43 protein-coding genes and 1 other RNA gene are annotated in these 40,942 nt (G+C 61.9%); 18 read left to right on the top strand and 26 right to left on the bottom strand.

Annotated elements, in window-relative coordinates:
* Nucleotides 1-270 precede the first annotated feature (270 nt).
* The 5 genes from acuI to HEP69_RS16705 are packed head-to-tail and all read right to left on the bottom strand — an operon-like array spanning nucleotide 271 to nucleotide 4,430.
* A complete protein-coding gene (gene acuI / locus HEP69_RS16685) occupies nucleotides 271-1,260 on the bottom strand; it encodes an acryloyl-CoA reductase (RefSeq protein WP_290559660.1) in 990 nt (329 codons plus the stop codon).
* A 60-nt stretch (nucleotides 1,261-1,320) separates the two neighbouring features.
* On the bottom strand, nucleotides 1,321-2,424 hold the full coding sequence (locus tag HEP69_RS16690) for a dimethylsulfoniopropionate demethylase (protein ID WP_290559661.1): 1,104 nt from the start codon (nucleotides 2,422-2,424) through the stop codon (nucleotides 1,321-1,323).
* Entirely contained in the window at nucleotides 2,415-2,930 is a 516-nt protein-coding gene (locus tag HEP69_RS16695) for a DinB family protein (RefSeq protein WP_290559662.1), read from the bottom strand. The genes HEP69_RS16690 and HEP69_RS16695 overlap by 10 nt, the downstream gene beginning before the upstream one ends.
* A complete protein-coding gene (locus tag HEP69_RS16700; protein ID WP_290559663.1) occupies nucleotides 2,927-3,634 on the bottom strand; it encodes a DUF1326 domain-containing protein in 708 nt (235 codons plus the stop codon). The genes HEP69_RS16695 and HEP69_RS16700 overlap by 4 nt, the downstream gene beginning before the upstream one ends.
* Before the next feature lies 1 nt (nucleotide 3,635).
* The gene (locus HEP69_RS16705) at nucleotides 3,636-4,430 is read right to left on the bottom strand and encodes a DUF2182 domain-containing protein (protein ID WP_290559702.1); all 795 of its coding nucleotides are present in this window, start codon (nucleotides 4,428-4,430) and stop codon (nucleotides 3,636-3,638) included.
* Between the two features lie 55 nt (nucleotides 4,431-4,485).
* On the opposite strand from HEP69_RS16705, the gene HEP69_RS16710 reads away from it, so the two are divergent.
* Nucleotides 4,486-5,232 carry an FCD domain-containing protein gene (locus HEP69_RS16710; RefSeq protein ID WP_290559664.1) on the top strand — a complete coding sequence of 249 codons (747 nt, stop codon included), beginning with the start codon at nucleotides 4,486-4,488 and terminating at the stop codon, nucleotides 5,230-5,232.
* A gap of 9 nt (nucleotides 5,233-5,241) precedes the next feature.
* Here HEP69_RS16710 and HEP69_RS16715 read toward each other — a convergent pair whose 3' ends face one another.
* Nucleotides 5,242-5,841, bottom strand: coding sequence for a M23 family metallopeptidase (locus HEP69_RS16715; protein ID WP_290559665.1), 600 nt, complete (start codon nucleotides 5,839-5,841; stop codon nucleotides 5,242-5,244).
* A 229-nt stretch (nucleotides 5,842-6,070) separates the two neighbouring features.
* On the opposite strand from HEP69_RS16715, the gene HEP69_RS16720 reads away from it, so the two are divergent.
* The 4 genes from HEP69_RS16720 (at nucleotide 6,071) to HEP69_RS16735 (ending at nucleotide 8,840) form a co-directional block, all read left to right on the top strand.
* Entirely contained in the window at nucleotides 6,071-6,421 is a 351-nt protein-coding gene (locus HEP69_RS16720) for a DUF4345 family protein (RefSeq protein WP_290559666.1), read from the top strand.
* A gap of 5 nt (nucleotides 6,422-6,426) precedes the next feature.
* Nucleotides 6,427-6,774, top strand: a transfer-messenger RNA (tmRNA) gene (ssrA, locus tag HEP69_RS16725).
* A 255-nt stretch (nucleotides 6,775-7,029) separates the two neighbouring features.
* Nucleotides 7,030-8,268: a chromate efflux transporter gene (gene chrA / locus HEP69_RS16730; RefSeq protein ID WP_290559667.1), complete on the top strand. Its 1,239-nt coding sequence runs from the start codon at nucleotides 7,030-7,032 to the stop codon at nucleotides 8,266-8,268.
* 95 nt (nucleotides 8,269-8,363) lie between these two features.
* Nucleotides 8,364-8,840 (top strand): ClpXP protease specificity-enhancing factor SspB, encoded by a 477-nt coding sequence (locus HEP69_RS16735; protein WP_290559668.1) that lies wholly within the window; start codon nucleotides 8,364-8,366, stop codon nucleotides 8,838-8,840.
* Here the strand turns inward: HEP69_RS16735 and HEP69_RS16740 are convergent, their stop codons facing one another.
* A complete protein-coding gene (locus HEP69_RS16740) occupies nucleotides 8,841-9,404 on the bottom strand; it encodes a hypothetical protein (RefSeq protein WP_290559669.1) in 564 nt (187 codons plus the stop codon).
* Between the two features lie 196 nt (nucleotides 9,405-9,600).
* Between HEP69_RS16740 and fumC the strand changes: the two genes are divergently transcribed.
* From fumC to HEP69_RS16760, 4 genes are read left to right on the top strand one after another with little or no spacing between them, the layout of a single operon-like run.
* Entirely contained in the window at nucleotides 9,601-10,992 is a 1,392-nt protein-coding gene (gene fumC / locus HEP69_RS16745; RefSeq protein ID WP_290559670.1) for a class II fumarate hydratase, read from the top strand.
* A complete protein-coding gene (locus HEP69_RS16750; protein ID WP_290559671.1) occupies nucleotides 10,992-11,165 on the top strand; it encodes a DUF4169 family protein in 174 nt (57 codons plus the stop codon). Before fumC ends, HEP69_RS16750 begins: the two co-directional genes overlap by 1 nt.
* Nucleotides 11,162-11,380: a ribbon-helix-helix domain-containing protein gene (locus HEP69_RS16755; RefSeq protein ID WP_290559672.1), complete on the top strand. Its 219-nt coding sequence runs from the start codon at nucleotides 11,162-11,164 to the stop codon at nucleotides 11,378-11,380. Before HEP69_RS16750 ends, HEP69_RS16755 begins: the two co-directional genes overlap by 4 nt.
* Nucleotides 11,381-11,404: 24 nt before the next feature.
* Nucleotides 11,405-11,635: an N-(5'-phosphoribosyl)anthranilate isomerase gene (locus tag HEP69_RS16760; protein WP_290559673.1), complete on the top strand. Its 231-nt coding sequence runs from the start codon at nucleotides 11,405-11,407 to the stop codon at nucleotides 11,633-11,635.
* Nucleotides 11,636-11,754: 119 nt separating this feature from the next.
* Here the strand turns inward: HEP69_RS16760 and HEP69_RS16765 are convergent, their stop codons facing one another.
* From HEP69_RS16765 to HEP69_RS16780, 4 genes are all read right to left on the bottom strand, one after another.
* A complete protein-coding gene (locus tag HEP69_RS16765; RefSeq protein ID WP_290559674.1) occupies nucleotides 11,755-12,651 on the bottom strand; it encodes a fructose bisphosphate aldolase in 897 nt (298 codons plus the stop codon).
* Nucleotides 12,652-12,728: 77 nt separating this feature from the next.
* A complete protein-coding gene (locus tag HEP69_RS16770; RefSeq protein ID WP_290559675.1) occupies nucleotides 12,729-14,093 on the bottom strand; it encodes a cytochrome P450 in 1,365 nt (454 codons plus the stop codon).
* The gene (locus tag HEP69_RS16775; protein WP_290559676.1) at nucleotides 14,090-15,346 is read right to left on the bottom strand and encodes a hypothetical protein; all 1,257 of its coding nucleotides are present in this window, start codon (nucleotides 15,344-15,346) and stop codon (nucleotides 14,090-14,092) included. Before HEP69_RS16775 ends, HEP69_RS16770 begins: the two co-directional genes overlap by 4 nt.
* Before the next feature lie 76 nt (nucleotides 15,347-15,422).
* Nucleotides 15,423-16,175, bottom strand: coding sequence for a cytochrome c biogenesis protein CcdA (locus HEP69_RS16780; RefSeq protein WP_290559677.1), 753 nt, complete (start codon nucleotides 16,173-16,175; stop codon nucleotides 15,423-15,425).
* 173 nt (nucleotides 16,176-16,348) lie between these two features.
* On the opposite strand from HEP69_RS16780, the gene HEP69_RS16785 reads away from it, so the two are divergent.
* On the top strand, nucleotides 16,349-16,582 hold the full coding sequence (locus HEP69_RS16785; RefSeq protein WP_290559678.1) for a sulfurtransferase TusA family protein: 234 nt from the start codon (nucleotides 16,349-16,351) through the stop codon (nucleotides 16,580-16,582).
* A gap of 67 nt (nucleotides 16,583-16,649) precedes the next feature.
* Here HEP69_RS16785 and HEP69_RS16790 read toward each other — a convergent pair whose 3' ends face one another.
* The 6 genes from HEP69_RS16790 to purC all read right to left on the bottom strand — a co-directional run bounded on the left by HEP69_RS16790 (nucleotide 16,650) and on the right by purC (nucleotide 24,923).
* Nucleotides 16,650-19,466, bottom strand: a complete 2,817-nt coding sequence (locus HEP69_RS16790) for a ribonuclease E/G (protein ID WP_290559679.1) — start codon at nucleotides 19,464-19,466, stop codon at nucleotides 16,650-16,652.
* A 520-nt stretch (nucleotides 19,467-19,986) separates the two neighbouring features.
* On the bottom strand, nucleotides 19,987-21,321 hold the full coding sequence (locus HEP69_RS16795; protein ID WP_290559680.1) for a sigma-54 dependent transcriptional regulator: 1,335 nt from the start codon (nucleotides 21,319-21,321) through the stop codon (nucleotides 19,987-19,989).
* 26 nt (nucleotides 21,322-21,347) lie between these two features.
* On the bottom strand, nucleotides 21,348-23,138 hold the full coding sequence (locus HEP69_RS16800; RefSeq protein ID WP_290559681.1) for an ATP-binding protein: 1,791 nt from the start codon (nucleotides 23,136-23,138) through the stop codon (nucleotides 21,348-21,350).
* Between the two features lie 57 nt (nucleotides 23,139-23,195).
* Nucleotides 23,196-23,864 carry a phosphoribosylformylglycinamidine synthase subunit PurQ gene (gene purQ, locus HEP69_RS16805; protein WP_290559682.1) on the bottom strand — a complete coding sequence of 223 codons (669 nt, stop codon included), beginning with the start codon at nucleotides 23,862-23,864 and terminating at the stop codon, nucleotides 23,196-23,198.
* On the bottom strand, nucleotides 23,861-24,100 hold the full coding sequence (gene purS / locus HEP69_RS16810; RefSeq protein WP_290559683.1) for a phosphoribosylformylglycinamidine synthase subunit PurS: 240 nt from the start codon (nucleotides 24,098-24,100) through the stop codon (nucleotides 23,861-23,863). The genes purQ and purS overlap by 4 nt, the downstream gene beginning before the upstream one ends.
* Nucleotides 24,101-24,161: 61 nt before the next feature.
* Nucleotides 24,162-24,923: a phosphoribosylaminoimidazolesuccinocarboxamide synthase gene (purC, locus tag HEP69_RS16815; protein ID WP_290559684.1), complete on the bottom strand. Its 762-nt coding sequence runs from the start codon at nucleotides 24,921-24,923 to the stop codon at nucleotides 24,162-24,164.
* 158 nt (nucleotides 24,924-25,081) lie between these two features.
* Between purC and HEP69_RS16820 the strand changes: the two genes are divergently transcribed.
* Entirely contained in the window at nucleotides 25,082-25,399 is a 318-nt protein-coding gene (locus HEP69_RS16820; RefSeq protein ID WP_290559685.1) for a DUF1476 domain-containing protein, read from the top strand.
* Between the two features lie 84 nt (nucleotides 25,400-25,483).
* On the opposite strand, the gene HEP69_RS16825 is transcribed toward HEP69_RS16820, so the two are convergent.
* The 3 genes from HEP69_RS16825 to rplM form a co-directional block, all read right to left on the bottom strand.
* Nucleotides 25,484-25,930 carry a universal stress protein gene (locus HEP69_RS16825; RefSeq protein ID WP_290559686.1) on the bottom strand — a complete coding sequence of 149 codons (447 nt, stop codon included), beginning with the start codon at nucleotides 25,928-25,930 and terminating at the stop codon, nucleotides 25,484-25,486.
* Between the two features lie 244 nt (nucleotides 25,931-26,174).
* On the bottom strand, nucleotides 26,175-26,660 hold the full coding sequence (rpsI, locus tag HEP69_RS16830; RefSeq protein WP_290559687.1) for a 30S ribosomal protein S9: 486 nt from the start codon (nucleotides 26,658-26,660) through the stop codon (nucleotides 26,175-26,177).
* Nucleotides 26,661-26,665: 5 nt separating this feature from the next.
* Nucleotides 26,666-27,124, bottom strand: a complete 459-nt coding sequence (gene rplM / locus HEP69_RS16835) for a 50S ribosomal protein L13 (RefSeq protein WP_290559688.1) — start codon at nucleotides 27,122-27,124, stop codon at nucleotides 26,666-26,668.
* Nucleotides 27,125-27,448: 324 nt separating this feature from the next.
* On the opposite strand from rplM, the gene HEP69_RS16840 reads away from it, so the two are divergent.
* The gene (locus HEP69_RS16840) at nucleotides 27,449-27,994 is read left to right on the top strand and encodes a hypothetical protein (protein ID WP_290559689.1); all 546 of its coding nucleotides are present in this window, start codon (nucleotides 27,449-27,451) and stop codon (nucleotides 27,992-27,994) included.
* Between the two features lie 28 nt (nucleotides 27,995-28,022).
* On the opposite strand, the gene HEP69_RS16845 is transcribed toward HEP69_RS16840, so the two are convergent.
* On the bottom strand, nucleotides 28,023-28,481 hold the full coding sequence (locus tag HEP69_RS16845) for a PaaI family thioesterase (protein WP_290559690.1): 459 nt from the start codon (nucleotides 28,479-28,481) through the stop codon (nucleotides 28,023-28,025).
* A gap of 58 nt (nucleotides 28,482-28,539) precedes the next feature.
* Here HEP69_RS16845 and HEP69_RS16850 point away from each other — a divergent pair, with 58 nt between their 5' ends.
* The 4 genes from HEP69_RS16850 (at nucleotide 28,540) to gluQRS (ending at nucleotide 32,381) form a co-directional block, all read left to right on the top strand.
* Complete coding sequence (locus HEP69_RS16850; protein ID WP_290559691.1) at nucleotides 28,540-29,325, top strand: enoyl-CoA hydratase; 786 nt, start codon at nucleotides 28,540-28,542, stop codon at nucleotides 29,323-29,325.
* Nucleotides 29,326-29,558: 233 nt separating this feature from the next.
* Nucleotides 29,559-30,914, top strand: coding sequence for a methylenetetrahydrofolate--tRNA-(uracil(54)-C(5))-methyltransferase (FADH(2)-oxidizing) TrmFO (gene trmFO / locus HEP69_RS16855; protein ID WP_290559692.1), 1,356 nt, complete (start codon nucleotides 29,559-29,561; stop codon nucleotides 30,912-30,914).
* A 22-nt stretch (nucleotides 30,915-30,936) separates the two neighbouring features.
* Nucleotides 30,937-31,545, top strand: coding sequence for a methyltransferase domain-containing protein (locus HEP69_RS16860; RefSeq protein ID WP_290559693.1), 609 nt, complete (start codon nucleotides 30,937-30,939; stop codon nucleotides 31,543-31,545).
* The gene (gluQRS, locus tag HEP69_RS16865) at nucleotides 31,542-32,381 is read left to right on the top strand and encodes a tRNA glutamyl-Q(34) synthetase GluQRS (RefSeq protein ID WP_290559694.1); all 840 of its coding nucleotides are present in this window, start codon (nucleotides 31,542-31,544) and stop codon (nucleotides 32,379-32,381) included. Before HEP69_RS16860 ends, gluQRS begins: the two co-directional genes overlap by 4 nt.
* Before the next feature lie 13 nt (nucleotides 32,382-32,394).
* Here gluQRS and hisI read toward each other — a convergent pair whose 3' ends face one another.
* Nucleotides 32,395-32,754 carry a phosphoribosyl-AMP cyclohydrolase gene (hisI, locus tag HEP69_RS16870; protein ID WP_290559695.1) on the bottom strand — a complete coding sequence of 120 codons (360 nt, stop codon included), beginning with the start codon at nucleotides 32,752-32,754 and terminating at the stop codon, nucleotides 32,395-32,397.
* A 67-nt stretch (nucleotides 32,755-32,821) separates the two neighbouring features.
* On the opposite strand from hisI, the gene HEP69_RS16875 reads away from it, so the two are divergent.
* A complete protein-coding gene (locus tag HEP69_RS16875; protein WP_290559696.1) occupies nucleotides 32,822-33,274 on the top strand; it encodes an iron-sulfur cluster assembly scaffold protein in 453 nt (150 codons plus the stop codon).
* 465 nt (nucleotides 33,275-33,739) lie between these two features.
* Here the strand turns inward: HEP69_RS16875 and recG are convergent, their stop codons facing one another.
* From recG to HEP69_RS16895, 4 genes are all read right to left on the bottom strand, one after another.
* Entirely contained in the window at nucleotides 33,740-35,830 is a 2,091-nt protein-coding gene (gene recG, locus HEP69_RS16880) for an ATP-dependent DNA helicase RecG (protein ID WP_290559697.1), read from the bottom strand.
* Complete coding sequence (gene ligA, locus HEP69_RS16885; RefSeq protein ID WP_290559698.1) at nucleotides 35,827-38,067, bottom strand: NAD-dependent DNA ligase LigA; 2,241 nt, start codon at nucleotides 38,065-38,067, stop codon at nucleotides 35,827-35,829. Before ligA ends, recG begins: the two co-directional genes overlap by 4 nt.
* Nucleotides 38,068-38,254: 187 nt before the next feature.
* Complete coding sequence (gene ctrA / locus HEP69_RS16890) at nucleotides 38,255-38,971, bottom strand: response regulator transcription factor CtrA (protein WP_290559699.1); 717 nt, start codon at nucleotides 38,969-38,971, stop codon at nucleotides 38,255-38,257.
* A 102-nt stretch (nucleotides 38,972-39,073) separates the two neighbouring features.
* Complete coding sequence (locus HEP69_RS16895) at nucleotides 39,074-39,352, bottom strand: DUF1153 domain-containing protein (RefSeq protein ID WP_290559700.1); 279 nt, start codon at nucleotides 39,350-39,352, stop codon at nucleotides 39,074-39,076.
* 132 nt (nucleotides 39,353-39,484) lie between these two features.
* Here HEP69_RS16895 and mnmA point away from each other — a divergent pair, with 132 nt between their 5' ends.
* Nucleotides 39,485-40,630 carry a tRNA 2-thiouridine(34) synthase MnmA gene (mnmA, locus tag HEP69_RS16900; RefSeq protein WP_290559701.1) on the top strand — a complete coding sequence of 382 codons (1,146 nt, stop codon included), beginning with the start codon at nucleotides 39,485-39,487 and terminating at the stop codon, nucleotides 40,628-40,630.
* The last annotated feature ends 312 nt before the right edge of the window (nucleotides 40,631-40,942 follow it).

Consider the following 40,942-nt stretch of genomic DNA (forward strand, 5'->3'; position numbering starts at 1 on the left):
GCGCCCCAAACCCAAAACCCCGCTCCAAAAAAAACCGGGGCTCCGCTCCCCGGGCCCCCGGATGCCCCTTCCGCCCAAGGCAATGCGGCTCCATCTTCGCCCATTGATGATCCCGGATGACAAACCTGCTCGTGTCCATTCAGACCTCCCTTTTGGGAGCTTGAATCAGAACTTAAGCTGTTAGGGAATCCTGAATCTCAACAGACCCTAGACTCACAAAAAAAAAACGGCGCCCCGCGAGGCGCCGTTTTTCATGGGTTGGACAAGGGCTCAGGCGTTCACATCGACCACGACACGGCCCTTGACCTGACCTTTGAGGATATCCGCGCCAAGCTGAGGCAGATCGGCCAGCGTGGCGGGCTGAACCATGGATTCAAGCTTGTCCATCGGCAGATCCTTGGCGATCCGTTCCCAGGCGCGCAGACGGTTGTCATAAGGCTGCATCACACTGTCGATGCCCAGAAGGTTCACCCCGCGCAACAGAAACGGAATGACCGTCGCAGGCAGAGCAGCCCCCCCGGCAAGGCCCACGGCGGCAACGCTGGCGCCGTATTTCATCTGCCCCAGCACGCGGGCCAGCATCGCGCCGCCCACCGCATCGACACAGCCCGCCCAGGTTTCCCCCTCAAGCGGGCGCTTGGTGGTCTGGTTGATCTCGTCACGCGCCACGATCTGCGTGGCGCCCAGCGCTGTCAGGTAATCGGCCGTTTCCGGCCGTCCCGTGACACCTGCCACCTCATGACCCAGATGGGCCAGGATCGCGGTCGCGACCGAGCCGACCCCCCCCGCGGCCCCCGTCACCAGCACAGGCCCATGTCCCGGCACAAGCCCGTGATCCTCCAGCGCCATGACCGACAGCATCGCGGTAAAGCCCGCCGTGCCCACCGCCATCGCCTGACGGGTGTCCAGGCCCGAGGGCAGCGGCACCAGCCAATCGGCCTTCACCCGCGCCTTTTGGGCGTATCCCCCCCAATGCGCCTCGCCGACGCGCCAGCCGGTCAGAACGACCTTATCGCCGGGGCTATAGCGGTCATCCGACGAGGTCTCGACCGTGCCCGCAAAATCGATCCCCGGCACATGGGGATAGCTGCGCACCAGCCCGCCGCCGGGGCCGATACAAAGCCCATCCTTGTAGTTCACCGTCGAATATTCGACCGCGACCGTCACCTCCGCGTTGGGCAGGTCGGCCTCGGTCAACTCCTCGACCGCGGCCGAGGTCCTGCCGCTGTCGTCGTCCTTGCGCACCACCAGTGCCTTCATCTCACTCTCCCTGTGATTCTTCTCTTTCCAAATACGGCAATCCGCCGCCCGCCTCACGCGCTAAAGCCAGAATGCCTCGCACACCGTGGCCCGCCGCGCCCCATCGGGTGCGATCACCTCCAGCACCGTGCCAGGGTCCCAATGGGTCATCCGCACCATGCCAATGGCCACATTGGTGTTGAAATCCGGCGACCAGGCCGCCGATGTGACCTGCCCCACGCGCGTTTTCCCGGCCATCAGCGGCCAGGCGCGGTCGATGCTCGGCGTGGGCGCGCCTGCGATCTCGATGGGCCGGATCTGCTGCACGGGGCCTTCCTTGGCCACTCGCAACAGCGCATCGCGCCCGATGCAGCCGATTGCCGTCTGGGTGTCGCAAAACCGCCCCAGTCCGCATTCATGGGGCGTGTTGTCATCGGTCATGTCATTGCCATAGCTCAGCAACCCACCTTCAATCCGCTCAATCGCATTGGGGCAACCGGCGCGCACATTCAGATCCTCTCCGGTCGCAAAGAGCCTCTCCCAAAGCGGCATGCCCAGCTCGGTGCCATCGACATAGATCTCGAACCCGCCCTGCTTGGAATAGCCCGAGCGTGCAATCGCCAGATCCCGCCCTTCGAACTGAAACATGTCAAAGCGGAAAAACCGAATGTCGCGCACCCGGTCGCCAAACACCCGCGCCATCAGATCGTCGGCCTTGGGCCCCTGCACCGCCAGGGGCGAGATATCGGGCTCATCCACCAGCACATCCAGCCGGTATCCATTGGCGATCCCCTTGACCCACAGCAGAAGATCGCTGTCGGCAATCGAGATCCACCACCGGTCCTCGGCCAGCTTCACCGCCACCGGATCGTTCAGCATGCCGCCCGTCTCGTCCACGATGGGCACATAATAGCATTGCCCCGGCAGCATCCGGCGCAGATCGCGCGGCGTCAGCATCTGCATCAGGCGCCCCGCATCGGGCCCGCGCAGCTCCACCTGACGCTCGACCGCCACGTCCCAGACCTGCACATGGTCCTTGAGATGGCGATAATCGGCCTCTACGCTTTCGAACATCGTGGGCAAGAGCATGCGGTTATAGATCGTATAGGCCTTGACGCCCGCCGCCTCGACCCCGTCGGAAAACGGAGTGCGCCGCAATCTGCGGGACGGGGAGATCAGCGCCATTCCGCAATCTCCTCCGGTATGAAAGGCAAATCCGTGTCCTCGGGACGCGCGCCTGCGGCCGTCAGCATCGCATGAACCTGGCCGCGATGATGGGTCTGGTGGTTAAACAGCTGCACAACGCACAAAGCTTTGGGTCGTGTCAGATCCTGTCCCAGAAACCCCGAATGCCAGGTCAGATCGCCGGTCAGTTCGTCCTCCTGGGCAAACTGCGCCCAGGCCGCGATGCGCGCGTCCAGTTGCGGGCGCAGCGTCCACAGATCGGACCAGCCATATTGCTCCATTGCCTCCATCCCGCCCAGATCGGGGCCATTGCCGCCATCGAACCGCGCGATCCAGATCTGATCCGCCCATGCCAGATGTGCCAGCGTCTTGCGGATACTGCCCCAGAAGGCGCCGCGGTCCAGCTCACGCGCAGCCTCGTCCAGACCGGCGGCGGCGTGATAGATCGAGTGGTTCTGCCACGCATTGTACCGTGCCATCATCACGCAATACGCGCGGTCGATCATCCCTTGGCACCTTTCCAGTCGATGGGGCAGATCTCGGCGGATTTGCCGCCGAAATCCCAGATCCGGCCATAATCGCGCACTTTCGACTTCACGCCACGCGCGGCGATGATGTCCGGGCCCATCCAGTATTTCGAATTGGTGATCATCACCGGATGATCGTCATCGGCCCCATCCAGCATCTCGATCTCGCCCTGGATCTTGCGCCCGATGTAAAGCCCGCGCTTCTTGCCGTCGCGCACGATGTCGACCTTTTCACGCTCGGCCCCCACGATATCGCTGACCAGCAGCGTGAAAAGACCGGTCGTGCCGCCCGCGGCCCCCGAAAAGATCTGCAAAAGCCCGTTATAGGCCTTGCCGCTCGATCGGTCGTCGACATAGGCGGCCACTTTCCAGCCGCCTTCCGCCATGCGGCCCGGGATCTCGACCATCAGGCCGACATTGAGACCGCTGAGGTCTTCGCCCTCGTAATGCCCCTCGTCGATGGCAATCGCCATCCAGGCATAACAATGCCCCTCTGTCGGAGGATAGGCGCCCAGGCTGACCACGCAGGGACAGAACACGGTGCACGAGCAATTCAGGAACAGCTCCCCCTTGATCGCCCAATCGGTGGGCGTCATCTGACGCCGCTTGGGGTTTTCCATCCGGCTGTCGATGCGCTGACTGACCGGCAAACGGTCCGCGTCGGGGCGTTTCTTTGGAGCCATGTTATCCTCCCATGACGGTGGGGACGGCAATCACGGCAAGGCCGCCTATGATCAGCGCAATCCCCATTGGTTTGACGACGTAATGTCCGATTTGCGGCAGCTTCTCCACCACCATGAAAAGCGTGGCCAGGCCCATCCACAGAAGGCTCATCACCCCGCCGACAAAGCCCAGCGCCATAAAGCCCCAGCAGCAGCCGACGCAGAATGCCCCAAGACCCAGGCCCATGCGCAGCCCGCCCGCAGCACCCGTGCGCCAATTGCCCAGGAAATAGGTCATCGGGCTGTGGCACACGCCGTGGCAGACCTGCTTGGCGCGGGTGAACTGAAACGCGCCCACAGCCAGCAGGAGCCCGCCCGCCACATAAGGCGATCTCGCGATGCCCAGCATATCCACCACGCCCGAGAACAGCAGCGTCAGCTGCACGCCCGTGATCAGCGCCGCAAAGGCGCCCCAGGCAATCGAATAGCCCGCCAACAGGCCCAGCCAACCCGCGCGGGTGCCCGTGGCGCTGACCATCAGATCCTCATAGGCGCGCAGCGTGGGCACCATCGTGGGCAGCATCATCGCCGCCATCATGATGGCCCACATCCAAAAGAGCGGCCAGAACTCGGCCATGGGCATATACATGTCCATGCGCGGATCCATTGCCGCCATGGCCTGGCCCATCGGCCCCGGGCGCCCGATCAGGTCGAGATCCATGGTCATGGCCATCGCATAAAGCCACCACCAGGCGACGAGGATCGCGCCGAAAAAACTCAGCCACAACACGCTGCGCAGCGATCCGATGCCCACGATGTCCTCCCGACTCAGGTCTTGCAATTTAAATGTCAGACTTTTAAATGTCTGACAAATGAAAATTGACCCCTCAAGCCCAGCCGATCTGTCGGCCCAGATCGCTGCCGCGATTCGCGAATCCATCGTCGGCGGTCAGTTGATCGTGGATGAGCGGCTGCCCTCGGAGGCCGAACTTGCCGATCACTTCAACGTCTCCCGCCCCACGGTGCGCGAGGCGCTCAAACGGCTGGCAGCGCAGTCACTGATCCGCACCCAGCGCGGCGCGACGGGGGGTGCATTTGTCAATCGTCTGAGCTTTGAGGACGCCTATTCCCAGCAGATCACCACCTCGACGCTGCTGTTGTCGATGAACGCGGTAAGTTTCGATACCGCCTGCGAGGCACGGTATGCGCTGGAGCGGGCCTGTGCGCCGCTTTCGGCGCAGCGGCGCAGCCCGGATCATCTGGCCACGATGCGGGCCGAAATCCATCGCCAGTCGCAGCCGGGGCTGACCGATGAGGCCTTCTGCGCGTCGGATGTGGATTTTCACCGCGCGCTGGTGGACGGAGCGGGAAACCCGGTGCTCTCCTATCAACTGGCGGGCGCTGTGGAGGCGATGCAACCCCTGATGAACATGATCACCTTTACCGCGCGCGACCGTGCCGCGATCGTGGCATTGCATACACGGATCGCCAATGCGGTGGAGGCGCAGAACAGCAATGCCGCCTGCGCGGCATTGAGCGATCTGGAGGCGGAAACCCGCGGATTGGCACAAAGCGTCTTTGCCGCCCGTGCTGCGCGGAGCAATGTGGACGCGCCCTAAGCCCGTCGCTCAACGGCACTGCACCGGGTAGGTGAGCCTGAACGGATCTGTCGGCACCTTGGATCCCGGAACAAAACAAGTGACCTTACCCACACCATTGAGCCAATAGAGGTTCGGATCGCGGGGTTTGGCATGTTGCGGTGCCGGCCCCTCATGCACCTCGAAATGCAAATGCACCATCATGCCCATGGCCCCGGTGGCCCCCATCAGGCCAATCGGCTGACCGCGTTGCACGCGCGCGCCCTCTTCGATCAGACGCTCCTTGAGATGCATGTAGACCGTCTCTCGATATAGCCCGTCAGACGCCCGGCCATGGTCGATGACCACCCGGTTGCCATAGACCGGCTCGTAATAGGACGCGATGACGGCGCCATCGGCGGCCGCCAGAACCGGTGTCCGCAGCGGCCCCCAGACATCCATACCCGGATGCGCATCGGTCCCGGTTTCACTGCCTTTGCGGAACTGTTGCGAGATAAAGAGCGCGTTGGGCGGCATCTCCACGTCGATGGCGTAATCGACAAACCGGGCATAGCGGTCAGCCTGACCATAAAGAGCGACCCCGCCGCAGGCCGCGGTCAAGCTCAAGGCACACAGCGCAACGATACGCATCCAGAACATCCGGCGCCCCCAAATGGCAATAGCGGAGCGACCCTATCCCAACGTGGACGGTTTGGAAACCGGGCGCGGTTTCTGACGCAGAAACCGGTCCGGATTTGACGCAAATCCGGTCGGCGCGAACCCGATGCCACCGAGCCCCGTTTTCTGCGTCAGAAAACGTCCCAGAAAATGCGTCATTTTCTGGCTTGCTGGAACCGTGCAGCGTGTTAGCTCATGTGGCATGGCAGATTGGATCACCACCCTCGCAACGCTCCTGACGATCGCATTCGGCCTTTTTGGCTTCCTGGCCCCGCGCTATACCGCGTCGGCTCTGGATCTGGAACCGACGGCCTCGACCATGGGGCTGAGTGAAATGCGCGCCTCGGTCGGTGGCCTTTTCGTCATGGCTGGGATCGCAGCGCTCTGGCTGGATGACCCGATGGCCTATGCGATGATCGGCTTTGCCTTTCTCGGCGCAGCCACAGGCCGTGCCCTGTCGCTGATCCTGGACAAGCCGCCGGTGCGCAAGGTCCTCCTCTTTGGCGGCATCGAACTGGCCTTGGCCGGTCCGCTCTTGTGGTTCCACCTCTGACAGCGGTGATTGAAACCGCGCGTCGATCAGCCTATATATCGGATGTCCTTCGGGACTATGGACATAAACGCGCTCGTCATAAGCGGATCGGACCCGGGGGCGGTACCCGGCGGCTCCACCATATATCCTTCATTTGAGGATCATGGGGCCGAAACAGGATCGACGAACGTCTAAAGGGGTTAGCTTTGTCTCGGCGGGGTACCACCGTTATCGGTCCGACAAGTACAATTGCAAATGACAATCGTGCTCCGGTTGCAGTTGCTGCGTAAGCAGTAGCAAGACCGAAACTTAAGCCCTTGCGCCTAGCCGCGTAAGGCGGGGTTCGCAGGCACCTGGCAACAGAAGCCTGCACTTCTTCCGACATCGCAATGCCGCGTGTTTGGTCGGCGCCTGCGCGCAGCGTCACATATCTGTTGCATTCTGTCTCTAAGCGCGGGTCAAATGCCAAGATGCCAGTCGCTCACCCCCTGCGCCCGCCCCCCAACGGCTGAGAGTCCGATGCGCCCCTTCTCCGCACCGTTGCCCCCGCGCGCGGCACAGCACCGAGCGCCCGTGTGAGCGATCCCTCTCAACGGCCCTCCAGGTCAGAGCTCCCCGGCTGGGGCGAGATGCTGCGCGTTTTCGGGCGGATCGGGGTGCTTTCCTTCGGCGGCCCTGCCGCACAAATCGCCCTGATGCATCGCGAACTGGTCGAGCAGCGCCCGTGGCTGACCGAGCAATCCTATCTGCGCGCACTTTCGCTCTGCATGTTACTGCCCGGGCCGGAGGCGATGCAGCTTGCCACCTATGCTGGCTGGCGGCTGCGCGGTGTGGGCGGTGGCCTTTTGGCCGGCGGGCTTTTCGTGCTGCCGGGGGCGGTGGTCATTGCGGCCCTGCTCGCGATCTATGTCACCTGGGGGTCCGTGCCCTTGGTGCAGGCGGCGTTCCTGGGCATCAAGGCCGCCGTGATCGTGATCGTTCTGGCGGCGCTGCGCGGTTTGGCCAAGCGCGCGCTGACCGGCTGGGCCGATTGGCTGGTCGCCGGTTTTTCCTTTGCCGCGATCTTTGCAATTGGCCTGCCCTTTCCGCTGATCCTTGCGCTGGCCGCGCTCTGGGGGGCGGTGCAGGCCAAAGCCACGCCTGAGGCGGCCTTGCCCGCAGCGCGCCCCGACTGGGGCCACACCGCGCGTACCGCCGCGATCTGGGGCACCCTGTGGCTGGCCCCGCTGGCGCTGCTGTCGCTTTCGGGCGCCGGGCTCTTGGCGCAGATCGGCTGGTTCTTTGCCTGGCTCGCCACGATCAGCTTTGGCGGCGCCTATGCGCTGCTGGCCTATATGGCGCAGACAGTGATAGGCGATTTCGGATGGATCACGCCCGCGCAGATGATCGACGCGCTGGGTCTGGCCGAAACGACGCCGGGTCCGCTCATCCTGGTGACGCAGTTCGTGGCCATGCTGACGGCCCATTCCCAAGGCGGGTTTGCGATGGCATTGATGGCTGCCGGTATCGGCCTCTGGGCCACGTTCATGCCCTGCTTTTTGTGGATCTTCGTGGCCGCACCCCATGTAGAGCGGCTGTCTGGGGCGCCACGGCTCACCGGCGCGCTGTCGGGCATCACCGCCGCTGTGGTGGGCGTGATCCTGAACCTCTCGGTCTGGTTCGCGCTCAATGTCTTTTTCGGTCGCATGCGGCCCGCACCCGACATCCTGCCCGCTCTCACCTTGCCCGAACTCGGCAGCGTGAATGGCGCCGCGCTGATCCTGTTTACGGTCGCCGCGCTGGCGTTCTTTGTCGCACGCCTGCCGCTTGCCGCGATGCTGGCATTCAGTGCCTTGGCCGGGGGTGTCCTGGCTCTGGTCGGCCTTTAGAGGCGCACGCGACCCGGGGGTGCGACATCTCATCCCTCCTCTTTTGTTTCATCTCAAAAGCCTTATGGTGAAAATCAAACAGGAATGACCGGCACATGACCCGTGAAATTGACTATGGCAATCTGATGCACCGGGCGATGCGCGGTCTGATCAAGACCGTCCTGACCGATGTTGCAGAACATGGGCTGCCCGGGGCGCATCATTTCTTCATCACCTTCGACACCATGCATGAGGACGTGGCCATCGCCGAATGGCTGCGCGAACGCTATCCCAAAGAGATGACGGTCGTCATGCAGCACTGGTATGAAAACCTCGATATCGGCGATGAGGGGTTTTCGGTCACGCTCAATTTCGGGGATCAGCCTGAACCGCTCTATATCCCCTATGATGCAATCAAGACCTTTGTGGACCCATCGGTGGAGTTCGGCCTGAGGTTTGAGACCGACGAAAGCGAGGAGGACGGCGACGACGATCCCGACCCCGGCAATGGTGAAAGGCCCGCCACCGACAAGGGCGACGAGCCGCATCACGAGGATGCCGAAATCGTCTCGCTGGATCGGTTCAGAAAGTGATCACTGCCGTTTCAGGAACGAAGTGATCTGACGTTCTTTCTGACCGTTGCGAAGGGCGTGAAACTCCAGCATCAGCCCGCCATCGGTCAATGTGCGGTCGAATTGCTGAAGCTCGTAGCCGCCCTCTTCGTTCACAAACAGCGAAAAGACAGTCAGCGTATCTCCGGAAATGCGCGACCAGACATAGGGTTCACCTTTCATCGGGTCGTGCTGAACCGCGTGCCCAAAGACATTGCGCGTCATTGCAGCGGCAAAGATCCCCGACCGGTCGCTGGGCACGAACTCGATCTCATAGGATTTCTCCTTGCTGGCGCCATCGCTGCGATAGGTGGTCGTGCTCCATGCCGCGACAAAACCGCGGTCGGTTTCGGAAATCTTCACGCTCAGATCGCGCTGAGCGGTCTGGCCCGTAGAGGTTTGAACTTCGGCCGATCCCTCATAGGTCCCGACAAAACGCGAGACATCGACCGACCCGGCCAGAACCGCCCCGGTTGTCAGCCCCCATAAGGCCAGCATCGCCGCGAAACGCCGGAGGGTAAAGACTGTCATCTGCTGTCTGGTCATGGCGCTCTCCCTTTGAGAACATATATCGGGCATTATCGTGCAAGGGCAAACCCCAGATCTGATCACGAGCGCGCGAAAGCCGATAAGAGCCCGCTCGGAGGACGGAATACTGCTACACTTTGGCGCAACTGGCCAGTTGCGCGGACCTGCCCGGGCCGGTACACGGGCGTGCAATCCCGCAACGATGGAGGGGTCCATGCCTCAGACACGCACCGAAACAGACAGCTTTGGCCCGCTGGAGGTCCCTTCGGACAAATACTGGGGCGCCCAGACCCAGCGCTCGATCCTCAACTTCCCGATCGGCTGGGAACGCCAGCCCACGGCCATCGTGCGCGCGCTGGGGGTGATCAAACAGGCCTGCGCGATGCAGAACAAGGCCCAAGGCACCCTGGATGCGCGGCTGGCCGATGCGATCATCGCGGCGGCCGGCGAGGTTGTGGCAGGCAAGCTCGATGACAATTTCCCGCTTGTGGTCTGGCAAACGGGATCGGGCACCCAGTCGAACATGAACGCCAATGAGGTCATTGCCAACCGGGCGATCGAGATTCTGGGCGGCACGCTGGGGACCAAGGATCCGGTGCATCCCAACGATCACTGCAATATGGGCCAGTCCTCCAACGACACCTTTCCGACAGCGATGCATATCGCCACCGCGATGACCGCCCGCGACGTGCTGCTGCCGGGGCTGGAGAAGCTTCATCGCGCGCTTGAAGCCAAGGTGGAGGCCTTTGGCGGGATCATCAAGATCGGCCGTACCCATACCCAGGACGCAACTCCGCTGACCCTGAGCCAGGAATTCTCGGGCTATGCCCATCAGGTGGCGATGAGTATCGCACGGGTGACATCGGCGCTGGGGCGGATCTATGAGCTGGCGCAGGGCGGCACCGCCGTCGGCACAGGCTTGAATACCCGCCACGGCTGGGCCGAGGCCGTGGCCGCGCATATGGCTGAGATCACCGATCTGCCCTTTGTCACCGCGCCCAACAAGTTCGAGGCTCTGGCCGCCCATGACGCGATGGTCGAGATCTCGGGCGCGCTCAAGACGGTGTCGGCATCGCTCTTCAAGATCGCCAACGACATCCGGTTCCTGGGCTCTGGACCGCGCTGCGGGCTGGGGGAACTGATCCTGCCGGAGAACGAGCCCGGCTCGTCGATCATGCCGGGCAAGGTCAACCCCACGCAATGCGAGGCACTCACCCAGGTTTGCGCACAGGTCATGGGCAATGACGCCGCTGTGGGCTTTGCCGGATCGCAGGGCCATTTCGAACTGAATGTCTATAAACCGATGATGGCCTATAATGTGCTGCAATCGATGCAGCTTCTGGGCGATGCGTCGTCGGCATTCACCGACAATCTGGTGGATGGGCTGAAAGCGGATGAGACCCGGATCGACAAGCTGATGCGCGAATCGCTGATGCTGGTCACGGCTCTAGCGCCTGAAATCGGGTATGACAACGCAACCGCCGTGGCAAAGACCGCCCACAAGAACGGCACGACGCTGAAAGAAGAGGCGATCAGGCTGGGCTTTGTGGACGAAGAGACCTTTGATCGCGTCGTCCGCCCCGAACAGATGATCGGGCCGAAGTGATGGCGCAACCGGTCAGTCTGAACCGGTTTCGCAAGCAAAAGGCGCGGGCCGAAAAAAAGGCCCGGGCCGATGAAAACGCGGTGAAATTCGGGCGCAGCAAGGCCGAAAAAACCTTGGTGCAGGCCAGCACAGACAAGGCCAAACGCGATCTCGACGGCAAGAAACAGACATGAGCGGTCGGCCCGTCAAGCGCTCTCTCACGCTCCGCGGGCATCGCACCTCTGTCTCGCTGGAGGAGCCGTTTTGGCGCGCCTTTAGGGAGATTGCCGACGCGCAAGGCAAGCCGATCAACAAACTCGCCGCCGAGATCGACGCGAAGCGCGGGATGGAGATGGGATTGGCATCAGCCATTCGGGTCTTTGTTCTTGAGTGGTTCAGGGATCGTTAACCGGATTGGGGGAAGATCGTGCGCATGGGACGGCCCGACAGATATCTCAGCGCCGAAGGCTGGCTCTTGCACCTCTTTTCGTCCAAAGCGGCCTGTGAGGGCGGCGTCGTGCGGCGGCGGCTGGCGGATATGGAACGCTATGTTGGGCGCGCTCGGTTCGAAGCGGAACTTCACAGACGCGGATATCACGCAGTCGAGAATGCCGGGAAGATCGTGGTCTTTTGCAACCAAGATCCCGTGCGCGTTCTTCGATAGCCAGATTTTGACGCAAAATCTGATCAGAAACTGACGCAGTTTCTGGGCGCACCGCAAAACGATCCGCCCAATTTCTGCGTCAGAAATTGGGCGGAAACTGCGTCAGTTTCTGGCATCTTTCAGATGGATGCCCTGTAGATCTTGTCGATGTTCTCCCCCAAGGCCTTATGAAACGCCGCGTCGCTCATCTGCTTGGACAGCCCTTCGGTCAGCGCGCGCGAGAAACTGGCGATCATGCCCGCATTCTGTGCCAGCTTTTCGCAGGCCACATCCGTTGAATACCCGCCCGACAGGGCCACAACCCGCAGCACCTTGGGCTCAGAGGCCAGCCCCGCATAAAGCCCTGCCTGGGACGGGATGGTCAGCTTGAGCATGATCGGCGCCTCCCCCTCCAGTGCCGCAATATGCCGGGCCAGCGCATCCCGCAGCAGCGCCTCGGCTTCGGCTTTACTCTCGGAATGAATGTTCACCTCAGGTTCGATAATCGGCACCAGACCCGCGGCCCGGATGCGGTTGCCGATCTCGAATTGTTGCGCCACCACGGCCTCTATCCCGGCGGCATCCGCCTCATGCACGACCGAGCGCATCTTGGTCCCGAAAACACCCGCTGCCTTGGCTTTATCCAGAACATCGTCCAGATCCGGGATCTCTTTCATCAGCTGGACGCCCTGAGCCTGATCGGCCAGCCCCTTGTCGACCTTGAGGAAGGGCACCACGCCGCGCTCCTGCCAAAGAAACGCAGGCACCGGTTTGCCCGCAACGCTCTCGCCCATCGTGCGTTCGAAAAGGATCGCGCCAATCACCTTCTCGCTTGTGAAATCCGGGGCCTGCATGATGCGGGCCCGCATCGCCTGCACCTCGGCGAACATCTCGGCCTCACCGGAATACTCCGTTGGGTCCACCCCATAAAGGCTCAGCGCCTTGGGCGTGGATCCTCCGCTTTGATCGAGGGCGGCAATAAACCCTGCACCTGTGGCAATACGGTCCGTCATCTGTGCGGCAAAATCGGTTGGCATAATGGCCCCTCTGGTCCGGTGTTGAATTTTGCGACGGCATAAATCAAACGCCACTCAAATGGTAGAGGGATCGCACCTTATCGCGGGTTCAGTCGCAGCCAGATGCCATTTTGTGAGCGCACGGTCAGATGCGCCACCGGCACAGGCTCCCGCCCAGTCACCGGGCTGATCCGGAACGCGCGCAGGATCATCGACAACAACAGCGGCCCCTCGGCCATGGCGAACCCCGCCCCCGGACAGACACGCGGCCCGCCCGAGAACGGCATATAGGCCTCGCGCATACATTTTTTGCCGTTCTCGGTCTGCCAGCGCTCGGGATCGAACCCGTCGGGGTTGTCCCAAAGCCGGGTGTGACGGTGCAGGTGCCAGGGGCTGAGCACCAGCTGCGACCCCTTGGCGATGGTGCGATCGCGGAACGCCTCGGAGCCTGTGGTCTCGCGCACCATCATCGGAACCGGCGGATAAAGCCGCAGCGTCTCGCGGAAGATGTCCCGCGACAGACGCAGGCGCGACATCACCGAAAAATCGCGCGGCGCCCCGTCAAGCGCATGCGCCTCCTCGGCCAGCCTCTCCTGCCACTGAGGGTAAAGCGCCATCAGATACAAGGCCCAGGCCAGCGCCGACGCGCTGGTTTCATGGCCCGCCAGAAAGAATATGGCGACCTGATCGACCATCTCTTCGGTCTCAAAGGTGTCGCCGGTCTGCGGATCGGGCGTGGTCATGATCCGGGTGGCCAGATCGTCGGGCGCGCAACCCTCCTTGATCGCGGCCATCCGATCGGCAGTCAGCCGGGTGATCAGCGTGCGGATCTCCCGCGCGGCGTCCCGCGTCTTGCGCCGGTGCGGGCGCGGCATCCAATCGGGCAGAGGCAGAAATGCGGCCAGGTTCAGGATCGGCTGACTGCGTTGATACTCGCGGAACCGCGCAAAGACCGCGCCTGCGATCTCATGCTCGATGGGGATCGAGAACAATGTGCGAAAGATCACATCGGCCGCGGCATGGCTTGTCTCCGCCTCGATCTCCAGCGGTGTGCCCTCGTCATGGGCGGCAAGGCGCGCGACGCTGGCCTCCCCCGCGTCCCACATCGCAGGAAACGAGTGCCGCAGCTTGCCCCCCTCGAAGGCTGGGTCAATAATGCGCCGCTGGCGCTGCCAGGTGGCGCCATTGGTCAGAAAGACACTGTTGCCCAGCAAAGGGCGCAACCCCTCGCCGATCCGGTTCGATTTGGGAAAATCGCCGGGCCTGTCCTTGAGAACGGTCTGCACCAGATCGGGTTGGTTCAGCAGATATGAGCGAAAGAACGGCGTCCTGAATTCCGCCATCCACGCCCGATAGAGCCGCGCGGGCTGGGCCGACAGGATATCGGCACGAAACAGCTGCGCATAGCGCCACAACGACACCCGGTCCGGGCGAGACGGCGGTTTGGGCGGCTGCACAGTCATGCCGCGACAGAGGTGTATTTGGACACCGGTTTGGCGATGCGGGACTTCGAGGGTGCCCGCCCGCTAAATCGCTCGGCCAAGGTCACCGGCCCGGCCGTGATGCGAAAGTAATCATAATCGCCAACCCGGTCGAATGCGCAGAGATACTGAAAATGCAGTCGGAAAAAGCGCCAGCGCAGCTCTTTCCAGCGCGCCTCAGACAAGGTCTGGGTAAAGGCCGCCGAGATCACCAGCGGCCAGCGTTTGTCCTGCGGTGCCACGCCCGAGACGGCCACCGGATCGCATAATGCAAAGGCGCAACCATCGCCCGGGGCCGTGACATCGACCCAGGCCAGTTCATCGCGGGCACTGAGGAACTGCAAATCGGCCCGCAACCGATACGCGTCAGGCAGGAAGGACACCATGGGAACGACCTGTCCCAATGACAAGAACCCCAGCGCGGGGCCATCGGCGGGCACCCGGCCCGCACGGATCAGGTCGGCCAGAATAGACACCGACAGATGCGCGCCCGAGGAATGGCCGACGACCAGCACCTCGTCCACATCCGAGTTCAGCGCCTCGGCGATCTCATCTCCGAACCGGGCCATGCGCGCCTCCAATTCGGGCGCGTTGGCTCCGTTCCATCGCGCGGAATAGGCAAAATCATGCATCAGGTAATATGCATAAAGCTTGCCGTCACGGGCCTTGAACCAACGCAGCGCAAAAACGGCCAGCGCCAGCCCGCCCCCGATCTGGGCCATAACCACCAGCGGCCCGATCCAGGGGGCCACCGCCTTGGCCAAGACCCCTCCCGCGGCCCCGATCCCGCGTGCGACCAGCCAACCCGCAAGAAGGGCCAGGACAAGCTGTGTCAGCAACATCCCCACCGGATAGAGCGCCGCAATCACCGGACCTTTGCGCATCCGCATCAATCGCCAGAGCGCGCCCGACGCAGCATAGGTCCAGGCGGTGCGCAGCAGCTGGCCATAGGTGGCCGGGATCGAATTGGACATGCTGTCGCGCACGATATCGGACCAGACCAGCACGTCGATATCGGCTTGGGTGGCCTGCCCCTGCATCTGAGCGGTGACATGCCAGCCGTAATTGCCCTTGCCGGTCTTGGGTTTCAGCCCGATCTCATAGCCCGAGATGTCGGCCTGCGCGCGGCCTTCCTTGCGATAAAGCTCACGGTACCTGCGCGGGTGAATGGGATCGTAACCGGGAATGTAGAAAACCCGGCGCCGCCGCACCTGTTTGGACGTTTGCGTTGCCATACCCCAGACTGCCCGTCTGCATTTTTTGTTGCAGCGAGAGTAGCCTCTTTTTTGTCAAAGGGTAAGGCTCAATGGCTCAGCCGATATAGGCCATCGCCGGAAAAGTCTCTAAAAGCCACCAGGAAAACCGCGTGAAGGCACCGGTCAAGAGCGCCACGCCGACCAGCAGCAAGAGCACGCCCATCGCCTTTTCGATGGCACCCATATAGGGCTTGATGCGGTTCATCACGCCCATCGCCCGGCTCAGGAACATCGCCGCGAGCAGGAACGGGATCCCCAGACCCGCCGCGTAAATACCCAGCAACACGGTCCCGCGCGCCACCGATGCCTCGGACGCCGCGATCGACAGGATCGCCCCCAGTTGCGGCCCGATGCACGGGGTCCAGCCAAAGGCAAAGGCCAGCCCCAGAATATAGGCGCCAAACGAGGATCCGCCATTGTCACCCGCTTCAAGCCGGGCTTCCTGATCCAGGATCGGAATGCGGAACACACCCAGAAAATGCAGGCCAAACACGATTACCACGACACCTGAAATCTGGGCGAAAAGCGCTTGGTTTTGCAGGAAAAACGCCCCGAATGCAGAAGCCGTGAAGCCCAGGAACAAAAAGACGGTCGACAGCCCCAGCACAAAAAACAGCGCCGATATTGTGGCTTTGCGCCGCGCGGCGGCCTGCCCCTCCATCTCGTTGATCGACACGCCGCTCATGTAAGCCAGATAGGGCGGCACGATGGGCAGCACGCAGGGGCTGAGAAAGCTGATGATCCCCGCCGTGAGCGCGATCAGCATGGCAGGCAGCAAAGAGGCGTCGATGATGTCGAATCCGAACATGTGCATGACTTATGGGATTCGCCGTGGCTCGTCACCTGCCCGCGTGGTCACAAACCTGTGGATCGGGGCGCATCGCCGCGGCATATGCCCTCAGCACCGCGCCAATCGTCGGGTACCGGTCCGGGGCACGAAAACCGATTCCCGTTGCGCCTGAAGTGCGATATGCCGCTGGCATGACCCAGATTGCCGACACCTTGGATGCCACCGGGCTTTTGTGCCCCCTGCCCGTTCTCAAAGCGCGCAAGCGTCTCAAAGCGATGGAGACCGGAGGCGTTCTGCGTGTGCTTGCCGATGATCCGGCAGCGATCATCGACATTCCCCATTTCTGTGTCGAGGCCGGGCACGACCTGTTGGATCAGACCGATGAAGGATCGGTCCAGGTCTATATGATCCGCAAGGCAGGATAGGCGCGCAGCGTCCAAGCCTGCCGCGCATAGCAAAACGGGCCGCCGAAGCGACCCGTCCTTTCTCAAGTCAGAGCGACCACCACCCGCGCCGCTTGGGCTTTGGCGGCGCCTCGGCGACCGGTTCAGCCTCGGCAACCGGTTCCGGTTCCGGCGCGGGCTCTGCCGCCCGTTCGGCCACGGCCACCGTAACGGGCTTTGGTGCGGGCTCCGCCTCGGCCACCGGATCAGGCTCGACCGGGGGCTCTGATGCGGCAACCGGCTCAGGCGTCGGCGTCGGCTCAGGTGCTGCTGGTTCCGCCGGAGCGTCCGCTGCATCCTCAGTCGTGGCCTGGGCTTGCAGCGCGGCGGCTTCGGCATCTTTCTGAGCCTTGGTTTTCCGAGGGGCGCGCTTGCGCGGCTTTTTAGGCTTGTTCCCCTCATCCTCGGCGATGTCCGATTGAGGTGCCGTTTCCACCTCAGTCTCTGCCTCGGGCCCAGCCACCGCATCCTCGGTCACCGCGTGTTCAGTCACCGCGTCTTCGGTCACCGCATCCTCACCCGGCTTGGACGCTTTCCGGCCCCGGCCCCCACGTTTCCGCGTGCGCTTGGGCGGCCCCTGTTCGGCAACGACCTCCGGTGTATCCGGCTCGGTCTGCTCGGGCGGTTCCGCGTCAGCGCTTGCCTCCGCTGCGTCCGCCGGGACGACCTCATCCGACACGGCCTCGTCCGAGCCGTTCTCATCGGCACCGTTCTCGTCCGATCCATTCTCCTTGCGGCCCCGGCCCCGTCTGCGACGTCTGCGGCGCCGCTTGGGCTTGTCGTCGATATCCTCGCTCTCGGGACGGTCGGGACCCTCTGCCTCGACCACCACGTCATCCTCGGCATCGACCTCTTCCATCAAAGAGCTGTCGACCGACACCACCGGCGCTGTGACAGCGGGGATCGCGCGGGTCGCGGTCTTGAACTTCTCCATCGAGAAATCAGGGCTGACCAGATGCATATCGCCTTCGACCCGAACCGCCAGACCATAGCGCCCCTCGATCTGGGCAATATGTTCGCGTTTCTGGTTCATCAGGAAATTGGCGATATCCACAGGGCATTTGATCAACACCTCGCGAGAGCGGCGGCGCGTGCCCTCCTCCTCGATCTGGCGCAGGATCTGCAAGGCCATGCTGTCATCCGAGCGGATGAGGCCGGTGCCGTGACAGGATGGGCACGGCTGTGTTGTGGCCTCCAGCATGCCGGGGCGCAGACGCTGGCGCGACATCTCCATCAGGCCAAATCCCGAAATGCGGCCCACCTGAATACGCGCGCGGTCGGTTTTCAGCTTGTCCTTCATCCGCTTTTCAACGGCGCTGTTGTTCTTGCGCTCGTCCATGTCGATAAAGTCGATCACGATCAGCCCGGCCAGATCCCGCAGACGCAGCTGGCGGGCCACTTCGTCGGCGGCCTCCAGGTTGGTCTTGAGCGCGGTCTCTTCGATAGAGCCTTCCTTGGTCGCGCGGCCCGAGTTGACGTCGATGGCCACAAGCGCCTCGGTCACGCCGATCACGATATAGCCACCCGATTTCAGCTGCACCGTGGGGTTGAACATCCCCGACAGATAGCTCTCGACCTGGAAACGCGCAAAAAGCGGCAAACCATCCTGGTAGTGTCTCACGTTCTTGGCATGGGACGGCATGATCATCTTCATGAAGTCCTTGGCGATGCGGTAGCCACGCTCGCCCTCGACCAGAACCTCGTCGATCTCGCGGTTATAGAGGTCGCGGATCGAGCGTTTGATCAGGTCCCCTTCCTCATAGATCTTGGCAGGTGCGATCGATTTCAGGGTCAGTTCGCGGATCTGCTCCCAAAGCCTCTGCAGATATTCATAGTCGCGCTTGATCTCGGCCCGGGTGCGTTTGGCCCCGGCTGTGCGGACGATCAGGCCGGCCCCCTTGGGCACGTCGATCTCGTTTGCGATCTCCTTGAGCTTCTTGCGGTCGGCAGCGTTGGTGATCTTGCGGCTGATCCCGCCACCGCGGGCGGTGTTGGGCATCAGCACGCAATAGCGGCCCGCGAGCGAGAGGTATGTGGTCAGCGCAGCCCCCTTATTGCCGCGCTCTTCCTTGACGACCTGCACCAGAAGGATCTGGCGCACCTTGATCACTTCTTGGATCTTGTAGCGGCGCGGGCGGGGTTTGCGCACGGGACGGATGTCTTCGATGTCGTCATCGTCGGCCACCGATTCGATGCTGTCATCCTTGGCGGTGGCATCCGCGCCGTCATTATCCTCCTCGCCATCGTCCGAATGCTTGGACGTTTCGGCGTCGTCGGGTGTATCGTCGGGTCGTGCATCGGCCTCGATTTCCGCCTGTTCCTCAGCGGGCTCTTCAACGGGCGTTTCGGCGACGGTCTCCATCGGAGAGGAGCCTTCCGGCACCCCCAGCACATCGGCATCCCCGACCTCATCGAGGTCGATGGTTTCCATCCCCTCGATCCCGGCAGAGACTTCGACCGTCTCGACCGCATCGTCGGTCTTGACCGTCTCGGCCCGTGATTTACCGCGGGAACGGGTGCGGCGGGCACGCTTGGGCTTGGCCTCATCCTCTTCGTCGCGCGCGCGCTGCGCTTCGGCATAGACGCGCTCTTCTTCCATCAGCGCTTCGCGGTCGGCGACCGGTATCTGATAGTAGTCGGGATGGATCTCGGAAAACGCCAGGAACCCGTGCCGGTTCCCACCGTAATCCACAAAGGCCGCCTGAAGCGACGGTTCGACCCGCGTTACCTTGGCGAGATAGATATTGCCTGCAAGCTGGCGTTTGTTTTCGGATTCAAAGTCGAACTCCTCGACCTTGTTTCCATCGACCACCACGACGCGGGTTTCCTCCGCGTGGGTGGCATCGATAAGCATTTTCTTTGGCATAAGTCCTTGATGCACAACCCAAGGAGCGCCCCGGATCCAGGGGGTCCGAGGCGATATGGGTGGTGTCTTGTCCGGGCGATTTTGGACGCGCGGAGGCAACGGGCAATCGGCCCTCTTGCCTGGATGCTCAATGCTCGCACGCGCGTCATCGCGGTTCTTCTCCGACAGGCGAGCGTCTCGGCCTAGCCTGCCAATTATCTCCCTTGCCGCAATCGGTCAAAGGCGTTGCTGTCAGCCCCGCAATGGGGGCTCAATCGGTCTGCCTGCTGGGCTGGGCGATGCCGCGGTCCACACTCAGGCAGCGAAACTCGAGGATACGGCGCAGACCTAAGGCCGCGTCCGTTCCCGCACCATAAGGCGATGGGGCCTCCGATGACAATGGCCAAAGTGCGCGACCCTATTTTCTGTCCCGGAAGACAGCCCCAAAAACCGACGCGGTTGCCGCGCGGGGCGCCGTTTCAAGCGCCCCAATTTCCGGGTCGGAAATTGGCCAGAAACTGTGTCAGTTTCTGGCTCCGGCTCAGAGGTAATCGGCCCGTTGCAGGCCGTATTTGGCCATCTTTTCGTTCAAGGTCCGGCGCGGCAGGCATAATTCGTCCATCACCGACGCAATCGACCCTTTGTGCCGCCGCATGGTGTTGTCGATCAGCATCCGCTCAAACGCCTCGACATATTCCTTCAGCGGCTTGCCTTCGGTGGTCATCACCGGCTGCATCTCTTCATGATCCGACATCAAGAGCGAGGCGATCGTTCCCGAGCCGCGGCGCGACTGCAACACCGCCCGTTCTGCGATATTGATCAGCTGACGAACATTGCCGGGCCACGGCGCCTGCAAGAGCTGTGCGGCCTCCTGCGCGCTCACCTGAGGTGCGTCACACCCGTACTCCTCGGCGAACTGATCGCTGAGCCGGGTAAAGAGCGTCAGGATATCTTCGCCGCGCTGGCGCAACGGCGGCACGGTGATGCGCAATGCGGCCAGACGGTAAAAGAGATCCGGCCTGAGTGCATCCTCGCAGGTCCGGTCCTGTTCCTGCATATTGCAGATCGCCACGATCCGGGTCTCGGCCGGGGTGCCCTGCTCGTTGATCATGCTCAAAAGCCGGGCCTGCAAGGTCTCCGACAGGGCCTCCACATCCTCCAGAACCAGCGTACCGCCCCGCGCCTCCTCCACGGCGGGCAGCTGCGTATCCTCGGGGTTCACCGGCCCAAATAGCCGTTTGGCCAGCGCCTCTTCCTCATAGGCAGAACACGAGATCAGAACGAATTTCTTGCCCGCCCGGCTGCCAACCGCATGCAGCGCATGGGCCACCAGCGTCTTGCCGGTGCCGGTCTCGCCATCGATCAGAACATGACCGTCTGCCTGGCCCAGATCGAGGATATCCTCGCGCAACCGCTCCATCACCGGGGACGAGCCGATCAGCTTTTTCATCAGTTGCGAGCCGTCCGACAGTTCCCGGCGCAGCGCGCGATTGTCCATGGTCAGCCGCCGCGCGATGGTTGCGCGTTTGGCCAGTTCGCTCATCCGGTCGGGGTTGAACGGTTTCTCCAGGAAATCATAGGCGCCCACGCGCATCGCCTCGACCGCCATGGGCACATCGCCATGGCCGGTGATCATGATCACCGGCAGCGCGCTGTCGGTGCCCATCAGCTTCTTGAGGAACTGGATACCATCCATGCCCGGCATCTTGATATCCGAGATCACAATGCCGGGGTATTCCGGGCCCAGCACGCGCAAGGCGTCCTCGGCGCAGGGGAACGTCTCGGTGTCGTATCCCGACAGCGCCAGCCACTGGCTGATCGACTGCCGCATATCCTGTTCGTCATCCACAATCGCTATCTTCATGGCCTGCGCCATCGCGGGATCCTCGGTTTCTGGCGCCGTTATTCGGCGGCTTGTCTTTCGTCCTTCGTTACAACCGGCAGGCGCATCTCGAACACCGCGCCGCCCTGCTGACCGTTTCGGGCCGTCAGCCTGCCACCATGGTCGTTCACGATCCCGGATGAGATGGCAAGCCCCAGACCCACCCCGTCGCCGGGCTGCTTGGTTGTATAAAAGGGCTCAAAGAGCGCATCCAAATCCTCGATCCCCGGTCCGTTGTCGCGCACCGTCAGCGTGGCGGTGTTGCCTGCGGCCAGTATGATTTCGATCTCCGGGTCCTTTACCGATTTGGTGGCATCAAGCGCGTTGCGCAAGAGGTTGATCATCACCTGTTCGATGCGCACCCGGTCGCCCATCACCAGAACCGGCGCATCCGGCAAAACCCGCGCGATGCGCACCTGACGCTGGCGCAATTGCGGTTCCATCATCGACAGCGCCGAGGCCAGCGCATCGCCCATATTTACCGGGCTGAACTGATCACCACCCTTGCGGGCATAGGATTTGAGCTGGCGCGTGATCGCCCCCATCCGCTCGATCAGCCCGTCGATTCGCCCAAAGCTCGCCAGGGCCTCATCCGGCCGGTTGCGCCGCAACAGCAGACGCGCCCCGGCCAGATAGGTTTTCATCGCCGCCAGCGGCTGGTTCAACTCGTGACTGACGGCCGCCGACATCTCTCCCAGGGCGGCGAGCTTGGAGCTTTGAGCCAGCGTTTGCTCGGCCACTTCGAGGGTCTTTTCCACCCGCTCGCGTTCGGCAATTTCCCGCTGTAGCCTCGCATTGAGTGCGCGAAGCTCCGCTGATTCCCGCTGAAACAGCGCCACGCGCAACGCGCTCTTTCTGCTCAGAAAATAGAAAACGAGCGCCAGAAGAATCGCAAATCCCATAATCTCGAGGGCCAGCACGCCGTTCACCCGCTCGCGCACGCTCGCATAGGTGGTGTAGGACACCATCCGCCATCCCTGAAACGGAATGCGTGCCTCGGACCGCATCACCGCCTCGCCTTGCAGATAGGCATCCACGGGCACCGCCGTCCAATCGGCCGTCGCCCGGATCGCGCGGGCAATGGCGTTATGCGGTGTCTCGCGGGCCAGGGCCTGGCGTTCGTTCAGCCCGCGCCAGCGCGGCTCGGTGGCCAGGATGATGGTGCCGGTGCTGTCGCTGACCAGGACCGCGTCCGAGATGCCGGCCCAGGCCCTTTCGAACTTGGCCAGATCGACCTCGACCACGATCACCCCGGTCACCGCCGACACGCTTTCGATGCGGCGCGAATAGATAAAGGCATACGTGCCCTCCTCCCTCCGGATCACCGAAAAGACAGTGGCGTTCGAGCGCAGCGCATCAATAAAGAAGGGCTCGGCACGGTGTTGCTGGCCCAGCCGGTTGCGATCCGTGGCCGCCACGGTGCGCCCCTCGCGATCCAGCAGCATCAGCGAGGCCGCCCCGATCTCTTCGACGAATGAAATGAGCCGCTGGGTCGAGCCGCTGAAATCGCTGGAGTTCAGCGCCCCTATCAAAGTGGGGTCGCGCGCCAAAAGCTGCGGCACGATCGCATTGCGGCGCAATTCCGAGATCAGGTTGCCTGAATAGAGGGCCAGCCGCAGTTCGGCGCGGTTCTGGGTGCTTGCGGTGAACCGGGTCGTGAGCCACGAGTTGGTGACATAAACGGTCGTTGTCGCCACGGTCAGGATTAACAGGAACGCGCCGCGCAGATACCACACCGACCTGTCAGGGCGCGCGCGCACCAGCGCCGTTGCCGAAGAGCTGGGTCTGGAATTCTGGCTGCTCTCACTCATGCGGGCAGGCTACACCTCGCTCGGGCGCGCGCCAAGCACGGGCTGAGGCGACCCTCTTCACGCTTCGGTCAACGCGCCTGCCATCGCCCGGAACAAAGCGACACCATCGGTGCCGCCATGGCCCGGATCGGCCGCGCGTTCGGGATGCGGCATCATTCCCAGCACCCGACGGTTCGGCGACAGGATGCCCGCGATATCGTCCCGCGACCCGTTTGGATTCTCGGCATACCGGAACGCCACGCGATCCTCGCCCTTGAGCCGGGCAATGGTCTCCTCATCGGCAAAGTAATTGCCGTCATGATGCGCGATCGGAATACCGATCACGTCACCGGCGTTGTAGCCTTCGGTAAAGATCGAGGCCGAGGTCTCCACCCGAAGCCCAACCGTCCTGCAGATGTATTTCAGGCCTGCATTGCGTAAAAGCGCGCCGGGCAGCAACCCGGTTTCGGTCAGCACCTGGAACCCGTTGCACACACCCAAGATATAGCCACCGCGCTCGGCATGGATCTTGATCGCGCCGCAGATCGTGGATTGCGCGGCAATCGCGCCGCAGCGCAGATAATCGCCGTAAGAGAAGCCTCCAGGGATCCCCACGATATCCACACCGGCAGGCAGATCGGCATCCTTGTGCCAGACCATCTGCACATCGAAGCCCGCCGCGCGAAAGGCCACCGCCAGATCGCGATCGCAATTGGATCCGGGAAAGACGACAACTGCGGCCTTCATCCCATCTGCTCCATTTCGATGGTATAGGATTCGATCACCGTGTTTGCCAAAAGCTTTTCGCACATATCGCGCACCTGATCCTCGCCCGTGCCCTCAACCAGATCGAGCTCGATCACCTTGCCCTGGCGCACGCCCTTAACCCCGGCAAAGCCCATGGCCCCCAAAGCGTGGCGCACGGCCTCTCCCTGCGGGTCCAGAACCCCCTGTTTCAGCATCACATGAACCCGTGCCTTCATCTTACGACCTGTCCTTGCTTTTGTTGTGGTCCCACATACCCAGATCCGGCCCCCTGGCGGATCAATTGATCAATGTCGGCTTCATCATGCCCGTGGCCCCCTTGGGCATCACGCCCAAGCGCTGCGCCACTTCCGTATAGGCATCCGTGAGCGAGCCGAGATCGCGCCGAAAGACATCCTTGTCCAGCTTGCGGCCGGTCTCGATATCCCACAAACGGCAGCTGTCGGGGCTGATCTCATCGGCCACGATCAGGCGCTGGAAATCACCGTCATAGACACGGCCCACCTCGATCTTGAAGTCGACGAGCCGGATGCCGACGGCATACATGACACCGGACATGTAATCGTTGACCCTCAAAGCCAGGCTGAGAATATCGTCCATATCCTGCTGGCTGGCCCAGCCAAAGGCGGCGATATGCTCTTCGCTGACCAATGGATCGCCCAGGGCGTCATCCTTGAGACAGTATTCGATGATGGGGCGCGGCAACTGCGTGCCCTCTTCGATGCCCAGCCGTTTCGACATCGACCCGGCCGCATAATTGCGCACGATCACTTCCAGCGGGACAATCTCGCAACTGCGCACCAATTGCTCGCGCATGTTCAACCGCTTGAGGAAATGGTTCGGGACGCCGATGGCGGTCAGGCCGGCCATGAAAAACTCGCTCAGGCGGTTGTTGAGTACGCCCTTGCCCTCGATCACGTCCTTCTTTTCGGCGTTAAAGGCCGTGGCATCATCCTTGAAATACTGTACAATCGTCCCCGGTTCAGGGCCTTCATAGAGGATCTTCGCCTTGCCTTCGTAGATTTTCTTGCGCCGGGCCATAGGCGTCCTTTCCCATGCGGTGTGAGAGTCACGCCGCTTTGGCGCCGTCTTACGCCAAGGGCCTTGAGGTCGCAAGCGTCGCAGAGCCCTTGAACTGGCGCGGGCACAATGGCACATCAAGGTAAACCAACCGGCACCGATCAAGGGATGATGCTGATATGACCACATTCGACGACCGCGAAAACGCATTCGAGAACAAGTTCGCCCATGATGCCGAGATGCAGTTCAAGGCCGATGCCCGCCGCAACAAGCTGCTGGGCCTCTGGGCGGCGGAATTGCTGGGCAAATCCGGCGACGAGGCGGCGGACTATGCCAAGGAAGTCGTCAAATCCGATTTCGAGGAGGCCGGTCACGAGGACGTCTATCGCAAGGTCTCGGGCGATTTGGGCGATAAGGCCGACGAGGCGACAATCCGCGCCAAGATGGCCGAGCTGATGGTCGAGGCCAAGGCACAGCTGATGTCCGAAACAGACTGAGCCGACCGTCCTTTCTGTCAAAGGTCAAATGCCAGCGCCCGATCTTGCGCTGGCATTTCTCATTTTGTCGAACTCAGGGTGCGGTCAAACCACGGAAAGACACGCACATTTGGCAAGGTGATTGACCTTTTGCGAGGTGCTGCCTTGCAAAAGCGAGCCAAGACTGCCCAGGCCCCTGCGGCCCGTCACGATCAGATCGGCACCGTTCTTGTCGGCGCAGGCGATGATCTCTTCGGCCGGATCGCCGCGGGTGCTGTGGGTCTGGACATCCGCATGACCGTGTTCAGCGGCAATGGCCTTGCCCGCATTCAGGATCTTTTCGGACGCGTCCTGGACCTCGGTCTCCGAGGGCATGGTGGTGGCGGCGTGATATCCCGCCACCGCGCCCATCGCAAAGGCCACCGTCTGCGGCTGGGGTGTGTGGATGAGATGCAGCGTTGAGCCGTATTTGTCAGCCAGATCGCAAGCGAGCTTGAGCGCGTGTTCGGCGTGATCGGACCCGTCCAGCCCGACAATGATGGTTTGGAACATGGTGTGGTTTCCCCCCGCTTCATGTCCCCACACTCTGGCACAAAAAAACCCGGTTGGGAAAATCATTGGCGTCAGCCGCCCGAAGATAACCGTTGGTCCTGGCCTCGCCACATGCCGCGGCACGCGGTGAGCGGCGACCCCGGCGTTAAAGCAACACTTATATTTTGCGCCATAGAAAATTGAAATAAAATAGAAAAAGCCGCCCCGGATCCGGGGCGGCATTCGCAATGTTCTGGGCAGAGACTTAACGCTTAGAGAACTGGAAGCTCTTACGCGCTTTGGCCTTACCGTATTTCTTACGCTCAACCACGCGGCTGTCGCGGGTCAGGAAACCGGCTGCCTTGAGCGCGCCGCGCAGCGACGGGTCATAAAGCTGAAGTGCCTTGGAGATGCCATGCTTGACCGCGCCGGCCTGGCCGCTCAACCCGCCGCCCTTGACCGTTGCCTGCACGTCGAACTCGTCCTCGACACCGGCCACGGTAAAGGGCTGGCGCAGGATCATCTGCAAAACGGGGCGCGCAAAATAGGCGTTAATTTCGCGTCCGTTCACGGTGACCTTGCCCGAACCGGGTTTGATCCAAACACGGGCGACCGCGTCCTTGCGCTTGCCAGTCGCATAGGCGCGGCCCAGCTCGTCGCGGACGGGCTCGCGGGTGATGACCTCTTGTGCCACGGGCTCAACCCCGGTGGCGGCGGCCAGATCTTCGAGAGTGTTGATTTCGTCAGCCATGTGTCTTAGCTCCGCGTATTTTTCTTGTTCATGGATTTGACATCCAGAACGTCAGGGCTTTGGGCCTCGTGAGGATGCTCGGCCCCTGCATAAACGCGCAGGTTGGTCATCTGTACACGGCTCAACCGGTTGCCGGGCAACATCCGCTTGACCGCCTGCATAACAACGCGCTCAGGGTACTTGCCTTCAAGGATCTGTGCCTTGGTGCGGGACTTGATGCCGCCGGGGTGGCCGGTGTGCCAGTAAAAGTTCTCTTCGCGTTTCTTGCCGGTCATCTGCACCTTGTCGGCGTTGATGATGATGACATTGTCGCCCATATCCATGTTGGGCGTAAACGAAGGTTTGTGCTTGCCACGCAGGCGCATGGCAACGATCGAGGCGAGACGGCCCAGAACAACGCCCTCGGCGTCGATCAGGATCCATTTCTTGTCGATATCTGCCGGGGTCGCAGAATAGGTTTTCATGGCAGGATCATCCTGTTTTACGTGAAAGGCGAGGCGCATGCCGCGCCCCGCCGAAATTCGATTGCTGGGTTTTACAGAGCGCACCCGATCCGGTCAATAGCTGGGCAGACTAAAAAACCTTTGCAAATCAATGCCTTGAAAATAAGGTATTATATTACCCCATTCTGAGATTATAGTCGATGCCCGGCGATCATCACAACATTTGCGGCGGTCAGCAGGTTGTCTGACCAAGGAAGATCCCTTGTGACGCTCATGAGAATCAGCATGGTTAACGACGACCACTCACGACATCGGGTGCATAATCCATTAAGACCTCTCTCTTCCTTGTTCGCGCTGGCGGCAATCGGCATCATGGGCTGCGCCGATGCCACCCAGGTCAATGCCCCTCAGGATGTGGCGTTCAAGTCCAGCCCCTTTCAGGAAAACCACGTCACAGGCTATCGAAACCTGACGATCCGGACGTTTTCCTTTGAGGATCGGGTCGGTTTCGGAACGCAGCCCCACCAAGCCATCGGAGACAGCCTTGAGGCGAACGACCCCAACAGGAAGCGCACCCGGATCAGCGGAATGCGCTGCGTTGCAGAAACCGACGAGTTTCGCGTTGCGATCACGACACCTGGAACGATGCGCGTTCCCACCTATAAAACCAGACCGTCGGTCCTTTATCTGACCCGCACCGGAAACGGATATAAGGGCACGCGTGTGATCACTCCATTGCTCGATGACGTGGCCTTTATCTCGTCCAACCCTGCGATCATCGTCCTGTCGGCCATCATGGTCACTGCCGCGGTGGCCAATAACGTCTGGGTCTATAATTCCGGGGTCAATGGCGGTTTCATGTCGATCAGGATGGACAAGACCGATCCGTGATCCCCAAGGCACCCGCCTCCTGCTCCGCCTACCCGGTCTGGGCCGCCGCGGCAGACCCCGTCGGTGGTATGGCATAGGTCATCGAGGCGCGCGCGACAGGATCGTCCATACCTTCCGAGAACAGCAATACATCCCCGACCGACAGCGATTTGCCCAGCTTCAAGAGCCGTCCCTTGGCAAGCAGATCCCGCCCCGCTTCGGGTTTGCGCATGAAATCCATCGCGATGTTGGTGGTCACCGCCAACGCTTTGGGGCCGATCATCGACAGGGTCATCAGATAGACGGCGACATCCGCCAAACCGAACATCGATGGCCCCGACACGGTTCCGCCTGGGCGCAGATGACGGTCCGAGATCTTCAGGCGCAATGTCATCTCGAAAGGCGCCACCTCCTCCACAACGAAATCGTCTTTGACTTGTGGAAACACCTTTTGCAGAAACGCATTCAGGGCCGCGGCATCCATGGCCAGTGTCGTGGGTTTGGACATCTCTTTCCCTCGTCAGATCTTGCGCCTAAACTCACGTCCAAACCGGGAGGAAGGCAAGATGGCAATTCTGGAACGTAACGACACAGGGGCCGTGGCGCATCTGCACATGACCGCCCCGGACCGGCTCAACGCCCTGTCCGATGAGATGCTGGCGGCCTTGCAGAACCAGTTCGACGCATTGAAGGAGGATCGCGACATCCGCGCGGTGATCGTGTCCGGAGCGGGCAAGGCGTTCTGCGCAGGTCACGATCTGAAACAGATGACCCAAGGCCGCCAGGCCGAGGATGGCGGCAAGGCCTATTTCAAGGACCTCTTTGACCGCTGTGCCCGGATGATGACCACGATCCGCGAACTGCCCCAGCCGGTGATCGCCCAGGTCCACGGGATCGCCACCGCTGCCGGGTGCCAATTGGTGGCCAGCTGCGATCTGGCCGTTGCCGCGGACGGAACCAGATTTGGCGTCAACGGGGTCAATATCGGCCTGTTCTGCTCGACCCCGATGGTGGCGCTATCGCGGAATATCCCCACCAAGCAAGCCTTCGAGATGCTGACCACGGGCCAGTTCATCGACGCGCACCGCGCCGAATCCCTTGGCCTGATCAACCGCGTGGTGCCCGCCGATCAGTTGGCCGCCGAAGCGCGCAGCCTGGCCGACACCATCGCGGCCAAGCTGGGCCTGGCGGTGAAAACCGGCAAACGGGCCTATTACGACCAACTCGAGATGCCGGTTGAGCAAGCTTACGCCTATACCGGTGACGTAATGGTGCAGAATATGCTCGCACGTGATACACAAGAAGGTATCGCAGCTTTCCTTGAAAAGCGTGACCCCAACTGGGAACAATAAGTCTTAATTGACCGGATCTTCGGTCTGGCAATTTGGGCAATATTGTGGCACAAGTTGGGCGGGTTCTTGGAAAGCTTGCAATTCGGGCCGCCGTGGTCGAACCGTTCCTCCAGACCGTCCTCTCACCCGGTCGCTGACAGTTCCCATGGCGGCCCCGACTTTCCCCCGTGGCGCAACCTGCTATTTGGGCGGTGACATTGCGCAAACGTGTCATTGGCACTAGACCGGCGGCTATGTCTGATACACTTCATATCGTGGGCGGCGGCATGGCCGGGTCCGAGGCCGCATGGCAGGCCGCCAATATGGGCGTCAACGTGGTGATCCACGAGATGCGCCCCAAAGTTGAAACTTTTGCACACCGCACCGGTCATCTGGCGGAGATGGTATGTTCCAACTCGTTCCGTTCGGATGATGACGAGCAAAACGCGGTCGGCCTGCTGCATTGGGAAATGCGCGCGGGCGGCGGCGTGATCATGGCCACGGCGGATGCGCACAAGTTGCCTGCGGGCGGCGCCCTTGCGGTGGACCGCGATCCTTTTGCCGAAGCCGTGACGGCCCAGCTTAAGGCCCATCCGCGTATTTCGGTTTCGTATGAAGAGATAACCACCTTGCCCCGCGAAGGGCAGTGGATCATCTCGACCGGGCCGCTGACCTCCGGCGCGCTGGCCGAAGCGATCCGTGCAGAGACAGGGGCCGAGGCGCTGGCGTTTTTCGACGCCATCGCTCCGATTGTCTATTTCGAGTCCATCGACATGGATCACGCCTGGCGGCAATCGCGCTATGACAAAGGCGAGACCGAGGAGGAGCGCACCGCCTATATCAATTGTCCGATGACCCGCGAGCAGTACGAGGCGTTCATCGACGCGCTTCTGGCTGCCGACAAGACGGAGTTCCACGACGGCGAGACGGCCACCTATTTCGACGGGTGCCTGCCCATCGAGGTGATGGCCGAGCGGGGGCGAGAGACCCTGCGCCACGGCCCGATGAAACCCGTGGGCCTGACCAATCCGCACGATCCGGATGTCAAACCCTGGGCCGTCGTGCAACTGCGCCGCGACAACGCCCTGGGCACGCTTTACAATATCGTGGGCTTTCAAACCAAGATGAAGTACGGCGCACAAACCGATGTTTTCAAGATGATTCCCGGCCTGCAAAACGCCTCCTTCGCGCGTCTCGGAGGCATTCATCGAAACACCTTCATCAACTCGCCCACCCTGCTGGACGATCAGATGCGGCTGAAATCCCGCCCCAACATTCGTTTTGCCGGTCAGATCACAGGCGTGGAGGGCTATGTCGAAAGTGCTTCCATGGGCCTCTTGGCCGGGCGGATGGCCGCGGGTGAGATGCGCGGCAGGCCCGTCTCTGCCCCGCCCGCAACCACGGCGATGGGCGCGCTGATCACCCACATCACCGGCGGCGCCGACGCCAAGACGTTCCAGCCGATGAATGTGAATTTCGGCCTTTTCCCGCCAGTCGATGGCGTGAAAGGCGGGCGGCGCGGGCGGAAGGACCGTTACAAAGCCTATACCGACAGGGCCAAGGCCGATTGGACCGGATGGCTCGCGCAACAAGGGCTGGACGCCGCCTGACGCAAAGTCTTAACATAACCGTATGACGAAAGGATTTCTGAACACGGCCTATACGGCGCGCACTGCGGCGCAAACACGTGATCTTTATGACGATTGGTCAGCCAGCTATGACGCGGAGATTGCGGAAAACGGCTATGCAACCCCACGCCGCTGTGCCCAGGCGCTCGCCGCGCGGATGGACGACCTCACAGCCCCTATCCTGGATTTCGGGTGCGGGACGGGCTTGTCGGGTCTGGCACTCAAGCTGGCCGGGTTCGAGACCATAGATGGTCTGGATCTCTCGGCCGAGATGCTGGCCGAAGCGGGCAAAAAGGATGTCTACCGGACCCTCGCGCAGATCGGGCCGGACACACCTTTGCCACATGCACCCGGAGACTATGCCGCGATCGCCGCGATAGGTGTCATCGGTGCCGCTCCGATCAGCGTGTTGGACACTCTGATGAACGGGCTGGCTTCGGGTGGAAAGCTGGTCTTCTCCCTCAACGATCACGCCCTGGCCGTGCCCGAGAACGAGGCGCGTGTGAACGAATGGCTCGATTGCGGGGCTGCACGGCTGCTGAGCAAGGAATACGGCGATCACCTGCCCGGAATTGACCTCAAATCCAACGTCTACATTCTTGAAAAAGCGTGACATTCACGACCCGGTTTGCACCATCTCCGACAGGGCCCCTACATCTTGGCCATGCCTATTCCGCAATCCTGGCGCATGGCATGGCTCGGGCCGCGGGCGGGGTTTTCTTGCTGCGGATCGAAGATACGGACATCGCCAGATCGCGGCCCGAATGGGAGGCGCAGATCTATGACGATTTGCGCTGGCTGGGGCTGGAGTGGCCCGAACCGGTCTTGCGACAATCCGATCATCTGGCGCGGTACAATGCCAGTCTGATGCATCTGGCCGATGAGGGGTTGATCTTTCCATGCAGCTGCACCCGGGCCGATATCCGCGCGGCGCTGTCCGCCCCGCAGGAAGGGGTGGCACGCCACGGCCCCTATCCAGGTACCTGCCGGGCCCGCCCGATGTGTTCGCGCAAACCCGGTGACGCGCTGCGACTGAACCTCAGGGCCGCGCTGGAACGGGTCACCCGTCCGCTCACTTACCAAGAGACCGGGCCCGATACCCCCGGCCTCCACCAGGTGAGCGCCGCCAAGCTCTGGCAGGACGCCGGAGATGCGGTTCTGGGCCGCAAGGAGATCGAGACCGTCTCATATGTGCTGGCCTCTGTCATCGACGATGCGGACCAGGGCATCAGCCACATCGTGCGCGGCGCCGATCTGATCCCGATCACCGGGCTGCAAGTTCTGCTACAACGCCTTTTGGGTCTGCCGACCCCGGTCTATCATCACCACCGGCTGATCCGTGACGAGACAGGCAAACGCCTGGCCAAACGCGACGATGCGCGGGCCATCGCGACCTATCGCGCAAACGGAACGACCCCTGAGGAGATCCGCCGGATGGTCGGCCTCTGACCGAGCGCTGCGCTTACGCCTCGGGCGCCATCAACTCCACCTCTTGCCCATCTCGCAGCGCCGTATAGAAACAACTGCGCCGGTTGGTGTGGCACGCAGGGCCTGTCTGCCGCACGATCGCCAGCAGGCAATCACGGTCGCAATCCACCCGCAGATCGACCAGCGCCTGCGTGTGGCCCGAGCTTTCGCCCTTGACCCAGAACGCCGCGCGCGAGCGCGACCAATAGATCACCTGCCCGGTCTCCAGCGTGCGCAAGACGGCATCGGCGTTCATCCAGGCCATCATCAGAACCTCGCCGGTCCCCTCTTGCTGCGCGATGCAGGGGATTAGCCCCGCCTCATTATAGACCAGCGTCGAGGGATCGAAGGGCATTACCAAAAACCTTTTGCAAAGAGGAGCGCGACGACTATTTATGGGGAATATCCAAAAAGGAAAAGCCATGTCTGGCGAGACCGATCTGATCAAGCTCTATTCCGCGAAAATCCTGGCTCTGGCAGCCGATATTCCGCATCTGGCCCGCCTGGACACGCCGCAGGCAACGGTCAAGAAACGCTCTCCCCTGTGCGGATCCACCGTGACGGTCGATCTGTGCATGCAGGACGGCCGCGTGACCCAGTTCGGTCAGGACGTCAAGGCCTGCGCCCTGGGTCAGGCTGCGGCCTCGGTCGTGGGCGGGGCCATCATCGGCGCGACACGCGCACAGGTTGAAACCGCACGCGATCAGCTCAAGACAATGCTCAAACAGGGGGGCGATGCACCGGAGGCCCCGTTTGACGGGCTTAAGGTTCTGATCCCCGCACGGGATTACAAGAACCGCCACGCATCCATCCTTCTGGCGCTGGACGCGTCGGTCGAGGCGATGGCGCAGGCCGAACAGGCCGATTGCGCCTGACCCGTTATCCGGGCACGTCGCACGCAGATTTAAACCTTCGGACAAAAAAACCGCCGCACATCCCGGGCGGAATGGCGGCGGCAGGTCATGCAATACTCATGTGGGTCCGGGTCGCGTTCCAATCAGGATCTTGGGACAGATCCCCGAGGGGTTTGGGACAGGCAGGTCACCCTCGCATCAGTTGGGGACAGGATGAGGAACATCCGGCATGAGTTCGCAGGCAGAAACGGCTTAAACGAGGGTCGGAAGATGCAGTGCAACAACCAGCATCACAACCAGGGCGCCGACACCTGCAAGATCTTGCAGGAACGTCGTATGAGATCGGCTTGCGGCGGTCTTGATCTGAGTGAACATGGCGTCTGCTCCGGGTCTTGCTTAATCATTTGTTGACCCTTTGTTCTCATTTTTGACCGAGCCTGTAAAGAACTTTTTAAGAACATTTGTGAACTTTTCGGGATTTTTGTGCTAACCCACTGAAATCAAACGGATCGCGTCTTCCTGGCTCATCAACCACAACAAGGTGCGTGCGGCGCGGCCCCGCTCACTCTTCAACTGCGGGTCTGCATCCAGAAGTTTGCGCGCATCTTTCTGGGCCGTGGCCATCAATCCGGCCTGACGTTCCAGATCGGCCACCCGGAAGCGGGGCAGCCCGGACTGCGCGGTTCCGATCAGATCTCCCGCTCCGCGCATCTCAAGATCGGTCTCGGCGATGCGGAAGCCATCTTCGGTGTCGCGCAGTACCTCAAGCCGACGGCGCCCACCTTCATTCAGGGGCGGCTGATACATCAACAGACAGGTCGATTGCGCCTCCCCCCGGCCGACGCGCCCACGCAACTGGTGCAGCTGTGCCAGCCCGAATATCTCGGCCCGCTCAATCACCATGATACTGGCGTTGGGGACGTTCACGCCGACCTCGATCACAGTGGTGGCCACCAGAACCTTGGTTTCCCCCGCCTGAAACCGCGCCATAGCGGCGTCCTTTTCCGCAGGCGGCATCTGGCCATGAACCAGACCGACAACCCCTTCGCCCAGCACCGCGCGCAGGCGTTTGAACCGCTCTTGGGCAGCCGTGAGATCCAAATGCTCGGATTCCTCGACAAGCGGGCACACCCAGTAACACTGACGTCCGTCGTCAATGGCGCGGCGCATGTGGCTGATCACCTCGTCCATCCTCTCGGTCGAGACGACGGCGGTTGTGATCGGCTTGCGCCCTGGCGGTTTTTCGTCAAGCACCGAGATATCCATATCGCCATATTGCGCCAATGACAGGCTGCGCGGGATCGGCGTGGCGGTCATCACCAACACATCCACCGCAGCGCCCTTTCGGCCCAGCTCAAGTCGCTGGCTGACGCCGAACCGATGCTGTTCGTCGATCACTGCAAGCCGCAAATCGTGAAACGCCACATCTTTCTGGAAAACCGCATGGGTGCCGACCAGGATGTGGATATCGCCACGCGCCAAGGCCTCCAGCTTGGCGCGGCGCTCGGCGCCCTTGTCCCGGCCCGTCAGGATCTCCAACACCACGCCAGCGCTTTCGGCCAGGGGCTGCAACCCTTCCAGATGCTGGCGCGCGAGGATTTCGGTAGGCGCCATCATCACGCCCTGCCCGCCCGCCTCTACCGCGATCAGCAACGCCATGAACGCGACCAGCGTCTTGCCCGCCCCGACATCCCCTTGCAGCAACCGGTTCATCCGCACGGGTTGCGCCATGTCACCGGCGATCTCGGCGATGGAGCGGACCTGCGCGCCCGTCATCTGATAGGGCAGTTCGGCGCGCACGCGGGCCTGCAACCGATCCGTTCCACGGGTTTCGCGGCCCTTGGCCTTGCGCAGCCGCACCCGTGCGAGCGACAGGGTCAACTGGTGGGCCAGCAGTTCGTCATAGGCGATGCGTGCCCGGGCCGGGGCCGTGGCCATGACATCCCCAAGCTCGCGGGGGGCATGGGCCTGACGGACCGAATCGGACCAATCCGGCCAGCCTTCGCGCGCCTTGAGCGCCGGGTCGATCCATTCAGGCAGATCCGGCAGGCCGTCCAAGATGTGCCGCGTGGCCTTGAAGAGGGTCTTTTGCGTCACCCCCGCCGTCAGGTGATAGACCGGCTCGACCTCCGGAATGTCCTGCGCGTCGGCCTCGGGCACAGCGTAATCGGGATGAACCATCTGCGCCGCGCCATCGAAGATCTCCAGCTTACCGGATACAACGCGCCGCGCCCCCTCCGGCAGCAGGCGCTTGAGGTAATCCCCCCGCGCGTGGAAATAGACCAGTTGGAAATCCGCCTCCGTATCCTCCACATGGATGCGGTAGGCCCCGCCCTTGGTGCGGGGGGGCCGATGCGCGCCAACCGTTACGGTCACGGTGAGCGTCACCGGCGGGGTCGCCCCTTTGATCGTGGCGCGCCGCCGCCGATCAACCAATGCATAAGGCAGATGCAGCGCCAGATCGCGGGGCCGTTCGATGCCCAGCTGCGACATGAGTTTCGCGGTCTTCGGCCCCACACCGCCCAGCGTCTCGAGCGCCGCAAAAAGCGGGAAGAGGGCCTCGGGTCGGCCTGTCATACCGCCCCGATCAGCGCCAACCAGCCGTCCTCGTCCAGCGTGTCGATGCCCAGCTCTGCGGCCTTTTTCGCCTTGGATCCCGCGCCCGGCCCTGCCACCAGAATGTCGGTCTTGGCACTGACCGAGCCCGAGACCTTGGCGCCCAAGGCCTCGGCCCGGGCCTTGGCCTCGGCCCGGGTCATTTTCTCGAGCGTGCCGGTGAAAACGACCGTCTTGCCCGCGACAGGGCTGTCATCGGTTGCGGGGCGTTCTGCGGGCAGAATATCCAGCGCGGCCACCAAACGATCGATCGAGGCACGCTCGGCCCTTTGTTGAAAACTGGTGGTCAGCGCGACCGCGACCGTGGCCCCGATCCCGTCGATATCGATCAGCTGCGCCCAGGCCATGCGCGCGGCAGGGTCCAGTTCCTGCCAAAGCGCGTCCCGAGTTGCCTTGATGCGGGGTTTGCGCCCGTCACGCTGCGCGGCCTGGCGTTCCGCCGCCTCCGCCGCATCGGCCCTGAGTTGGCATTGAGCACCCGGTGCGGCGCCATCGACCGCCGCCACAAGCGCCTCCCAGGTTCCGAAATGCCGCGCCAGATCCGAGGCCGCCACCTCTCCCACATGGCGGATCCCCAGGGCAAAGATCAACCGGGCCAAGGGGATGCGGCGCTTCTCCTCGATCGCCTGGAACAGGTTTTCGGCGGATTTCTCGCCCCACCCGTCCCGGTTCTTGAGCTGCTGGAGCCCGGCACCGTATCGGGTCTTGAGGCTGAAGATATCGGCAGGCTCCGCGATCCAGCCATCGGCATGGAATTGTTCGACCTGTTTGGCGCCCAGCCCTTCGATGTCGAAGGCCGCGCGGGAGACGAAATGTTTGAGCTTTTCCACCGCCTGCGCAGGGCAGATCAACCCGCCCGAGCAGCGCCGCACCGCATCGCCCTCCTCCCGGATGGCATCGCTGCCGCATTCCGGGCAGGTTTGGGGAAACACGAACCGGATCGCGTCATCGGGTCGTTTGGCCAAATCCACATCCGCCACTTTGGGAATGACGTCGCCGGCGCGGTAGACCTGAACCCAGTCGCCTGCGCGAATATCCTTGCCGTCGCGGATCGGATTGCCCTTGGCATCACGCCCGGCGATATAGTCCTCGTTATGCAAAGTGGCGTTCGAGACCACGACGCCGCCGACCGTCACGGGCGTGAGCCGCGCCACGGGGCTGAGCGCGCCGGTTCGGCCCACCTGAATGTCGATGCCCTCCAGCCGGGTCCAGGCCAGCTCAGCCGGAAATTTATGCGCAATCGCCCATCGCGGAGTGGTAGAGCGGAACCCAAGCCGGTCTTGCAGCCCAAGATCGTCAACTTTGTAGACCACCCCGTCGATGTCATAGCCCAGCGTGGCACGCTGTTCCTCGATCCGCCGGTAGTGGGCCAGCATCTCCGGTGCCGCGCTGCACAATTGGGTAAGCGGGTTCGTCTGGAACCCCAGCGCGGCGAGGCGCTCGATCGCACCGGACTGCGTCTGTGCCAGCGGCTCTGACACGGCCCCCCAGGCATAGGCGAAGAATCGCAGCGGTCTGGACCGGGTGATCGTCGCATCGAGCTGCCTCAGCGAGCCCGCCGCGGCATTGCGCGGATTGGCAAAGACCTTGCCATCGGTCTCGGCCTGGCGGGCATTCAGCGCCGCAAAATCAGCGTGGCTCATATAGACCTCGCCGCGCACTTCCAAAAGATCGGGTGCGCCGGTGAGTGTCTCGGGAACATCCTGAATGGTGCGGGCATTGGCGGTGACGTTCTCGCCTACCTCGCCATCCCCTCGGGTAGCGGCTTGCACCAAATGGCCCTTCTCATAGCGCAGTGACAGTGACAGCCCATCAATCTTGGGCTCCGCCGTATAGGCCAAAGGCGCATCCGCTCCGAGCCCCAGATACTTGCGTACAGAACTGTCGAAATCGGTCACATCCGCATCGTCAAACGCATTGCCCAGCGACAGCATCCGCTGCGCGTGCACCACCTTGGAAAACCCATCAGCCGGTGCGGCCCCCACCTGTTCGGTTGCGCTGTCGTCGCGTTTGAGATGCGGAAAAGCCGCCTCGATTGCCGCATTTCGCTGTTTGAGCGCGTCATACTCCGCATCGCTGATCTGTGGCGCATCTTCCCGGTGGTAAGCCCTGTTCGCGGCCAAGAGAGCCTCGGCAAGCGATGCGAGTTCAGCGCGTGCCTGCGCCTCGGTCAACGCGGAGATATCTGGCTTGGCCATTGGAGAGAACACCGGTCTGTCACAAGGATCACGTGCCCATGTGATAAGACGCGGCTTTATCGGCGTCCAGCCTTGCCCGGCTCAAAACCGCCGGATGCTGCGTGACGCGCCAATAGCAGATCCGGTCGAACGGCCATCCCCCTCGAAGCGGTCGCAGAGGGAGATGACATCGTGCCCGCGAGGCGTATCAGGCGCTGGCAGCCAACGGCTGGCCCGCGGAGGATTCGTTTTCAGGATCGCGGAGAACATATCCACGCCCCCAGACCGTCTCGATATAGTTCTCGCCGCCTGTCGCATTGCTGAGCTTTTTTCGCAGCTTGCAGATAAACACATCGATGATTTTCAGTTCCGGCTCGTCCATCCCGCCATATAGATGGTTCAAGAACATTTCTTTGGTCAGCGTTGTGCCCTTGCGCAGGCTTAGCAGTTCCAGCATCTGGTATTCCTTGCCGGTCAAATGCACCGGCACACCATCCGCCTCGACCGTCTTTGCATCCAGATTGACGGAGATCTTTCCGGTATTGATAACCGATTGCGAATGCCCTTTGGAGCGACGAATGATTGCATGAATACGGGCCACCAATTCTTCGCGGTGGAAGGGTTTTGTCAGGTAGTCATCGGCGCCAAATCCGAACCCCTTGATCTTGTTTTCTGTGTCGTCGACCCCCGACAGGATCAAAATCGGTGTTGCAATGCGTGCAAGACGCAGTTGCCGCAAGACTTCATGACCATTCATGTCGGGCAGGTTCAAATCCAACAGGATCAGATCGTAATCATAGAGCTTGGCAAGATCGATCCCCTCTTCGCCCAGATCTGTACAATACACATTCAAATTCGCATTCGTCAGCATCAGTTCGATACTTTTCGATGTGGTTGGATCATCTTCAACCAAAAGGACTCGCATTCTGCAGTCTCCGCTCTCTATTCCCCAAAATCAGTTGGTGCTAAACGTGAACAAAAAAGGTTAATCACAAGTTACTGATTACCCGATTATGGCACGCGCAACTCACAGTTGTCTATATTTCTTAAGTCTTGTTGCCTTGAGGGCATCTTCTCCGTGTTCGGAAACTGCGACCAGCCATTCGTGAAATTCCTCCTCGCTAATGCCATAGCGCTTGAGCGCTTCAGCCTGCGTGAGGAGGCCATAAAGCACGCCGCGCACCACGCTCGCCTTGCGCGATGCGACCCACCGGCGGGTCCCTGGATCGGGTAAATCGGCTTGCGACATCACACTTCCATCCGGCAGCGTCACGGTGCGCGGACCGTCCACTTTTTTCAGATACATCGGACTGCTTCCTGTTATGGCGCATCCGATAGTCATCAAATTGGTTTAACGGGTCGTGAAACGAGACCTTGAGAGTGATTAGGATTTTCCTATATTCCGCCCGAAACCACGCTGATCTAAAGGACCCCTGTCATGGCGCTTGACCAACCCGGCATGCTCAATTCGCTGGGCTTTCCCAAACCCCCGTCCCAGACCCGGGTTGTGGTGGCGATGTCGGGCGGCGTCGACAGCTCGGTGGTGGCCGCGCATCTGGCCGAAGAGGGGTATGATGTGGTGGGCGTGACCTTGCAGCTTTATGATCATGGCGCGGCGCTGGCCAAGAAGGGCGCCTGTTGCGCCGGGATCGATATTCACGATGCGCGCCGCGTCGCGGAAGAGCGTGGGTTTCCCCACTATGTCCTTGATTATGAGAATATTTTCAAGGACGCGGTGATCGACGAATTCGCCGATAGCTATTTGGCCGGGGCAACGCCAGTACCCTGTATACGGTGCAACGAGCGGGTGAAATTCAAGGATCTTCTGGAAACGGCCCGGGATCTGGAGGCCGACTGCATGGCCACGGGGCATTACATTCAGCGCAAGGATGGCCCGAACGGGCCCGAACTGCATTGTGCCGAAGATGCCAACCGCGATCAGAGCTACTTTCTGTTCTCGACCACGCCGGAACAGCTCGGATTTCTGCGCTTTCCGCTGGGCCGTTTACCCTCCAAGGACGCCACGCGGGATCTCGCGGCGCGCTATGGGTTGAGCGTGGCCGACAAGCCCGACAGCCAGGACATCTGCTTTGTGCCCAATGGCGATTACGCAGCCGTGATCGAAAAGCTGCGTCCCGGTGCCGCCGATCCCGGAGATATTGTCGATACCGCAGGCCGGGTTCTGGGCAGGCATCGCGGCGTGATCCACTATACGGTCGGGCAGCGGCGCGGTCTGGGAATTGGTGGGCTGAGTGATCCGCTTTATGTCATACGCCTGGATGTCGACGCCAAGCAGGTGATCGTCGGCCCCAAGGACATGCTGGCCACACGCACCATCCCGGTACGGGAGATCAACTGGCTCGGCGATAGCCCCTTCGACAGCCAGGACGAATGGCATGTATCGGTCAAGGTCCGCTCCACCCGCCCCCCGCGAGAAGCGGTGATCCGTCCGATTTCTCCCACGCAAGCCGAGATCGAGCTGCTTAGCCCCGAAGCAGGCGTCTCGCCCGGGCAGGCCTGCGTGTTCTACGAGACGGGCGGCAGCCGGATCTATGGCGGTGGCTGGATCTGGCGCGGGGTCTAGGCGCGATCTGGCGCGTGTGCCGCATCCGCAAAACTGTCGAATGTTCCATGTGGTCTCGACCTGGACGTGTCACGGTTTGATGCCATTCCCGGTGCTCGTTTAGAGCGCCCGGCTCAAAACCTGAATGTTGGGATTCCCTTTAGCCTTGATCTGTGATTCATCCTGTTTGGGAGGATGGATCATGTCAGCACCTTTGCCGGATGCGCTGCGAGCGCGGTTTCGGAAGTTGATTGGGGAAGGGTTAAGCGGGGGCGGGCGACGTTGGGCTTTGAAGCTTTCACCCCCCCCGGGGCGGGGGGGGGGTGGGGGGCG

Source organism: Aestuariivita sp. (assembly GCF_021404545.1).
Classification (GTDB): domain Bacteria; phylum Pseudomonadota; class Alphaproteobacteria; order Rhodobacterales; family Rhodobacteraceae; genus Aestuariivita.

Excerpts from the sequence above, each read along its gene's own strand:
- acuI (WP_290559660.1), bottom strand. The coding sequence starts at position 1,260 with ATGAAGGCACTGGTGGTGCGCAAGGACGACGACAGCGGCAGGACCTCG.
- HEP69_RS16690 (WP_290559661.1), bottom strand. The coding sequence starts at position 2,424 with ATGGCGCTGATCTCCCCGTCCCGCAGATTGCGGCGCACTCCGTTTTCC.
- HEP69_RS16695 (WP_290559662.1), bottom strand. The coding sequence starts at position 2,930 with ATGATCGACCGCGCGTATTGCGTGATGATGGCACGGTACAATGCGTGG.
- HEP69_RS16700 (WP_290559663.1), bottom strand. The coding sequence starts at position 3,634 with ATGGCTCCAAAGAAACGCCCCGACGCGGACCGTTTGCCGGTCAGTCAG.
- HEP69_RS16710 (WP_290559664.1), top strand. The coding sequence starts at position 4,486 with ATGAAAATTGACCCCTCAAGCCCAGCCGATCTGTCGGCCCAGATCGCT.
- HEP69_RS16715 (WP_290559665.1), bottom strand. The coding sequence starts at position 5,841 with ATGCGTATCGTTGCGCTGTGTGCCTTGAGCTTGACCGCGGCCTGCGGC.
- HEP69_RS16720 (WP_290559666.1), top strand. The coding sequence starts at position 6,071 with ATGGCAGATTGGATCACCACCCTCGCAACGCTCCTGACGATCGCATTC.
- chrA (WP_290559667.1), top strand. The coding sequence starts at position 7,030 with ATGCTGCGCGTTTTCGGGCGGATCGGGGTGCTTTCCTTCGGCGGCCCT.
- HEP69_RS16735 (WP_290559668.1), top strand. The coding sequence starts at position 8,364 with ATGACCCGTGAAATTGACTATGGCAATCTGATGCACCGGGCGATGCGC.
- HEP69_RS16740 (WP_290559669.1), bottom strand. The coding sequence starts at position 9,404 with ATGACCAGACAGCAGATGACAGTCTTTACCCTCCGGCGTTTCGCGGCG.
- fumC (WP_290559670.1), top strand. The coding sequence starts at position 9,601 with ATGCCTCAGACACGCACCGAAACAGACAGCTTTGGCCCGCTGGAGGTC.
- HEP69_RS16750 (WP_290559671.1), top strand. The coding sequence starts at position 10,992 with ATGGCGCAACCGGTCAGTCTGAACCGGTTTCGCAAGCAAAAGGCGCGG.
- HEP69_RS16755 (WP_290559672.1), top strand. The coding sequence starts at position 11,162 with ATGAGCGGTCGGCCCGTCAAGCGCTCTCTCACGCTCCGCGGGCATCGC.
- HEP69_RS16760 (WP_290559673.1), top strand. The coding sequence starts at position 11,405 with ATGGGACGGCCCGACAGATATCTCAGCGCCGAAGGCTGGCTCTTGCAC.
- HEP69_RS16765 (WP_290559674.1), bottom strand. The coding sequence starts at position 12,651 with ATGCCAACCGATTTTGCCGCACAGATGACGGACCGTATTGCCACAGGT.
- HEP69_RS16770 (WP_290559675.1), bottom strand. The coding sequence starts at position 14,093 with ATGACTGTGCAGCCGCCCAAACCGCCGTCTCGCCCGGACCGGGTGTCG.
- HEP69_RS16775 (WP_290559676.1), bottom strand. The coding sequence starts at position 15,346 with ATGGCAACGCAAACGTCCAAACAGGTGCGGCGGCGCCGGGTTTTCTAC.
- HEP69_RS16780 (WP_290559677.1), bottom strand. The coding sequence starts at position 16,175 with ATGTTCGGATTCGACATCATCGACGCCTCTTTGCTGCCTGCCATGCTG.
- HEP69_RS16785 (WP_290559678.1), top strand. The coding sequence starts at position 16,349 with ATGACCCAGATTGCCGACACCTTGGATGCCACCGGGCTTTTGTGCCCC.
- HEP69_RS16790 (WP_290559679.1), bottom strand. The coding sequence starts at position 19,466 with ATGCCAAAGAAAATGCTTATCGATGCCACCCACGCGGAGGAAACCCGC.
- HEP69_RS16795 (WP_290559680.1), bottom strand. The coding sequence starts at position 21,321 with ATGGCGCAGGCCATGAAGATAGCGATTGTGGATGACGAACAGGATATG.
- HEP69_RS16800 (WP_290559681.1), bottom strand. The coding sequence starts at position 23,138 with ATGAGTGAGAGCAGCCAGAATTCCAGACCCAGCTCTTCGGCAACGGCG.
- purQ (WP_290559682.1), bottom strand. The coding sequence starts at position 23,864 with ATGAAGGCCGCAGTTGTCGTCTTTCCCGGATCCAATTGCGATCGCGAT.
- purS (WP_290559683.1), bottom strand. The coding sequence starts at position 24,100 with ATGAAGGCACGGGTTCATGTGATGCTGAAACAGGGGGTTCTGGACCCG.
- purC (WP_290559684.1), bottom strand. The coding sequence starts at position 24,923 with ATGGCCCGGCGCAAGAAAATCTACGAAGGCAAGGCGAAGATCCTCTAT.
- HEP69_RS16820 (WP_290559685.1), top strand. The coding sequence starts at position 25,082 with ATGACCACATTCGACGACCGCGAAAACGCATTCGAGAACAAGTTCGCC.
- HEP69_RS16825 (WP_290559686.1), bottom strand. The coding sequence starts at position 25,930 with ATGTTCCAAACCATCATTGTCGGGCTGGACGGGTCCGATCACGCCGAA.
- rpsI (WP_290559687.1), bottom strand. The coding sequence starts at position 26,660 with ATGGCTGACGAAATCAACACTCTCGAAGATCTGGCCGCCGCCACCGGG.
- rplM (WP_290559688.1), bottom strand. The coding sequence starts at position 27,124 with ATGAAAACCTATTCTGCGACCCCGGCAGATATCGACAAGAAATGGATC.
- HEP69_RS16845 (WP_290559690.1), bottom strand. The coding sequence starts at position 28,481 with ATGTCCAAACCCACGACACTGGCCATGGATGCCGCGGCCCTGAATGCG.
- HEP69_RS16850 (WP_290559691.1), top strand. The coding sequence starts at position 28,540 with ATGGCAATTCTGGAACGTAACGACACAGGGGCCGTGGCGCATCTGCAC.
- trmFO (WP_290559692.1), top strand. The coding sequence starts at position 29,559 with ATGTCTGATACACTTCATATCGTGGGCGGCGGCATGGCCGGGTCCGAG.
- HEP69_RS16860 (WP_290559693.1), top strand. The coding sequence starts at position 30,937 with ATGACGAAAGGATTTCTGAACACGGCCTATACGGCGCGCACTGCGGCG.
- hisI (WP_290559695.1), bottom strand. The coding sequence starts at position 32,754 with ATGCCCTTCGATCCCTCGACGCTGGTCTATAATGAGGCGGGGCTAATC.
- HEP69_RS16875 (WP_290559696.1), top strand. The coding sequence starts at position 32,822 with ATGTCTGGCGAGACCGATCTGATCAAGCTCTATTCCGCGAAAATCCTG.
- recG (WP_290559697.1), bottom strand. The coding sequence starts at position 35,830 with ATGACAGGCCGACCCGAGGCCCTCTTCCCGCTTTTTGCGGCGCTCGAG.
- ligA (WP_290559698.1), bottom strand. The coding sequence starts at position 38,067 with ATGGCCAAGCCAGATATCTCCGCGTTGACCGAGGCGCAGGCACGCGCT.
- ctrA (WP_290559699.1), bottom strand. The coding sequence starts at position 38,971 with ATGCGAGTCCTTTTGGTTGAAGATGATCCAACCACATCGAAAAGTATC.
- HEP69_RS16895 (WP_290559700.1), bottom strand. The coding sequence starts at position 39,352 with ATGTATCTGAAAAAAGTGGACGGTCCGCGCACCGTGACGCTGCCGGAT.
- mnmA (WP_290559701.1), top strand. The coding sequence starts at position 39,485 with ATGGCGCTTGACCAACCCGGCATGCTCAATTCGCTGGGCTTTCCCAAA.